Source organism: Pantoea sp. FN0307 (genome assembly GCF_050113815.1).
GTDB lineage: Bacteria > Pseudomonadota > Gammaproteobacteria > Enterobacterales > Enterobacteriaceae > Mixta > Mixta alhagi.
Window position 1 is genome coordinate 1 of the sequence record NZ_JBNJSO010000011.1, and the last position, 57,671, is coordinate 57,671.

Below are 57,671 nucleotides of genomic sequence, written 5' to 3' on the forward strand. Positions count from 1 at the left end.
CGCGTCCCTCCAGCTTCCAGAAAAGCAGCCCCTCCTGCGGGAGCCGTGCGGTGATACGTTCAGACATAGGTGAGTTCCGTGCTCAGCGGGCCCGCGGATGCGGGCGGTGATAATAAGGAAATGGGTTTGTTTCAGGAATGCGGCCTCAGAAAGAGGCCGCAAGAAATCAGTTTATTAACAGCTACGATGGCTATTTAATGCATGTACCAGCGCGTTAAAGGGCAAAATAATATTCTCTTGAATGACCTCTTCGCCATGCGCCTGTTGATTTATGGCGGCATGCAATACAGAAATATAATCGTTAGCCGTATCGATAATACTTTTACAGTCTTGCTCATCCCGCTGTTGAATTAATTTATTCCAGCCCGCGGAAAGTTGCTCTAACGTCTCAACTTCCTTGTTAAGGATTTTATCTTCAGCAGGCGTTCTGTCTTCTGTTAAATCACGCAGCGCCTGACGTGAAAGATAAACGATGCCGTTGCGATAATGCTCTACGCTATCTGCGGGTGAGTTCTCGTAGGCAATTTTTATCCGCTCGCTATTGGCAGCAGAAATGGCTTTTAAAAAAGCGTTCCGCTGCGTCAGCAGCGCGTTAAAGGCATCGACATATTCAGCATCACTGCGCCGTGCCAGCTCGCCATTATCCGTTAACCAGCCTTTATTTTTTTGATAATCGTACAGTTTTTCGCTGAGAGGAAGCAGCTTATTGATACTGGCCTGATAAGCCTGCGCCGCGCTGTCCAGCTGCGGTAGCGGGCCCGGCAGGCTTAAGCCCTTATCCAGCCACTCATTGATATTGTGAAATATTGATGGATTGATCACGGTATAAGCTGTCAGCGGCACATTGGCTGTCAGCTGTGGCTTACTCTCCTGTTGATAGTGATACAGAGCCTCAGGCAAAGAGTAAAAATTAACGCTGTTTTCACTGTTTGCCGCTTTAATAAACGCGGTGAACTTATCGTTAATTTGAGTTTGTGCAGCGGATGCAGCTGAGTTTTGAGGGTTATCAGAGGATTGATCACATGCACTAATAAAAAGCGCCAGCGTTATGGTGATTAACAGGCGCCATGGATTATTTGCCATTTCCTTTCCTGTAATTATTTTTCCGGGGAATAAGTGGCCATCTTAAAAAAGAGGACCACTCTTTATTACCTTAGCTTTGCGGATTAATCAACCAGACGCCTGCACGATCCACGGTAATTTTCTGTTCACGCGATGTACCCTGATTGGTCACGGTAAATGTATATTCCCCTGGCGGCAGCTGAAGCGAGGCAAAGCCGTTGGGTGACGGCACCAGCGCCTGCTGATTGCCATTTAACGCCACATCGTCGCCCAGCCGCAGTTTAATATAAACCTGAGCAATCGGCTCCGGCGCAGGCGGCGGCGTTGCCGGTTGCGCCGCAGGCTGCGGCGGCGTGTCTGCTGGCGCGCTGTTGGTCGCCGTTTGCACTGGCGTGCTGACAGCAGAAGCCGACTCCGCGCTGTGCGGCTGTGCCGTCGCGGTGGTCGGCGTATCATCGCCGCTACCGGCGATCATCGCGCCAACGGCAATGCCGACCAACACACCTGCCGCTGCCAGCCCTGGCCACATATAGCGTTTCAGCGGCGACGTAGCCACAGGCGCTGGCGCTTCCGGCTCTACCGGCACCAGCATAGTGCCTGGCCCTTCAAGATTAACATTCAGAATGTCGTTCAGATCGGAAACCGTCAGCTCCATTAGCGCGGCAAAAGCATCAATCGACTGCGGACGATCTTCCAGCTTCAGCGACAAGGCTTTATCAATCGCGTGCAGCAGCGGCAGTGAGAACCCGGCCGGGCGCTGTTCGGCCAGCGGCTGGTAGTTATCCTCAATACTGCGCACCACACTAACCGGCGGCGGCGCGCCGACAATCAGCGTATGCAGCACTGCACCCAGCGCATAGATATCGGTCCAGGGCCCCTGCTCGCTTTCATTATTGTCGCTGTACTGCTCAATCGGCGCAAAGCCGGGCCGCAGCATGGTTTCAGTCTCGTCAGAGAGATTGCCGATGGTCTGGCGTGCCGAACCAAAATCCAGCAGGACCGGCATCATATTTTCCTGGATCTGAATATTATCCAGTGAAATATCGCGATGCAGATAACCTTCCTGATGGATGGTGTTGATAGCGCCAAACAGCGGCGGCAGCAAGCGACGGATCCAGGTTTCATTCACCAGCTCAGGGCGTTGAGCGGCCAGGCGCGACAGCGTGGTGCCGCTGTAAAATACCGTTCCCATATAGGCAGTATCGTTTTGCACCCAGAAGCGCAAAACGTGCAGCAGGTTCGGATGGTTAAAACGCGCCAGCAGCCGTGCTTCCTGAATAAAGCTGTTCAGCCCGGCATGGAACGTTTTGCTAAAGCGTTCGCTGCGCAGCACCAGATTAAGGTCATCGCTGCGTACCGCCAGCGAGGAAGGCATAAACTCTTTAATCGCAATGGTGCGCTCAAGCTGATGATCCCAGGCACGATAAACAATGCCGAAACCGCCGCCGCCAATTACTTCCCTAATTTCAAACTCATTAAAACGGTACCCAATCGGCAATGCGTTTGGCACCGTCCGGTTGTTATCGTGTTCTGCCATGTTGGACAACTCTCTGATAGCTAAAGCTTACGCCTCGAACTGACACTGAAACTCACCCTGGTCAAAACTGACGCGCAGGTGACGGTAGCGCTGATCATGTGCGCTGGCCGTGAGCAGAATCTGGCTCATTTGCGGCAGCAGCGTATTGGTCAGGATGGCATCGACCATGCGTCCGCCCGATTCCACTTCGGTGCAACGCTGGACAATCTGGCTGATCACGCTCTCATCGATTTGCGAGATGATACCGTGATTTTCTTCAAGACGACGCTGGATGCGTTTTAGCTGCAGGCGAACAATCTCGGCCAGCATTGTATCGCTTAACGGATAGTAAGGCACAACCAGCAAACGACCAAGCAGAGCCGGTGGAAAGACGTCCAGCAGCGGGCCGCGCAGCGCGGTGGAGAGCGCTTCCGGCTCCGGCATCAACTCAGGATCGGCGCACATGGCGCTGATAAGCTGTGTGCCGACATTAGAGGTCAGAATAATAATGGTGTTGCGAAAATCGATATGACGCCCTTCGCCATCCTCCATCCAGCCCTTATCAAATACCTGGAAGAAGATCTCATGCACGTCCGGATGCGCTTTTTCAATTTCATCCAGCAGTACCACGCTGTAAGGGCGACGTCTCACCGCTTCCGTCAGCACGCCGCCTTCACCATAACCAACATAGCCCGGAGGCGCGCCTTTCAGGGTGGAGACGGTGTGCGCTTCCTGAAACTCGCTCATATTGATAGTGATAATGTTCTGCTCGCCGCCGTACAGGGATTCAGCCAGCGCCAGCGCCGTTTCGGTTTTGCCGACGCCGGAAGGGCCGCACAACATAAAGACGCCGACCGGTTTATTTGGATCGTCCAGTCGCGCGCGCGAGGTACGTACACGTTTAGCGATCAGCTCCAGGCCATGATGCTGGCCAATCACCCGCTCGCTGAGCGTATCGGCCAGGTTCAGCACCGCATCGATCTCATTTTTGACCATCCGTCCCAGCGGAATGCCGGTCCAGTCGGAAACCACCGCCGCCACCACGTTGGCATCAACCGCCGCGAACAGTAGAGGCGCTTCGCCCTGTAGCGTGCTGAGCGCCTGCTGTTTTTCCGCCAGCTGCTGCTGTAGCGCCGCCAGGTCATCAGCCTGTTCGCTATACAGCCGCGCGCGCAGAGCAATGATCGCCTCCACCAGCTCACGCTCCTGCTGCCAGCGTGACATCAGCGCATCGCGTTCCTGAGTCAGCGTCGCCAGCTGAGCATCTAACTGGACGATCCGCTCGCTAACCCCGGATGAAAGCCGGGCTTCGCGCTCAGCGATTTCACGTTCAATCTCCAGCGCGGCGATGCGATGCAGACAATCCTCAAGCTGCGGCGGCTGTGCGCCCTGGCTAACGGCAACGCGAGCGCAGGCGGTATCCAGCAGCGCCACCGCTTTATCCGGCAGCTGACGCGCAGGAATATAGCGATGAGAAAGCTTCACCGCCGCGCTGACCGCTTCATCCAGCAGCAGCACATGATGATGCTTTTCCAGCGTGCTCACCGTGCTGCGCAGCATGAGCAGCGCTTTTTCTTCGTCGGGTTCGTGAACCTGCACCGTCTGGAAACGCCGGGTCAGCGCCGGATCTTTCTCAATATATTTTTTGTATTCTGCCCAGGTGGTCGCGCCGATAGTGCGCAGTTGGCCGCGCGCCAGCGCCGGTTTTAACAGGTTGGCGGCATCGCCAGTGCCCTGCTGCCCACCAGCGCCCACCAGCGTATGAATTTCGTCAATAAACAACACAATCGGCGTTGGGCTGGACTGCACTTCATTAATCAGCGCCTGCAGACGCGCCTCAAATTCGCCCTTCATACCGGCACCCGCCTGCAGCATGCCCATATCCAGCAGCCACAGCTGCACATCACGCAGCGGCGGCGGCACGTCACCTGCGGCAATGCGCAACGCCAGCCCTTCTACCACCGCTGTTTTACCCACGCCTGCTTCGCCGGTCAGCAATGGATTGTTCTGCCGACGGCGCATCAGAATATCCACCATCTGCCGGATCTCTTCATCACGACCGGCAACCGGATCGATTTTGCCTTCACGCGCACGTGCTGTCAGGTCCTGCGCATACTGCGCCAGCGTTCCTTGCTGCTGCGGTGCTGCCAGTGGACTTTCCGGCTGCGCGGCCGCCTGCTGCGCCTCTTTACTGTTGGCAAAAATCGCCTCGAACTGCTCCATCAGCAGATCGGCGCTCAGGCGGCTGAACTGCGGCGAAATGCTTTTCAGCACGTTGGCGAGGTTAAAGGTTTTTAGCATGCCAATCAGCAGGTGGCCGCCACGGATCCGGGTCACGCCAAATTTCAGCGAGCCGTAAACCCAGGCGCGCTCAACGGCACTGTCGATATGCTCTGAGAGATCAGAAACCGCGCTGGCTCCGCGCGGCAGGCGATCCAGCGCCGCAACGATATCGCGCGTCAGCGCTTCTTCATCAAGAGAAAAATAGCGGATCAGCTGCTGCAGATCGCCATCCTGATGCTGCATCAGCTGATGCAGCCAGTGAACCAGTTCAACATACGGGTTGCCGCGCAGCTTACAAAAGGCCGTCGCGCTCTCCAGCGAAGTAAATAATAGCGTGTCCAGTTTGCCGAACAGTACGGCGCGGCTGATTTCTGACATGATGATCTCTGACGGATAAGTTAAGGGTCTAAAATGAGAGTAAAATCTAAGGGGCTTCCTTACCCCTCCGGGCTGAAGGTTAAATCGCCGCGCGGCTGGGGAATCGGCTGTTTACCGAGCCAGGCGCTGTAACCGAGACGTCCTTCGCTGCCGAGTACCATGCCTGGCACCTCATCGCTTGCCAGTAGCAGACGCACTTCCCAGACATACTCAATGCCCAGATACTGGCGTACCCAGTCGCGCAGCTCTTCCGCATGTCTCTCGCCGGGTAAAAACTGCTGATAACGCGCCAGCGACAATGGACCAATTTCGATGCGCAGCTTATGCTGCACGTCACGCACCGCCACGCCTAAAAAAGCGGATTCGCCAAGCCGTGACATCTGGCGCCCTGCACCCAGTCGGGCACGTTCGCGCTTATCCAGCGCCAGCCACTGCGGCAGATTTTGTTCGATGCGCACCGGCACGCCAAAGTAATGCCGCAAAATTTTTTCTAGCCCTTCCGCATCACGCGTGTGGCGGCTTAGGTGGCCCGCCAGCATTAGACGGGCATGCTCGCTTAAAGAGCCTTTCTTGCGCTGCGCGGGCTGACCCATGCCGATCAGGCTGGCAAGGTAACTGTCGAAACGCTGTCCATCCGCGCGATCGAGCGATACCGTGGGCTGCGCATCAGCCCATGCGCGATAAAACAGCAGCGTCAGGCGATGGTGAAACAGATCGGCAAAGGCGGTCAGGCTGGGATCCTGATGATGATAAAGACGCTCTCGCGCATGCTCCGTCATATGAATCGGCAAAGGCCCGTTAGGACCAAACAGGCCAAAACTCAGGATCGAAACCTCATGCAGCTCGCTATCTTTACGCGCGCTAACCGCTGCAAGCGTCGAAGGCGCAAAAGCCAGAGAAGGCGTCTGTCCGATACGCAGCGGCTCGTGACGCGGCAGCGGCGCGCGTCCCAGCGGATATTTCTCGCCGCCCTGCGCATCAATCCGTCGTAGCATCTGAAACAGATCGTAGCGCCACGGCGTCTGCATCAGCCCGTTCCAGAACCCTTCCGGCAGGCACTGTAAAATACGCACCGGCTTTGTCATATCAATGCCCTTTTGCCCATGCGCGGCGGCCAGTAACCCACCTCGCCGCGCTGCTGGCTGTTCAGACTCATCTCGGTAAAGCTGTTGCTGGCAACCAGACGCGAAAAAAGGCGCTCCAGTACGCTGCCGAACAGCCACGGGCTGCTGCCCGAGAATGCCTGTTCATCAACGGTTAATTCAATGCCGATGCCGCGTGCGAAAACAATCGGCCCCGGCTCCGGCACCCGACGATTAACCGGCCGTAGCTGACAATGGCGAATGCCTTCAATCTGACGCGCAACGGAGGCTTCCGCCAGGTTCGCATACAATGCCAGCATCTGGCGCAGCGCAGCAGCGCCTTCGCCGTCATCACTGTCCATCAGGCTGAGATAGTTCATCTGCAAATGGCTGATTAAGCGCCAGGCCGCCAGCCCTTCTGCCAGCGGTTCACGCGGCGGCGTCGGCCCTTTACGCATGGTTAATCCGGCGGCAGGCACCGAATCGGGCAGCTTAAAGCCCTGCTGATCCTGTTGCAGCAGCATCAGCGGCAAATCACGGCTGGTACAGAGCACCTCGGCGGTGACATAACGCAGTTCGTCACGCCAGGGCGTATGTTGCTCATCCACCAGCGACAGGAAAACTTCCGAACCCACATAGCCGGTACGCGCGCCGTAACGCTGCGCATGTTCCGACAGGGTGCGCTGTTCGCGCCGCAGAGAAAAATAGGCGCCGTAGTCGCCGCTGTCGTGGCTGTAGGTACTCCAGAAGGGCCGGAAAATTTGCTCTTCACGCTGGCCTTCCAGCGTGCCGTAGAGTTTCTGTACCGAGTAAACTTCATAATCCAGCGGGCGAATATTATCGACCACTAAATGGTATTCATGGCTGCTTTCGCTAAGTTTCTGCCGTTCGGCCACACGCGGAAAAAGATTGATAACCGGCGTGCAGTGCAGCGCCAGATGACTGCTGTCCACCACGCGCTCCAGCGCAGGCTCCGCTTTATCAAGCAGCAGCACAATATCAAACTCACGCTCGCCGTTAGCCTGCGCCAGCAGCGGGCGCAGCTGACTGATGCTGATAAACTGGAAGCGCGCCGGGAAGGCAAAATATTCCTGCAGCAGGCGATAGCCGTCAAAATTTCGCAGATCGTCCGGCAGCAGCGCCTGATCCGGCGCGAAGCCCTCCTGCGTTAAGGCATTGTTGTTTAATACATGGCGGCGTGGCGTGGCGCCTGCGGTCTGGCAGAAGATACCGACCGTATGCTGCATCAGCAGCTCCAGCAACTTTAACGCCTCGATATCGGGCCCGCTCAGGAAAAAGTCCAGCCGATCGAAATCCATATGATCGAGCGTGGTGGTGCTTTCACAGCTCAGGCGAATACGCAGCGCGCTGACCGCGCCGCGCTGGCTGAGGCCCATTTGACCCAGCGGAATATCCGCCGGGACGCCGCCCAGCTCTACCTGTTTGATGTTCAGCGGCAACAGCGTAACGTCATGTGCCGTGGTGTAGCTGCAGGTCACACCGTTTTTCTTCAGCAGCTGACTGTCCATCATGGTGCCGCGCGGCACCAGAAAACCGCGATTGATATCGCCCTTTTTACTGTCAGGATGCAGCTCGGCAATCGCCATTGAGGGCGTGGGCGCAAGATAGCCCGGGGCAATCATCTCCAGTAAACGCTGCGAAAAGCGCGGAAATTCCGCATCCATTTTTAGCTGGACGCGCGAGGTCAGAAAAGCGAAGCCTTCCATCATGCGCTCTACGTAAGGGTCGGCGACATCAATGCCGCGCATGCCCAGACGTCCGGCCACTTTCGGATAACGCTCCGCAAACTCCGCGCCCATTTCACGCAGGTACGCCAGCTCACGGTTGTAGTATTCGAGCAGTTTACTGTCCATGCTTAACCTACATCTTTTAACTCAAAATAGCCGTTTTCCAGATCCACGTCGGTGCGGAACAGAAATTCCAGCGGATAAGGCACGCACCACAGGCGCCCTTTGATTTCAATCGACAGCACGTTATGCAGATTGAGCGAGCGGGTATCGGAGATACAGCGCACCTGCAAACCCTGCGGCAAAATACGCGGTTCAAAGTTAATAATGGCTTCGGTCAGCTTGCGCTGAATATCATGCCATTCGATATCGGACATCCGCTGCCCGGCCAGCGGCGCAACGCCAAAATTCAGCACCGAGCGGCGAACCTGATTAAAGGGTGCCAGGTCATGCTGAGCTTCGTTATTAATGGTATTAAACAGCCACTGCAGATCGCGCAGCACGTGCCGTCGCAAGGTGCTGTGCGAGATCAGCCGCTGGTTAGCCGACTCCTGACTTTTACCCGGTTCATTATCCATCAGGCGATCCAGCAGCGAAGGCTGGAGTTTATCGCGCACGTTCAGGGTCGATTGATCCTTACGAAAGCGATAGCCGCTGTGCAGCAGCTCAGCGCCATCACCGGAACGTGAGTTACTCATCGGCCAGATCGCTGGCAACGAAGGTCAGCGTCTCCAGGCTCAGCAGGGAAAACTCAGCGCTGTCATTCAGCCAGACCTTCTGCCCCTGGCCGATATAGTGCTGCTGCGCCTCATCCAGCGGCAGCCATTCGGTTACGCGCGCCAGACGCAGATCGTCCTGCGCCTGGGAAGCAAAAGGATAACGCACCGGTACCTGGCAAACCTGCTCAGAGCCATCCACCAGCCGTACCAGCGTATGGCGCCAAACCAGATCCGTAACGCTGGCAGGTGCCTGAAAACGCATCTCGGCAATGGCGCTAAAGGGCACCCAGAAATAGCCACCGCTTACCAGCAGTTCACACACCGGGCCGAGTCGGCCATCGCCGTCGGTCAGCCAGGCGAAAGGCTCTGCCTGCTCACTGCCCTGCACCCGCGCGCTGCCTGGATTAAGCGCGGCGGCCTCAAGCGCACCGTTACGCAAATCATCCGCCTGCGCCCGCTCGCCCTGAATATCCGCCTGCAACGCGGCGAATAGCTGTTCAGCCCAGCGATAAGCTTCGCCTGGCAGACGCGGTTGAGCCTGCCCGGCAAACACCGCCGCACGCTGTTGCTCTCCCTTGATCGCCTGTTCCAGCAGCGTAACCGTCGGCTGCGCCTGCGGTTTCAGCGCCGCCCAGGATTTCAGTTGGGTTTGCGCCCGTGTCCAGTTACCTGCCAGGCACAGCAGCTGGACAAAAGCTGCACGCAGATCGGCGTTGGCCGGGGCCGCTTTAATTTGCGCTTCAACGCGCGCCAGCGCATCATCCAGCGAGCCGCCTGCCAGCAGTTGTTGTAAAGAGTGCATAGCGCTTCCTTTTTGCGAGTTATTTAATGGTGCGCCAGGCGCCTGCGGCTGGGTCTTTCAGCTGCGGATGCAGCTCTTGTACCAGCTGAATGGTTAAAGGCGCATCGCTGAGATAAGGCGCCCACACTTTACGTACTTCGTTCAGCCGCGCCTTTAACGCCCCTTCATCACTGGCTTCCGCCTGATTCATCTGTACCGCTACGGTGCCGGTAGCCTGCCAGCCGTTAAAATCATTTGACCACGGCAGAATCAGCCAGCTCTGAGGCGAGCGTTCGTCAGTCAGCACCATGCGCTCGTTATTGACGGTGGTCATTTGCAGGCCGCGCTTGTCGCTTTTTGCTGCCAGACCAATAACCGGAAAGCCCTGTAGGAAGGTGACGGTGATATTTTTCGCTGCGCCATGGCCCACGCGCGTCATCTGCGCCTGCCCGCTCAGCCAGCCATCATCGGCACACTTCACGCCCTCTTTTGTTGGCACAAACAGCGCGCTGGAGCGATCGCCGTCACTCCACCAGGTACGAAAATGACAGCCGTCAAGCAGGCTGAACTGCAGCCAGGGTGTGGTATCTGCCGGAGGAGAAAGATCTTCCGGGTTAATCACTGTCTCTGCTGGCGCGGCTGTTGGGGTTGCCGCAGCCGGTTCCGGCGGCGTGACGTTTACCTGCCAGTTGCTGGCCTTTGCTGCGCTGCCTTTTGCCAGCAGGGCTCCGCTGGCATCTTCCATCTGCCAGTTAAGCGTTGTCAGCTTGCTGCACTGTTTTGTTTGTATCAGCGCGCCGACCTGTGGCAGAAACTCCTCCAGCACCGCTGGCGATTTATCGCCTTTGGCAACGATACGTAGCGACAGCTGGCGCGCGCACCAGTCGGCGGGTTCCTGGCTTTTGACGTTATCGATCCATACGTCCAGTTTTTTAGAGGGTGAAGAGGCAAGATTGTAATTATCCGCCCAGGCGCTGGAGGCCATTAACAGCGTTAACGCGCCGGTTAACCAGTATTTCATAAGGGTCCCTTGAGAGTTATTTAATCGCGAAGCGGAATAAACTGCGCCGCTTCAGAGAGAGAATGCAGCAGCGTAGTATCCTGAGGCGAACCCACCCAGACCGCCATCGCGCTGTAGTTATCCTGCTCGCCGTCTGACTGCTCCTCGCTGTTTTTCAGCGCCTGATGCATTAGCGTCAACCACTCTTCCGGCGTATTAACCATATGCAATGCCTGCTGCATCTGCTGATGCGACACGCCGTGCCAGAAGCCATCGGTACACAACAGAAACGCATCGCCATCTTCAATCGGCACGACATCGCTGTAGCTGGCATCGCGCCCTTCGTCGCCCATTCCCAGTGCAAAATAGAGCAGGTTGCTGTTGATACCTTCCGTCTGATGTCCGGCATCCTTCATCTGCTGAATCAGGCTGTGGTCGGTGGTGACGTGATACAGGTAGCCGCGTCGGAACAGATAAAGGCGGCTGTCGCCCGCATGCGCCCAGTAAGCCAGCTGATAATCACGATCGATAAACAAACTGACCAGCGTGGTGCCCATGCGGCTGTAATCAGGCTCGCTTTTCTGCTGCTGACGGATCGCCCGGTTGGCATTATTGATGTATTGGCGAATTTGCTGCGCATCCAGATGCGCATCGCCATCGAACTGGTCGATAATGGTGTTGCGCGCCAGCCTGGCGGCCAGATCGCCGCCGGGAAAACCAGCGACGCCGTCACAGACCACGAAGCAGGCCGAACGCTCTCCTATCATGTCGCCCGTCTGATCCTGATTGCTCTCGCGGGCGCCCTGATTCGACATTGAGGCAATGGTGATATTCATTATTCGTCCGAGGCGGTCTGTGAATCTTTATACTGGTTAACTTCCATATCGTAAGCGTGCAGGAACGCTTCGCCGAACAGCGTATGGAAGTCGTCTTCAATTTCACCAGCCGTTTCGTTATAGCGACGGTTAAAGTGCTCCCACAGCGCCGCCTTACGGCTGCCGGGCAGCGAAAGGCGCGAAGTCACGCCTTCCTGACGCGCTTCCTCTTCCAGCTGCTGTGGATTAAAAGATTGCAGCATCGCGGCAATAATTGCGCGGATACCGGCAATCATCCCCAACTGATGCGCCTGCAGATCCACCAGCGCATCGCGTACCGCCTGTTTCGGCGGCATAAAGCCCGGCATACGGCTGCCGAACATCTGCATCAGCACGGTTTTGCCGGATGGCAGCAGCTTGAACGGGTTATTGGCATCATCCAGGATAACGGTCATATCCGCTTTTACACCGCGTTTCAGGATGGAGCGCGAGGACAACAGCGCGACCGTTCCCTGTGAGAACATACCCAGCATCTGCCCCAGCTGCTGCATATTTTCCCGATCGAAATGCGGCGTCGGCTGCATATCATTTAGCCCCATACCATCCAGCAGCGCCTGCAGCAGTTCACCCTGCAGCGCTTCTCCGCCGGAAGATGCGTTGTGCTGCTGACTGCTGCTGTTGCTGGCAACCGGATCGATACGCAAGCGCCCTTTCGGCGGTGGCGTAACGCTGCGCTGAACCGCCTGCGGCGTCGGCAGAGTGATACCGCCATAATCGGGGACGTCCGGCTGTGACGGAGCCTGATTAAACAGCGGTGAAGATTCAATGCTGTTTGGCTTATCCGCGGGCAAATCGGCAAACAGTGGCGAGGCGCTGAGCGCGTCATCATCGGTTTTTACCGCGTCGTTAAAGTCGGCATCCCGGGCGGCTGTTTGCTCATCGGCAAACAGAGAAGAAACGTTGGACGCGTTTTCCACAGGCGCTGCATCAGGGTTGGCCCCGGCGGCAGGCGGTTGGTCAGCAAACAGCGGCGAACGCGCCATATCATTGTCATCACCAAACAGATCCTGCTTGCCGCTCTCTGCTGAATGCGTTTCGGCCGTTGCAGTCTGCTGCGTACCGGATATTTCATCATCGGGATGCGCTAACGGCACTGCGCTACTCATCATCAGGCCCAGCGGATCGTCGCTGTTGATTTGCGCTGGCGTGGACTTACCGCCGCCAAACAGCGCCAGCGGATCAAGCTCATCCGGCTTCGCCTGCGGCTGCGCAGCTTTATCAGCGGCAGGCTGAACAAGCGTGGTCGGCGTACTGTCGTTGAAAATGCTGTCTGATTTAAACAGTTCATCCTGATTAAACAGCGCATCTGGCGTCTGGCTGCGACGATCAAGGCTCAGCGGCTCGCTGGTTTTAAACTGTGCCAGCGGATCTTCCGGGTTACGGTTTTCTGTTTGCACAGCCGTTAATGGATGTTCCGCGACCGCAGGCGCGGCGGGTTTTATCCGGCTGGTGGAGATACTGTCAGCAATAGAAAACTCTTTTGCCAGACTATCCCAGATTTCGCTGGGGATCGCCGCTGTGCCATCGGCGGCCTTTGCAGGCGGCGTTGGCTGAGCCTGCGGGGCGGGTGACTGTGGCGCAGGACGGGCAACCAACGGCGCAACATGCGCTTCAGGCTGAGCAGTGGCATTCAGATCGTTAACCAGCAGACGGTACTCATCAATGCCCAGGATATCGCCATCCTGTAACTCTACCTGACGGCCCCGCTCCAGCGGAATATCATTCAGTTCGACACGCGTCACGTTGCCACGATTGGTGATCCGGCATTCGCCGTCGGCGGTGATATGTACAATCGCCTGCAGGCGGGAGATGGTACGGTCATTATCGGGCAGCACCAGATTGTTATCGACGCCACGGCCGATGGTGCCGCCGGGCGGTAAAAAGTCACAGCTGCTCTGCGGCGGCTGATGTCCCGGTTTATTCGTTATAATCGTAAAGCGCATAACGGTTTCCTGCGTTTGAGATATTCGGCATACAAACCACGCAGGTCTCGGCGAAACCGGCGGGGTTTATACGAAGAAGTTAAATAAGCAATAATTCAATCGTTCAATGGCTGATAACGATTGGATATCTGGAATAAAGTTCATTGTAAATAAAGGAATCAGGCTCGTCTGTAAGGCAAATATAAACAGCGCTGACGAGCCGTTTTTCCTGACGGATACTTATTTAGCGCTTTCCACCAGATCAGTTACGCGCCTCACCATTTGTTGCTTAATACAATTTTGCTCGCCCTTACAGGCGTTTCTTTCAATAAGCCATCGCTGCTGCTCACTTTTTAGTGCTGCTAATTTAGCTGTAACATCCACACCGGTGTTCTTAATTTGATGTACTGCCATTTGCCAGGCATCATTAACGCTGTGATCCCAACTGGCTAAATCAAAAGATGCACAAATGGCCTTTTCAGTTGTGGTTACCGATTTTTGGCAATTAAAAGAAGGCGCTGCAGGCGCATCGGCTGGCAGTTTTTGTAAGGCAAGTAATGTATTATCGTCCCAATTAGTCAGGATCGTTTGTTTGTCCAGCTTTACCAACCAGTTATCAGTAGCTTCGCCTTTAGGCCCAAGCATGCCTTTCCCGCATTGAACAAAGACTGGAGTTACCTTATCAGTACCCTGCAATTTTAACGAATAATTATTTGATAGATCTTTACTGCTCTCTGCTCCGATTGTCGAGGCCAGAAGCTTATTTAATGTGATTTCAGGCTGTGCCTTTAATACAGGCTGCTCACAGCCATGATTAAGTAACGGTTCGCCAGTAATATAATTGGTGGTAAACATCAACGTACGGCCAACCAGCGTCGGGTCATTCATTATAATAGATGGCCGCATTGTTTGCTGCGTATTAACATAAACTCTTTTTATCTGCCATTTACCAGCCAATAGCTCAGCGTTGTTTTGCTCAGCATTTGCTGTGAAGCTAAAAAACAGAGCGCAAACTAACAGAGACTGCGTAAATAAACGCTTTAACTGGACAATCATAAAAATTATTTTCCTTTAAGGCGCTAAACGAAAGGCTGTATCTCCGTATGTGGCATACTTTTCAATAGAGTCATTAGTAATTTATATATTAACTCCCTGCTACCAATAAGCTGTATAGTTTCGAGCAGAGAGATCCTTAGTTAAAGTTTGATTCTCAATCGAACTATTTCTCCAAAAAAAGGTGCCCTTGTTCATTTTTCCCCAAAATAAAATGAGTGGAGTAACGTTTTTCCAGAGAGCTCTCCTTTTTAATCTTGACCGCCACATCATATTCGCCAGGCAACCATTTTATTTCATTCCAAAAAATACACTCTCCAGCTATTACTTTCTGTCCTTGAGTAGCTTCCTCGGATAGTATTACTGTTTCCCATGAATCACCGTTGTGCAATGAAATGTAGGGAGGATCAACTTTTAAAATAATGTTATGACTATTTTCTTCAGGGGCAGTGAAACATAATCTCCCTTGTTCAACCTTTACCGGCAAAGGGTGATAAAATGGCCGTTCCAAATGACACCCCGAAAGAAATATTGCGAGCCCCAGGTACAATACTTTGATATTCATATAAAAGACTTTTTATCGCCAGATTTCATTAACATTTATTTCAAGCATATTGTTATCTTTACTTTTACATTATCTGTGCGTAGTCAAAAACTCGAAATTAAACTTCACAAGCTTTTATTTATAGATGTAATAATAACCTCCGCCATCTTAGCCATCTTCTTTTCCTTTATATTGCTTAACGATATTTTCCAGTTCAGAACTATGATAAACATCGATACATTTAGCTAAGGTCATTGGCTCGCCGGACTGGCTGGAATATGTTTTTGCAAGAAACTCATCTACCAGCTTTCTTACTGCACTATGAGCAGCTAAAGAGTAATCGCCAAACTCCAGATAACCACGTGCCGCAGCAGAAGCGTCATCTTTAACTTCCTTACTATTATACCCTTTAGCAACACAGACGCTTAAAGCATAGTTTTTTATGTATTGTTCAGCACTGTATTCTGATTTTGCATTAGCTCGCATTGAAAAAAGCATAGTTGCAAGACAGATAAAGAAAATCGGAAATGACGTATTCACTCTATTCCTTTCAACAACGCTATCCATAAATATACCCGCCCGTAAACGGGCGGGTGAAAGCTATTACGCTTCTTTGTTTTCTTTGATGTTCCAGCCAGCGCTGCTTTCTGCGCCTTTACCGCCAGAAGAAGTCTGCTCCCAGTACTGCTGTTTAACTTTCGCAGCCTGGAATGCATAGGCAACGCCTACCAGATCGCCATTATCAGAACCGGTATACTGTACGGAGGTAACCAGCACATCTTCCAGCGTGATTTTGGTATATTCAACCTGCTGGCCGCCGGCTTTACATACAGACAGTTCAACTTTGGTCAGGTGCTTACCGCTGGCACAATGCTTCAGAATCGCAGTAGTAGACTTGTCGATCAGCGCGTTAACGTGCAGATCGTTAAAGTTCACTTTACCCGCGCCGCCGCCGCCGCCAACAGCCATGTTGCCCGGCTGGGATGCGCCCCAGGAGAAAGAAGTGATGTCGGTCCAGCCTTTGTGGTTGGAGTCCTGAGACTCACCGGTTACACCGTCAACCTTCAGGAACATATCAATAGCCATAATTATCTACTCTTTATTGGTTAAAGTTGCTTTCGATAAAGCAGTGATATGGCAAACAGGAAAGCATGGGGCTGAATAAAACAGTCCATATTTTACCTCTGCCTCGTTTCTGCCTGCTCTCAAAGAAAGCAGGCAAAATTTTAATTAGGGAAATATTAATTTCAGGCAATAAAGCCATTTTAAGAATACACTGCACACTAGGTTTATTAAGAAATGACGGTTCAATTAAATGATATATTTCTAGTAGTGATAAAATATGCTATGTAAGAACCCAAGAACAAGCGAAATAACAAAAAGGAATGCTTGTATAAAGTGAGCTCGTCGCCAACTCCACATCCATGCAGTTTTTTCTTTTGGAAGATTATGCATATACTCATAACATGCCTTATCAACAAGCTTTCCTTTTTCAACATACATCTTTTTATCTTGCAGCAGCCTAACAAAGAATGCTATTTTCAAATAATAAAGAACGAACCCAAAATCACTACTTAAATTGCTAATAGAATCAATATAAAGCCCATTCCGCCTGTATTGTTTAAAGAAATCCTCATAATTATTTAAATGCTTTTTATATAGATAGTATGTATAAATGGTAGCAATAAAAAAGAAGATTACGAAAACGACAACAATTAAGAATAAAAAATATTCCGCACTCATAGAATTAAACGCATAAATAATTTATTCCTACTACCCCTTGCTAATAAGCCCCATAAAAATCAAACAATCAACTTAATCTTCTCTGCTAAATAATATATAGCGATAGACACACAGCTTAACATCAATAATATAAATACATTTATTAGTGAGCAGATCAGGTTATCACCCCAGTCAAATATAAAAGTATAATAACCTATAACAGAAAAAAACAATGCAAATGAAAATAGCATTAAAGTATAAACAAAAAAATATTTAATAATTAAATTAAACATGTGTAATCCTAGCTAAAAATGTATCAAATATTTTTTTATCTATAGCACCATGACTTGCCTGGTAATTGATAGCCTCAACAAAAGGATTTAAATTTTCTTCGACTAAGAAATAGAGCAAATCTAAATGTCCGGCCCCACGCAATTGATTATGTATTCCTGGATTCAGATTACGAAGCTCATATGACGTATAAATTGACTTAGTAATTGAAGCACCAACACTTAACATACCAGTAATACCTGCCGAAGCAAGGAATCAGGGGATTATTTTAGAAAAAACAATGAGATTAGCTCATTAACAAATAACATTTTAAAAGCCATCCTAAAGCGTGACATCCCCTGCAGCATCGCTCCCGCGTGGGATTTCAAAAGTATCAAACCACTTTTTTTTAAAAAAATTTATCATCAGACGGCTGAAGATAACGAATGATAGAATCTTGCTGTCCGTATCCAAATATTAAAGTTAAAACTTGCAATCACAGCCCCATGCTTTTCAAAATAAAAGCAAGAAGCACGATAAACAGTAAACAAGCAATACAAAAAAACAAAATTAAAAAGTATTTTTTCATCCATAAAAAATCATCGGGACTGCTAATAAGACATTTCCTTGCTTCATAGTCAATCATGCGCCCATCTTTTATCTTAAACGTTTTTCCTTTAAGCATTATTTTTAATAGGGAAATTCTAAACCCTGCGCCCCAAATGCCCAATTGCTCGTAAAAACCATAGTCGCCCGGTTTTAAAACCCCCTTACTTTCAAGATATTTAAAGGCAGCATTTATTTTTGGGAGATTTCGTTTGATAAAAAAAAACAAATATACTAAGCCGCTAATAAATGCAATTGCAAATGACAACTGAAGGTAAATAAACACCTTAATTAAATTCAAAATAAATCATTCTCCATTAAAAATTAAATAGTTAATACCATTACCTACAGCGTCTCCGGCATACCCGCCTAATTCCCCACCAACATAGCTTCCTGCAGCAGTAACTACTATGCCACAAGCAATACCTCCCACGGCAGCTGTGGCAGCGCCTATTGCCACACAAGTAGCCCCCATAAATGTACTCGCTGTAGCTCCGCCAATTAACCCTCCCCCGGTGCTTAACGAGAAATTACTATATTCTTTTACAGCAGCTTTTTTACATTCATTCTCTCGTCCTATATGACAAGCTTCTAATATTTTATTATTGGTCCCTAAGAATGAAAACCCCAATGAAACCCAGCCACCAGCTTTCATAAATTTAGCGGCGCGCGCTGCATTATTTATATAGTCTGAATATCCTTTTATAGCGCCAACCCCAGCCTGACTCCATTCATAAACAATAGACCGACTAGATAAGCCTAAAGCATGTTTGATATTATCATAAGATTTATGCTTTATAGTTACACGTGTTATTTTATTTAATAATGGTTTTATTTCATTGAAAAGAGCTTGTCTTTTTATAAAAAACTGCTGACTTATAAGACTTCCTTGTGTCTGGTACTGATTCTGATACGTCAACTCGATTTCTTTTAAAAGATATTCTATTTTTTTAAAATATCTTTCACTGGCATCAGAAAGTATGCCTGTAGTCTTATCGCCAATGCTTGTCAAAGCAGCAATAGTATCATAATTACTGTGCAGGAAGTCAGCAACGCTATTTTTCTGAGGTAATAATGCGATATTGACTTTTTTCTTTGCTTTCTTTAGTTCATTTAACTCACAAGTTTGGTTAGCATTCCTGGGATCTGCAACAATAAGAATCTGTCCGGGCCTTAAACATGGAGTATCGCTATTAATTTTTAAAAAAAAGTCAATGGCATCTTTATTTGCACTATTAAAAAGCTTATGCGCTTGATGTATTAGTGTACCTTGCTCCTGAACAACACAAAAGCCTGGCTGCATCTGAGAATTTTTAAAATTGCTCATATTACCCCTCTTCGAAATATTTATAGTTCCCAATTATGACCACATAGCCATTTACTATTGTTTTAGCACTTAAAAAACCCATTTAATATAAATTACAAATTAGATAATTAACCTTCGCAATTCATAATACACGCCTCGGTTTAAATTAAGGTTTCTCAGAAGTGCCTGTAAAGGCACTTACAACAGCAAAAACGAAAACTAATTAACCGCAAAGCAAGGTAATAACCTGCAAGCGCTAACAAACTTACTAATGTGTCGGCTCCGTAGAGCCGACTAATTTATTTACGCATCATTGGTTTTCAGTGACGGCAGTTTGGAAACCAGGCGCAGCGATACGGTCAGACCTTCCAGCTGATAATGCGGACGCAGGAAGAACTTGGCGGCGTAGTAACCTGGGTTATCTTCAATCTCTTCCACCAGCACTTCGGCTGAAGCCAGCGGCTTGCGGGATTTGGTTTCCTGCGAGGAGTTGGCCGGGTCGCCATCCACATAGTTCATCACCCAGTCGTTTAGCCAGCGCTCCATCTCTTCACGCTCGCGGAAAGAACCAATCTTGTCGCGCACGATGCACTTCAGATAATGCGCGAAGCGGCAGCAGGCGAACAGATAAGGCAGGCGGGCAGCGAGACGGGCGTTTGCCGTGGCGTCCGCATCATGATACTCCGTCGGCTTCTGCAATGACTGTGCACCAATAAAGGCGGCGAAGTCAGAGTTCTTGCGGTGCACCAGCGGCATAAAGCCGTTTTTCGCCAGCTCGGCTTCACGACGATCGCTGATGGCGATTTCGGTCGGACATTTCATATCCACGCCGCCGTCGTCGCTGGGGAAGGTGTGGCACGGTAAGTTTTCTACCGCGCCGCCCGACTCTACGCCGCGAATAGACGTACACCAGCCAAACTCTTTAAACGAGCGGTTAATGTTGGCAGCCATGGCATAAGCGGCGTTGGTCCAGGTGTAGTTGCCGTGGCTGGCACCGTCGGTCTCTTCTTCAAAATCGAAGCTGTCTACCGGGTTGGTGCGAATGCCATACGGCAGGCGCGCCAGGAAGCGCGGCATCACCAGGCCCAGATAACGCGCATCTTCTGATTCACGCAGACTGCGCCAGGCAGCATATTCGCTGTTCTGGAAGATTTTGGTGAGATCGCGCGGGTTGGCCAGCTCCTGCCAGGATTCCATCTGCATCACGCTCGGCGCGGTGCCCGCGATAAACGGACAGTGCGCCGCCGCACCAATGCGCGCCATTTCGCTCAGCAGCTCTACATCCTGCGGGCTGTGATCGAAATAGTAATCGCCTACCAGGCAGCCAAACGGCTCACCGCCGAACTGACCATACTCTTCTTCATAGATTTTCTTGAAGATAGGGCTTTGATCCCAGCCCACGCCTTTATAGCGCTTCAGCGTGCGGCCCAGTTCCTGTTTAGAGATGCTCATAAAGCGAATTTTCAGCATCTCATCGGTTTCAGTATTATTGACCAGATAGCTCAGACCGCGCCATGCGCCTTCCAGCTTCTGAAAATCTTCATGGTGAATAATCTGGTTAACCTGACGCGACAGCTTTTCATCAATTTCCGCAATCAGCGCCTGAATAGTACGGTAAGCATCGTCAGACACGGTCACGCTGTTTTCCAGCGCCTGCTGCGCCAGGGTTTTTACCGCGCTTTCCACTGCGGCACGCGCCTGATCGCTTTTCGGACGAAACTCTTTGTTCAGCAGCGCGCTAAATTCATCCTGATCCCAGGTTTGCTGCGCCTGCTGTAGCTGTTGTTGTGATGGATTGCTCATCGTTATTCCTCATCACCTTTAACGGTTTCTTCAGATTTTGGCAGATGGCCCAGCGATTTCAGCAGCGTAGGATCCTGCAAAATTTTGGCAATCAGCTCTTCCGCACCGTTTTTGCCATCCATATAGGTCAGCAGGTTAGAGAGCTGAGTGCGCGCTTCAAGCAGCTTGTTCAGCGGCTCAACCTTACGCGCCACCGCATCCGGCGAGAAATCTTCCATGCTTTCAAAAGTCAGTTCGACATTCAGCCGTCCTTCATCGGTCAGCGTATTATCCACCTGGAACGCCACGCGCGGCTTTAGCGCCTTCATACGTTCGTCGAAGTTATCGATATCGATTTCCAGAAACTTACGCTCATCAACGCCCGGCTGCGGCTCTGCTGGTTTACCAACCAGGTCAGCCATTACGCCCATGATAAACGGCAACTGAATTTTGCGCTCGGCGCCATAGATCTCTACGTCGTATTCAATTTGCACGCGCGGCGCGCGGTTACGGGCGATAAATTTCTGCCCACTGGATTTAGATGCCATGAGGTTCTCCATCGGATATGCGCGGTAAAGTCAGCAGCGGGCACGCTGCCATATAAGGGGTTTGCTGCTTAATCGCGGCGACCAAAAATGTTTTCAAGTTGATGCACGCCATCGGGTGCCAGGTCGCGAATGATCTCCATAAAATCGAGTTCAATGACGCGCTGAACGCGATCGATCATTAGCGGAGCGGGATGGCTGGGTTCGTAACGAGAGAAGTATTGCTTCACCTTTTCCAGCATTAACTGCGCTTCAGCACGTGACGTGATTTCGCTGCTGCGCCAGTCGGTTTGCGAAGAACGCGCCGGTGCGGCAGGCGCGGTGTGATCAGCGGCAGGCTGCGCGGAAGGGTCTGCATTACCCGGCATCAGCGTGCTTAAATCCGTGGCCTGGCAGGATTGCGCCACCAGATTCACCATTTTTTGCAGCTGTTCCATCTCTGGCACACCGCTTTCACCCAGGTGTTCCGCCAGCGTTTCCCGAATAGTTTGCAGGCGCTCACTTATCTGTTGAATCGCTTCAATGCCGGGCTGATCGCCCCTGGCCAGTTCATCATTTAAGCGCGCACGTCCGCCGGGATAATCGGCCACGTCCGTTTTGCTGCCATCCAGTAAAGAGCAGGCGTCGCGTAAAGAGATTTGATCGGCGGCAGTACGCAGAAGCGGAGCCTGGCGCAGTGCGGCAGTCAGCTCAGATTTATCACCCAGCGCCGCCAGCGCGTTAATGCGATAGAAGGGATCGCGTTCGCCATACTCTTCCAGCAGCGGATAGAGCGGCTCCCAATAAAGCAGCAGCGCCTGCTGAATCAGCTTCAGCCCGCTGGCGTAGCCCGGAAGCCCTTTCATATGCGTCCATGCGTGAGTAAGTGCTAACATCACGCGCAGATCTTTCGTCCGTGCCAACAGTCCGGTCGCCAGCCGTTCCACTTTGTTCCAGTCGGCAGGCTCGGCAGGAATAATGGTGTCGCCAAATTGCTGCTCCGCCTTCCCTTCGCTGGCCTGGTTCATCGCCATATAGTCAGCGTCATATTCCAGATTTTCGCCGCACGGTTTTTCACTGCTAACCGGAGCAAGTAACGCATCGATATTCATCGTTATTCTCAAGTCGGAAGATTATTCAAACATGGGCGGATAGAGCCCATGTCGGCCAGGTCTGGCTCCGCCTGCCGGGTCGAACAGCAGCGAAAAGAGCTGACCGGTAAAATTGCCGCTGTGCAGGTGGGTATAAAGCGGATAGTTGTCGGCCTGATTGGTCCACCAAAAGCTGGTATAACGCTGTGGATCAAAACAGTCGGCCACCTGCTTCCAGCTCAGGTTGGTGGCGATATCGCCATAGCCAATGACATCTAAAATATCCGAGTGCGCGGTCTGACCGGCAGGGTCCTGCGGCGTAGGGATGGCCAGCAGCGCCCGATCGAGCTGTTCAGCAGAGTAGACGTTATGCACCGCATGCATCAGAGTGCGTCCCAACTGCTGATACCATTCGCCCGCCATTGCCAGCCGCCCCGCTGACCATTCGGCTGGCGTAAAGCTGAACAGAGCACAAACAGGATACTGACGGCCTACGCTATCGCGCGCGGGCAACAGACATCCCATCTGCACCAGCTGGCTGCCCAGCATGGGCGGTACCACAAAATTCCATACCGGCGCTTTCGCGAATCGGTGCGGCTCACCGGGACGCTGCGCTTCATTTTTTTGCCAGTTCAGCAGCCCTATCTGAAACCAGTGGGTCCACTGACGGGCTAACGCATCAGGAAAACGGCGCTGCAAAAAGTCACCGGCGCTGGGCAATTTCCCGTACCAACCGATCGCAGGAGAGTGGCTCATTATCATTTCCTTGCGGTTATGGGCATGCGAAACCAGGAAGCTGGAACGGGTTCCGAATACTGTTCGGGGTAAATTCCAGGGTTATGCGGTGTCCATCGATATTGAAGGTTGCCTGACGGCTAAGGCTGTTGCTGCCCGAGGTCAGCTGCGCACGATCGAAAAAGCGGTTCAGCGCCCAGGCGCCGTTGGTAACCAGCGTAGAGGTAGTGCCATCCACCAGCCCCAGTTGCATACGCACCTGACGCGTGCCGCCGTTACCGGGCCAGCTCATCAACTGCACCGCCTGCGGGCCGTGGCTGTAACGCAACAGCTGTCCGTCAACATCCAGCGTCAGGTTGAGAATGTTGTTATCCATACGCACCGTGCGGATGGTGACGCGGAACGAAGGCGAAGTGGCGCCGTTGGCAAAGAAGGCGTCACGAATGCTCTGCGCCTGCTGGAAAGGACGCAGTAACCCTTCGCCACCCGGCAGGCTTTTACCATCAATGCCCGGCATAAAACGCCAGCTTGCATGCGTGGTATCCACTTTCGTCGCCAGATTATCGCGGAAGAAGCTATCCATAAGCCCGGTGCCTGGAGCAAACATGCGTGCCAAATCGTCCGGTGTGACTTCACTTCGGGCCGAACGCACCAAAGGGTAACGACCGGCTATCGCCTGGCGGCAGAAGCTGCCGACCTCAACGTTAATGCGCTTGCGTACGTTTTCCATATCACGCCGCTGCGCATCACTGCTGGCACCCACGGCCATGTTGGTAAACATATTTTGCAGCGATCCCGGTAATCTGCCGGCGCTCGCCTGCAAACGGCTGATCGCGTCACCCGGCGGTGGCGGCATTCCGCTATTGGCCGCATCCTGTACCGCCGTTAAATAGCGATAAAGCTCGTCGATCTGTTTGAGGAAATCATCAAAGACGATGGTTTTTCCGCCCTGCTCCAGCGGCTGAGCCAGTTCGATAATCGGCGCGTAATGTTCAGTCACGCGCTGTTCTGGCGTCTGCTGCTGGGTCGCGGCTCCCTGAGCGGGCTGGCGAGAGCGGAACAGCGCCTCCAGCGTGCGGGTCGCGCTATTGCCTTTTTCGTCCGCCTGCTGCGGATCTTTTTCCGCTGGCAGACGCTCCAGCATCAGCATGTGGCTGAGGTTAATAACCAGCTTACGTAACGGCGAACTGTTGCTGGAAAGCAGGCGCGCACTGTTAATGCGCTGCGACAGATCGGCACTATTGTTCAACTGAATATCGGTTAGCAGATTATCCCAGTGACGGATAAAATCGCTCATATAGAGCTGACGCACGGCGTTATCGGTTTGTGCTTTGTCCTCATCCGCCACCGCACCGCCTAATACCCACGCATCATCCTGATGCAATGCCGCTGTTACCGCCGCAATATTTTTATCGAAGTTGTTCCAGTAACCTTGCGGCGTATAAAGGCCGGGAATGCCTTCGCTAATCGCTTTGCCGCTTTTGCGAGTAAACACTAACTCACTTTGCGGCCCGCCCAGGTCGGCAAGTGAAACCGACGACAGATTTTCATCCTGTTCCAGCAGACGTCTGAGGCGGCCATAAACCCGGCCAGACAAGGGCATCTGATTAATCAGCGCCTGCTCGCGCTTTACCAGCGCCTCATCCCGGGCATAAGGCGAGGCCTGAATCTGCGTTTCCAGCAGCTGCGCCAGATGTCGATCCAGCTGAGCGATCTGCGTCTGAGTAATGTTTTGTGGCAGGTTGCGCCGCACGTTCAGCATGACCCAGGCATGCAAAAATTTACCATCGTAGTGCTGCGGCTGATAAAGCATCTGATACGCTTTTAACGCTTCATAGCTGTAGTCCGCATCGCTGCCATTATCGTTGCGTAACCAGCTGGTAATCAGTTGGGCGACCTGTGGCAACAGCAGCTGCTTTAACGATTTTTGATAAAGCGTCTGGCTGGCATCACTGACCTCGACGCCGCGATAAAGCCCCATGCGACGCGTTATCGGTGGATCGTTAAGATCAAACGCCTGGCTTTCCGGCAGCGCCAGCACGCTGTCCAGAAACGGCAACAGAGCAAACAGATCGCTTTCGCCACTGGCCTGCAGATTTTTGCTCTGCGCTTCGACGGTTGGCACTTTCGCCTGCACTTCCTGCAGATAGCTTTTATTGTTGCCGTAGCTGGTGAACCATAGCAGCGAAACCACAATCAACAGCGCCAGCAGAGCAGCGTAGCCTGACCACAGCACGGCGCGGTTGCGCAACTCCCACCAGCGGTTGCTGCCGGCCAGCCCCGCCTCCTGAAAGATTACGTTGGTCAGCAAATCCTTCAGGAAGAAGCTCTGTCCTTTGGCTGCCGGAATCGGCGCCTCTTTCTGTACGCTATTCCAGGCCCCGCTGTTACCGCCCTGCTCATCCACCTGCGGCAGATGCAGCGCGCGGCTCAGCTCGCCCATCACGCGATCGAAAGGCAAGCCTTCCTGCGTGCCGCTGGCAAAATAGATGCCGCGTGGCGAAAACTGGGTTTCAAAATTGGATCGGGCGAACACTGTGTTGAGATAGTCAGCCAACAGCGGACGCAGTGCAGCAAACTCCTGCGGGAAAAGATAACTTTCTGCGCGCGCCTGAGCGTCGCTTTCCATAATCAGCGTATCCGCCAGACCTGCGTCAAGGCGCTGTTGCAGCAGCGCATACTCCTGCGTAAAAGCGCTGGCTAAATCAAAGTCGGCCTGCTTTGCGCGCTCCCAGGGAAAGGTAAAGCCCCAGATTTGCTCGCGCTGCGCTTTGTCCAGCTTAGAAAACCAGGCACGGAATCCTTTTAACAGATCCGCTTTGGTCACCAGCACGTAGACCGGAAAGCGAATGCCCAGTTGTTCATGTAGCTCCATCAGGCGCTGGCGCAAATTGATCGCCTGCTGCTGTGAAGCCTCTGCCGACTGAGTTAACAGATCGGAAACGCTAATGGTGACAATCACGCCGTTAATCGGCTGACGACCACGATACTTGCGCAGCAGATCGACAAATTTTTGCCATTCGCTGGCATCCTGCGCCTGCTGGCTCTCCTGCATGGTGTAACGACCAGCGGTATCCAGCAGCACCGCCTCATTAGTAAACCACCAGTCGCAGTTGCGGGTGCCGCCAATGCCGCGCAGCGCCGTTTTGCCGAAGCGATCCGCCAGCGGAAACTGCAGCCCGGAATTCACCAGCGCGGTGGTTTTACCGGCGCCGGGCGCACCGATAATCACATACCAGGGAAGCTGATAAAGATACTGGCGGCTAAAGCGCTGCGCCCAGAACGGATTGCCACGGCCTGCGCGATTGAAGTGCGCTTTTTTTAATAGCTGAGAAGCCTCATCAAAGCGCTCGGCCAGTACCTGCTCTTCATTGGTCAGCCGTTTGCGATCGCTGCCGTCAGGCTGCTCGCTGCTGCTCAGGCTGCCCATCAGCTTGCGGTTGATCCAGGCGTTATACAGGCGTGGCGCCAGGTTGCTGATACCCCACACTACATAGAGCAGGCCAATACTGATAAGACGATTCTGCTCTGACTCCAGCGGGCGTGAATCCACAATGGAAAAAACCGGCCCGATCACCCAGATAATAAAAGAGAGCGCGGTAATGCCGACAAAGCCCCACATCAACCGGCTGGTTATAATGGAAAACAAAATATTCAGCATCTGTTAGTTCCCTTGCTGCAGTCCATTCAGCTCCGCCCGCGTGTTGTCTGGCGAAACTAACAGGATGATCTCCACCCGGCGATTTCGGGCGCGGTTCTCAGCCGTGGTATTTGGCACCAGCGGATTGGTTTCGCCCCGCCCTTCTGCCCTGGCGCGCGCCGGTTGCGACAGATGCTTTTGCAGCATCTCCTGCACCGACTGCGCACGCGCCAGTGACAGCTCATAGTTAGAGGCAAAACGTGCGCTGCGAATCGGTACGTTGTCGCTGTAGCCAATGACCAGAATTTTCCCGCTGACGTTATCCATCGCCTGCGCCACACGGTCGATCACCGCTTCATAACGATCACGCACCGCAGTAGATCCAGAAGCGAACAGGCCATCGCCTTTCAGCGTGACGACGCTTTGATCCGCCTCGTCACGTACAGCTACCAGACCCTGTTCGATTTCAGGACGCAGGAAGGCGCGCAGATTAAGCACCGCAGGCGCGCGCGGCGCAGGATTATGAATCGTGACTTCCGGCAGCGGCGTTTGATACACCGAGGCCAGCACCGGGCTGGTGTAATCGCCCAGCCGCCAGTTGAGAATGATATAGAGCAAACAGGCGATAAAACCGGCAAGCGCCGCGCAGGCCCAAAGCGGCACCACCGGACGCCACATTTTGCGCATCACCGGGCGATCTTCCGGATGCGGCGACAGGGGCGCCGGGTAGCCGCCGCGCACGCCACGAATCATCTGCAGCAGACGCTGTTTGATGGTCTCGAGCTGTGAACGGCCATTATCCAGCACGCGGTAACGCCCTTCAAAACCCAGCAACAAGCAGTAGTTAATCAGCTCCAGCAGGTAGATATGCTCACGCGGGTTTTGCGACAGCTTCGCCAGTAGCTGAAAAAATTTCTCGCCGCCCCAGGTTTCGTTATGAAAGGTGACCAGCAAACCGTTGCCGGGCCAGACGCCACGACTTCCCCACGGCGTAAGCGCCGCCGCCTCGTCCAGCGCAGTACACAGGCAATAGCGCGCACCCACGATAACCTCATAGGGCAGCCCGGCGCGCTGGCTGTTTTTTTCAAAATGCCTGACCTGATCGATCAGTCGTTGACGCAGTGCGGCCGGATCGTCATGAGATACGGAATGGCGAATCTGGGGAATTGCATTAAGCAAAGGGTTCGCGGCGGCGACCAGCGGGTTATTGCTGTTCGCCCCGGAAAAAGCGGCATCGCTGCCGGTGAAATGTCGTTCCTGCATGGTGAGCGCTCATTATTCGTTTCAGACGGACTGGCTGCGAATAGCCCAGAACTCCATATCCAGGCCGGGAAACTCACCGGCCAGATGAAGCGCAAACGCGCCCGATCTTTCCATCTCTTTCCATAGTTCGCCGCCTTTCTCCAGCTCGAAGTAGCTGTAGCCGGCATGCCAGGGGATTTGCGGCGGCGCGGTCGGCATGGCGCGCAGCATCATACCCGGCAGCTGAAGCTGCACCAGATCGCGAATTTTCGTTACCGGCGCCACTTTCATTTGCGCCGGGAAGTGGGTTTGCAGCGCCTCGGCAGGCACATTGGCGCGTACCGCCAGTACAAAGCCGAATTCGCGCACCATAGAGGATTCCGGCACCGTTGCCACATTCAGGCCGTGAGAGCGCTCGGTCAGCGGTAGCTGAATCGCGCTCTCTTCCATTACCAGCGACAGCCCCTGACGCAGCATCAGCATCAGTTTGCTAAAGCTGCGGGCAATATCGTCGTGATCGTAGACAGGCAGAGAAACATCCGGCGCTCGCTGTGGCGTCCAGCTTGCCAGCTCGCAGGCAAATGCCAGCCAGTGGCCGAACAGCTGTTCCGGATGCAGCAACGGTAAATTTTTCAGATGGGAGACCAAACCAAGATGATGATTCACTAACGCCAGCAGCATGAAATCGACCATTTCTGCGGTATTAAACCGCCCCGTCTGCTGCAAACGCTGGCCGATTTGCTGGCTGCGCTGCGCCAGCAGTCCATGCATATCATTCAAATAATCAAACAGCTGGGGATGGTTAATCGCATTAAGCATCGGAGGGATAAAGCCGGTGTCGAGCCGTAGCTGACGGTCGCTGCGCTTTTCAATCACGCGCGCCACGCCAATCGCCGTCCATTCCGCCGTCAGCTCGCTTTCCAGCATCAGTTTCAGGCGTAGCTTGCCGAACTGCACCGCCGCCGGGCCAACGGAAATAGCGTTAAAGTCATCGACTTCTCGTTCGAAGCTGAGATAGCGCGCCAGCGAATCCGCCGCCTCGCTAAAGATGACGTCTTCACGTCCACCGCGCCGCGCCGGTAAGGCCAGCACAACTTTGACATTGGTTTGGTTATCCGCAATCTCCAGCGGCGCGGGAGCCTGGCGCGGATCCAGAAAGGAAAAATGCGTACCGTCCGGCAGTAGGCCGCTGGCAGCACTCAAGGCAATTTTTCCCTGACGTAGCATCGCCTCGTCAAACTCCAGATCGGTAAAGCCCCACAGATAAGGTCGCTGTGTGGCTCCCCAGTCGCGCAGGGTGCTTTGCAGGTAGCTTTCCGACTGCTGAAAGTGATGCGGGCGCAGGAACATGCCTTCGCTCCAGACCACCTTTTCTGCTTTGTTCATAATGGCTTTCCGTTATTCAGGCGTTGACTCTGCTTTGCTCGCAAGATGTACGCCGCTATCGTCAGCAACGATCCTGGCCTGCAACGCATCCGCTTCCCTGTACCAGCCGTTGGTTGGCTCGCTCTCGTCCGCATTGGGCAGCGGCAGAGAAAGACGCCATTTTTTACCATTAAGCGACTGATACTCGGCCATAACGCCGATATAGCGGGCATCCGCTGTACGTTGACCGCTAAGGGTTTTATTAAGTTGACCTGGCAACAGGAAAAACTGCTCGCTAGTGAGCAGATTGCTACCCAGCACGGTTTGCGCGCTATTTTGCAGCGAATAAAAATCCGCAGACATAAAGTCGGCATCCGATTTCAATAACAGCACTCTGAACTTCAGCGGTGCCGAGTTATTGACGGGTGGGTGCGCCTGAAATAACAGACTGTAACGGGAGGGATCGTTGTGTGTAGATGACATACAGCCTGTCAGCAAGGTAAGCGCCGCCAGGAAAAGCGCCTGAATACTCAGGCGCAAAAAAGAACGTGGTTTCATAATGGGTTACCCATTAGAAATGATTAATCGATAATCCAGGTACCGCTGTTGCTGTTCTGGCAGGCTTTACTGTCGCCATCAACTGCAACGCAGGTTTTCTTCTTGCTGGCAGAGGTAGCGCGCACGCGCTTACGGCGCTGGTCAGCCTTGATGGTGTCATTGTACAGCTCGCTTTTCACCACGGCGCGCAGCGGCACATAGCCGATCAGCTGCTCCTGATCTTTTTCTGCAATCGCGTACCAGTTGTTTTCCACGCTGCCCAGCACGGTATAAGGCTGCGCATTTTCCAGCTGACGCACCAGCTTGCCGCCGAAGTCGGGACGGCTCATCACTGAAGCGTCATACAACGCGCGATACTCTTCATTAATCGGCGTAAAAGTTTTTGGCGGGGTGATCGCATGGCGATAGGTCAACGTAACGCCATCAACGGTGCTGGACACAATTGTGTCGTCCGTGACAGGCGGTGGCGACTTACAACCCGCAACGCTTAATACAAAAAGCAGACCTAATGCGATTCGAATTTTCACCATGATCCTCATGAAGTTATCTCAAGTAATTAACAAAACGGGAATAAGCCGCCAACTATAAACAGCGTTGCCCATCCGGAAGCAGAAAAAAAGCATAGCTATGGCTGGCCGTGCCAGATAAAAGCACAGCAAATAAGATTATCAGCTCCGACAGAGCCAGAAGAAGAATTTATACGTTAATAGGACGATACATGCCTGTTACATCGCAACAAATCTCAGATTTGAGCCATGCACAAAGAAGATTGGTTACCGGAAACACGTTTTACGCTCCCTGTCGGTGAGGGTTTGATGAATATCCCTCAACCATTATGGCTGCTCCCTACTTGCATTCCTGGTATTCTCTGGTGAAAAGTTCTGACTGACCGTGCTAAAAGCGCGTGGTCATGCATGCATGTCTTCATGCTGCTGAAAATCTGCGGCCGATGTCAGATAAGAAGAAAAGTGTTTGAAATTCAGCCTTAAGCTGATACTGGATTCAGCCATTGCTACCGCACGAGGTTGCAAAGCAAACCCCGGGTCTGGTGTTTTTTTATGTTCAGGCTGTCCTGTTTCGCGCAAGTTTACATAGTCTTTGCGATAATTCAACGAGCGCGTAGCAAAGGGTTTTATATTAGTAAAGTTTAACCAACAAGATTAAGGTAAATTCTGATTATTCTTAGCACTTTCCATAGGAATATTCCTACAAAATATCAGAAAATTTGTACTCGCATCGCAAAAAAGGTCAAGAATGGCTAAAAAATGGTCATTTCTGTACAATTATTTTTTTCACCTCTGGACCTGATTTCTTCTATTTTGTTTCTAACAAACCGGTTTAAAATGCGATAATCAGTTATTAATATTGAGTTAACTCAAATCAGCAATAAAAAAAGCGACCCACAGGTCGCCTTAGTAGAATTTCAAACTAAAAAACGCTGGCATCAAAACTTAAGCAAATAAAATGGATTGCAGCTCCTGGAGCGAACTGACCTGCCAGTCAGGCGTAATCGCTGCGGGCTTTTCTCTGCCGTCCGCATTCAACCAGCAGGTCTTCAGGCCTGCATTAATGCCGCCTAAAATATCCGAATCAGGATTATCCCCGACCATCAGCACACGTTCAGGCGCGGGCCGCCCCATTTTTTCCAGCGCATAATCAAAAATCGCCGGATGCGGTTTGGCATGCCCTACCTGCTCGGAAATAACCAGCAGATCAAAGTAATCACGAAAACCAGTACGCTGGAGACGTACCTGCTGCAATGCGGTAAAGCCGTTGGTGATAATGCCCATCTTCACCTTGCCCTTTAGCGCATTGATTAGGTTTACCGCCCCTTCCAGCGGTACGCATACTTCCGCCATGGCGCTAAGAAAACCGCTGTTTAACGCGTCCGGCGTGACGTTCAGCTTTTCCGCCCAGCCGTTAAAGCGCTGATGCTGCAGTTGCAATGCGGTGATAGCGCCGTTTTGATACTCTACCCACAAGGGTTTATTCACCGACTGATATTCATGGTAATCATCGGTAGTAAAATCAACGTTGTAATCTTTAAACAGCCGTTGCAGGCCGGTAAAAGCGTCAAAGTGAAACAATGTGTCGTCAGCGTCAAAAAGGATCCAGTCCCAGTTTTGTAGCATAGCTTTCTCCTGTTACGGCACGTCAGGAACGCTGCGGCGACCGCCCTTTACAGGCTGAGCGCCATAATCAGAGCATCTTCCCGCCCGTGCGTTGCCGGATAATAGTTTCGGCGCACCGAAACTTCATTAAAGCCGGTCTGTTCATAAAGCGCGATAGCCGCATGGTTGGAAGCGCGAACCTCCAGCCACAGCGTGAAAATATCGCGCTGCTGCAGCTGTTCAATCAGATGATGCAGCAACGCTTTACCCAGCCCCTGACGTTGATAAGCGGGATCTACAGCGATATTAAATAATGTCGCTTCATCCAGTACCCATTGAGTAATGGCGAAAGCAGCCATCTGGCTCTCAACGTCAAGCCGGTAGTTCAGATAACGTTCGCCCTGATTGCTGGCAAAGGTCGCTTCCGTCCAGGGAAAAGCGTGGCTGCGCCGCTCAATAGCGAGCGCCTGCGGAAGGTCATGCGGAGTGAGTAAAGAAATCGACGTCATATTCACAAATCTGTCGCCAGAGGGCACGCTTCGCCTCGGCATCAAAATAGAGCGCCTCAAGCGGCGGCGTGGAAAGTTGTGGACCCTGCTGCGTAACCAGCGCTTCGGTTCCCAGCCGCCAGCTGGCGCAGGAGCGATCCTCAGGCAGCATAGCAAGCTGATCCGGCGTCACGCTGACAACCTGCTGTGGCGTAATCGCCAGCGCGCGCAGCACATCGCCCACCAAAGGATCCCCGGTTGTGGGAGGAATATCCGCCACGATCAGCAGGCGCGTCTCCGCCGGCAGCGTTATCGCAATCTCACCCTGTAACGCGCGCGGACGCCGCAGCTTATACTGCGTAATGCCCATTTGCTGTAGTAGCCAGTCACGTCTGGATGACATAGAAATTCCCGTTACGCCCTTATAATGCGCAGCTATGCTAGCAAACCCATCGAACATGCGCCAACAAACCACTATACTCTGCGCTCTGATTTATGAGGAGCTATCTGATGTCTGCTTTTACCCCGGCGAGTGAAGTGATCCTGCGCCACAGTGATGAATGGCAAGACCGCCGCGTGCTGTTTGCCGGCGATTTGCAGGATGACCTGCCTGCGCAGCTGGAAACCCAGCTGAGCCGCGTTCATACGCAATACTATCATCACTGGCAATCATTAAGCCGCAGCATGGGCGATCGTGCGCAGTTCGGCCTGGTAGCCACGGCGGAAGCGATAGCAGAGTGCGATACCCTGATCTATTACTGGCCGAAAAACAAGCCGGAAGCGCAGTTTCAGCTGCAAAACCTGCTATCGCTGCTGCCGCTGGAGAGCGATATTTTTGTTATCGGCGAAAACCGCAGCGGCGTTCGCAGCGCCGAGACTATGCTGGCCTCGTGGGCGGCGCTGAACAAAATCGACAGCGCGCGCCGTTGTGGTCTGTACCACGGTCGCCTGTCGCAACAGCCCACGTTTGATGCAGACAGTTTCTGGGATGAATATACGCTGGATGACTGCACCATTAAAACGTTGCCGGGCGTGTTCAGCCGTGACGGACTGGATGGCGGCAGCGCACTGCTGCTCTCTACCTTTACGCCGCATACCAAAGGAAAAGTGCTGGATATCGGCTGCGGTGCGGGCGTTCTGGCGACCTTGCTGGCGCGTCATTCTCCTAAGGTGCGCCTGTGGCTGACCGATGTGGATGCCGCCGCGCTGGCCGCCAGTAAAGCAACGCTGGCCGCCAACCAGATCGAAGGTGAGGTGTTTGCCAGCAACGTCTATTCTGATGTCACCGGCCGCTATGACATGATCATTTCCAACCCGCCGTTCCATGAGGGGATGCAAACCAGCCTTGACGCAGCGCGCACGCTGATTCGCGGTGCGGCTCAGCATCTTAACAGCGGCGGTGAGCTGCGTCTGGTGGCGAACGCCTTCCTGCCCTATCCACAGGTGCTGGACGAAACCTTTGGTCATCATGAAGTGCTGGCGCAAACGGGCCGATTCAAGGTCTATCGCGCCGTCTGGGGACGCGATGCCCGCGCGATTAAGGCAGCTAACCGCGACAAATAAGTGCTTATTTCCCGGGGCGCTGCTGTTTTTTACAGCGATCGCAACGCCGCTAATAAATATCTGTTGACGTCCCCGGGAAAAATCTCCAGAATTCGCCTCCGTGGTTGCAGTGCTGCAAAGCATTGCCGGAATGCGAAGGTGGCGGAATTGGTAGACGCGCTAGCTTCAGGTGTTAGTGTCCTAACGGACGTGAGGGTTCAAGTCCCTCTCTTCGCACCAAAAACCACGAAAATTCATATCGCACAGCATCTGCGCGAAGGTGGCGGAATTGGTAGACGCGCTAGCTTCAGGTGTTAGTGTCTTAACGGACGTGAGGGTTCAAGTCCCTCTCTTCGCACCAAATGCGGTGATATGAAGACAATGTTATGCGAAGGTGGCGGAATTGGTAGACGCGCTAGCTTCAGGTGTTAGTGTCTTAACGGACGTGAGGGTTCAAGTCCCTCTCTTCGCACCAATATTGTCACTCTCTGGTTATCACCTCTGTTGCCTTCCCCAGGCCTTACGCCTTCGCTATCAGCGCAACTTATCTTCCCTGTTTTTACTCCCTGAAAGATTGCCTTTCGTTTTCGCATAAATTTCTTATAAAAAGCTATACCACCGCGATGTTAAGCGTTGCCGGGCAGCCCTCCTTAACCACCTCTGTGCATTAACTATAGCCCACCTGCATTAACCGATACCGCAGCCAGCGCGCCGGCCAGAGCGATACAGGAAGGCAGCAGGATATAGCGGCGTAGCCGATGATGAAACAGCATGCCTGCCGTAATCAGCAGCGCCGCCAGCAGCAACCAGCGCCACTGACCAAATGAAAGATTCATCGATGCCACCAGCGGCATCAGCGCCCCGGGCAGAAGAACACTCCATGCGCTTCGCAACCGTTCCCCCATTACCCAGCTTACGCCCCACAATCCACAGGCTGCCATAATCGCCATCAGCATATCCGCCACCACCAAATGATAATGATTACCAGTATCATATGATAGCTTTTATCATTTTGCACTCTTCCTTTGTAGAATCTTTATACACGAAGATGACAGACCAGTTAGAAAGTGATAGATTGCCAGGATTGATCTGATTCCAGACACCAATAATAACTACTCAATACCCTTTCCAGAGTAAATTCATTTACTGTGGTAATGGCGCTTTGATATTTCAGGGCTGTCACGAGTGTATAAAAATGAAATTACAAACGTATGAAGAATTGCTGCACAGCAAATACCGCCTGTCGTTAATGCTTTATCTTTTTTTAAACATGGCAACATCACTTTTTTTTATGTTACCGATAAATAAAGGAGAAAATCTTTCATTCTCTTTGCCGGCAATGCTGATAGTTGTGCTGAGTTTATTGCAATTAGCCTTCTGGATCCTGAAACCTGAAAAAAAATGGCCGCTGTTATCTTTTACCGCTTTAATTATGGGCGGGCTCTGGTCATGGCTGATTGCGCATAAAAGCGAGCTGGTTTTTTATTTTGACGGTAGTTTTTTGCTGATTAGCCTGATGGCGGTTTTTTTTATCGGTACTATCTCCCTGAATGAACACCTGCTGGCGTTTTGCCTGCATATCGCGCCGCCTTCCCTCACCGTCATGCTGCTCGATCGCGGCCAGCATCCGCTGACGCTGCTGTTTACCATCACGCTACCGCTGCTCGGCTTTACGCTTCAGAGTTTGATGCAGCGTCGCAGCGACCATTTCACGCGACGCTTGCTGTTTCAACTGTATGAGGAGAAACAGACCTGGAGCGACCTGAGTATGCTTGATCCGCTTACCGGCCTTTATAACCGTCGCGGCCTGAAGAACCGACTGGAGAACCTTTTAGAGAACCAGACCGGCAGCCACTTCGTTATGCTGCTTGATATCGATAATTTTAAGTCCTACAACGATAACTATGGTCATGCAATGGGCGACCAGGCGCTGACGCGCGTTTCGGCAGCAATTCGTGATGCGGTACGCTCGCGGGATATCGTGACCCGTTATGGCGGTGAAGAGTTTCTGGTTCTGATGACCAATGTTAATGCTTCTATTGCTATGAAGCTGGCAGAGCGTATTCGCCAGTACGTGCTGGATCTGGAAATTCCCCATCGGTTTAACCATCGTGTATCCACACATGTCACCATTAGCGCCGGTATTGCCCCGATAATCGAAGAAGATTTTGAACAAGCAATGGCAAATGCCGATCGGGCTTTATATGTGGCAAAGAATCGCGGCAGAAATACTATTCTTTCCTGGGAAGAGCTTTGCGAAAAAAAGCTGATAACCGCCCGATAGTTCTAATTTAATGGTAAATTCATCATTTATTTGAGGGATTATTTAGCCATGATAAATAATCTCCCTTAATACAAATTAAAAATTAAAAAGCACTTATCCACTCAACCGCGCTAAATAAAAAATCAGTCAGCAACCAACAGAATGCAGGCACTTATTTTTACATTGGCATTTTTACATGCCGGTTGCGCATAGCGCAGAATGATTTTCTGCTTTTGCTAAAAACCTGACTTTTTATCTGGTTATATACGCCAGATCGCTGGAGACATCCTGTCGACAATACAGCGAAACCCCTACTTGCCACCTTATTCCTTCCTGGATACAATCAAGAACGATTATCATTTGTTTTCTTATCCCCATTTCGGTAGTGGATTACACAGGAAGCCCTATGGCCATCGTTACGCGTCAGGCTTATGAGTACGGTTCGTCTCCAGTGATCTTTATGCAGAGCGACAGTTCGCTGAGCGCTGCGCTGCATAGCCTGTTCAGCGAACACCGTTCCTGGTTCCTTGAGTTTATCACCCTGAATGACACCGCTCCTGGCGATACCCTTATCCAGCCGGAATGGTCACAAAGCGCCCACTTTAATCAGTTGCTGGCGCGCTATGGCGATGAGATCTATCGTGAGCATGCAGATATGCCGCGCGAGGCCAAGCCGCTGCAATCTCTCTGGGCGCAGTGGTATTTTGGCCTTATCGTGCCGCCGCTGATGCTGGCGCTGGTAATGGAAAAACGCGCGCTCGACTGCTCGCTGGAACATTTTCATCTGCAGTTCCATGAAAGCGGCCGTCCGGCAAAGTTCTGGATCGATGTGCATGAAGATGAAGATGCACGCTACCTGAACGCCCATCAACGTATCGATCGACTTATCCAGAAGCATTTGATCCCTGCGGTCCAGGGCATCGAACAGCATGGCGAAATCAACGCCAAACTTATCTGGAATAATACCGGTTATCTGATGCACTGGTTTTTAGGCGAGATGAAAAGCTGGGTAGATGACGCCACGCTGCTTACCCTGGAGCATGCGCTGTTTTTCTCACGCCATTTGCTGGACGGCAGCGATAATCCGCTTTACCGCACCGTCATTCCGCGTGACGGCGCAATGCAGCGTCGCAGCTGCTGTCAACGCTATCGCCTGCCCGCCGTAGAGCGCTGCGGCGATTGCACCCTGAAATCCGTTTGATTTTTCCCGCAGAGCAGGCGCGCTCTTTTCTGGTGCGGCGGCGCTTTACCGCCGCCTGACGTTTACAGATCCTCCCGGTTATGGCAGCTTTATCACCCCCGTTTTTATTGTGAAGAGCAACACAACATGAGCCTGGAGTCTGTACGGCACTACTTTGCCGAGCGAGCCCCTGAAATCGCCATCATTGAATTAAACCAGAGCACGGCAACCGTGGCTCTTGCTGCTAAAGCGCATGGCGTTGTGCCAGGACAGATTGCCAAGACCCTGTCGTTAAAAGTGAAGAATCAGGTCATCCTGATCGTGACCGGCGGCGACCTTCGTCTGGATAACCGCAAACTAAAAGAAACCCTGGGCACGAAAGCGCGCATGTTAACCACCGATGAGGTGCTGAACTGGACGGGGCATCCGCCCGGCGGCGTCTGCCCTTTTGGCCTTGAGCACCCTCTGCCGGTTTACTGCGATATTTCCCTGCGACGCTTTGCCGAAGTGCTGCCAGCGGCAGGATCGATTCATAGCGCAGTGCGGATTTCGCCAGAAAGAATGGCGGAGCTTACCGATGCCGTATGGGTGGATGTTTGCCAAAATGATCCGACTTCAGCTTAATTCGTTATTGCTGGGCGGATAATTCGCATACAATTACGCGGTTATTTTTTTCAGGATTTTTTGTGTCGCTGATCTCTTTCGCCATCGCCCGCAGCCGTTTCCCGGCATGGCTGGCGCTGCTGGCTATGCTGCTGCTGTTTGTCGCCCCGGTGATTTCAAAATCGCTGATGGCTCAACACGGCTATATTTCGCTGATGATGGCGCATATGTCAGCAATGGCGATGAGTGAGCCCACAGAGGCAGAAGACGCGAGCCATGACCAGGGCTGCGCGGCAGACAGTGCCAGGCAACAAAGCCCGCCAGTAGCGGAACATGTTCACCATCATGCGGCTACAGAGATCGCCGCGCTCCCCTCCTTCGCCGATGTTTCCCATCACCGGCATTATCATATGTCGATGATGGACGACAGCGCCTGTGGTTACTGCGTACTGTTAATCCATCTGCCGCTGGACTCCGTTCGCCTGCCGCAGCTCTGGACGCTACTGCAAGAGGCCATTCCAGCCGCTCCTCTCCAGCTACAACCTTTTGTTGCCAGCTGGATCCCGATCTGGTTCCGACCGCGCGGGCCGCCGGTTAGCGGGTATTCACTCGTTTAACCCAACGCCTTCTCTACAGCCCGCAATCGGGCAAAGGAACCATTATGTCGGAAAAAATCGTGCCGACGGCCTCGGCACAGATTGAAAAAACGCAGAATGCACAGGCATTCCTGCAGCTTATGCGTCGGTTACATTTCACCATCGGCCTGTTTATCGGACCCTTTATTTTTGTCGCTGCGCTCACCGGCACGCTCTATGTGTTGACGCCGCAGCTTGAAAATTATCTTTATGCGCAACAGCTAACGACCAATGCGCCAGGCCCTGCCCAGCCGCTGTCAAAACAGATCGATGCGGCGCTGCGTTATACCGGCAGCCAGGCGAAAATTGCCGCCGTGCGTCCGGCATCAAGCGATACGGAAACCACGCGCGTGATGTTCCGCTTCGCGGAGAGCGCGCCGTCAGAAACGCGGGCGATATTTATCGATCCCAAAACGCTGGCGGTACGTGGCGATCTCACCGTCTACGGCACCAGCGGGATTTTGCCGCTGCGTACTACCCTGGATTATCTTCACCGCAGCATGCTGCTGGGCGATCTGGGGCGTAACTATAGCGAATTAGCCGCCAGTTGGATGTGGGTGGCCGCGCTGGGCGGCACGCTGCTCTGGGCAGTACAGCGCACGCCGCGTCGCGTCAGAAAAGAAAGCGCCTCACGTACGCAGCGCCTGCTGCGGCTACGGAGCTGGCATAGCTTACTGGGCGTTGCACTGCTGATCGGGATGCTGTTTCTCTCTGCCACCGGCCTCACCTGGTCACGCTGGGCCGGTGATAATATCAATGTGCTGCGCGCGCATTATGGCTGGCTGACCCCGGCGGTAAATACGCAGCTTGATAGCAGCATGCCGCCGATGATGATGGATGAACATGCTGAGCATCATGGGCATATGATGCATCACACGCCGGATATGCCGTTAAGCGCCGCCCAGTTTGATGGCGTGCTGGCCGCCGCGCGCACCAGCGGTATTGATGCGGCGAAGCTGGAAATCCGTCCCTCTTATCAGGCCAACAAAGCATGGATTGTGGGTGAAATCGATCGTCGCTGGCCAACGCAGGTGGATGCCGTGGCAGTGGATCCCCATACCTGGCGCGTTACCGATAAAATTGAATTCGCGAATTTTGGCCTGCTGGCAAAGCTGACGCGCTGGGGCGTTGATGCGCATATGGGCATTTTGTTCGGCGTTGCGAATCAGCTGGTGCTGGCGCTGTTTGGTCTGGCGCTGTGCGTGCTGATTGTGCTCGGCTATCGTCTGTGGTGGCAGCGCCGTCCCGCGCAGCCGCAACAGCATCCGGCGGATACGCTGATTCAGGCCTGGCAGCGCATGAGCCTTAGCCTGCGCTTGTTGCTGGCGGTGGTGGTAACAGCGCTGGCCTTTAGCCTGCCGGTCATGGGCATCAGTCTGCTGCTGTTTCTATTGCTGGATGCCTGGCGCTGGTATCGCGCGCAGCGGGCGTAACGCGGTGGCAGGCTGGCGTGCGACCAGCCTGCTTTGCATGCTGCAACTCATCACGCCTAAGCTGAGGCTGCGATCCCTGAATGGCCTGGCGCAATGACAGTTTGATGACAGGAAAATTTTTGTAGAAATTATTAACGCAGCCTGGCGAATCACGTGTATTTCAGAGGCTTACAGGAATTAAACATCCAGAGAAACTATGCCGATTATTTTAATGCGTCACGGTAAACCGGGCGGCCTTTCACCTCAGCATCTTTCTGCTAAAGCGATGGCGCAATGGATCGCCAGTTATGACAGTGCGCTCATCAGCGATATGCCACCGCAGCGCTGTATCGACCTCGCCGCACAGGCAGAGATCATCGTTGCCAGTCCGCTGCCGCGTGCGTTGGGCTCGCTGGAGAAACTGGGCCTGCGCGCCACATACACTGACGCCATATTTCGGGAAGTTGCGCTGCCTGTGCTACCGCTGGCGACGCCCGCGCTTCCACCCACGCTGTGGCTCTCTCTGCTACGTCTGCTGTGGCTGTGCGGCTATTCCGGCTCGGTAGAATCCTTTCGCCATGCGCGTCAACGCGCGAGGCTGGCCGCCAGCCAGCTGATTAGCCTGAGCGAACAGGGTACTGTGCTGCTGGTGGGTCATGGAATTATGAATAAGCTGATTGCGCGCGAATTACGTCGGCAGGGCTGGCTGGCAGAAAAACATGCCAGCAGCCGCTACTGGAGCAGCGCGGTTTATCACCGCGGCTTTTTGTAAAGCCAGGACAAAGACATTCTGCCCTCTTCCCCCGGCAGGAAGTTTTAGCAGAACAGCGGCTTAACGAAATACATCGACCGCTTCCACCAGCCGATGCGCCTGATTTTTCATCCGCGCCGAGGCCTGCGCGCCCTCTTCTACCAGCGAAGCGTTGTGATGGGTAATGCGATCCAGCTCTTCTACCGCCTTGCCCACCTCGCTCAGGCCAGTGCCCTGCTCACGCGTGGCGGTGCTGATCTGTTGCAGCAGCTCCGTCACGTTCTGCACTTTTTCCACGATATCGGCAATGGTTTCACCGGCCTGATGCACCTGACCGGTGCCAGACGTGACTTTCAACGCGCTGGCAGCGATTAAATCACGAATTTCACTGGCGGCGCTGGCGCTACGTTTTGCCAGATTCCGGACTTCACCAGCCACTACCGCAAAGCCTTTGCCCTGCTCGCCGGCACGCGCTGCCTCAACCGCCGCGTTCAGTGCCAGAATATTGGTCTGGAAAGCGATGCTGTCAATCAGGCCGGTAATAGAAGCGATCTGCTGTGAACTTTGCGCGATTTCATCCATTGTGCCAACCACCTGCTTCATCACTTCGCCGCCCTGCACCGCCGCTTTGCTGGCGGTCATCGAATAATTATTCGCCTGCCCGGTACTTTCCGCATTGCTGTTAACCGTGGTGGTCATCTGATTCATGGTCGCAGCGGTCTGCTGCACGCTGGCTGCCGTCTGTTCGGTATGGCTGGCGATTTTTTCATTGCCCTGCGCCAGCTCATCGCTGGCCTGATGCACGCTCATGACCTGATCGCGCACATCTTTAACCAGCCAGCGAAACATCAGGCCCAGCTGCCCTACTGCCCGCAGCGTCATGCCCACTTCATCGACCCGGTCAAGATGATCAACCTGATGAGACGCGCCGGTCGCCACATCCAGCGCCTGCCTGCATACCCTTTCCAGCGGCCGGGAAATTTGCCATTCCAGCCAGCCGCAGGTGATAAAAGCCATCAGCAGCGCCAGACCGCTAAAGGCGGCAAGCGCGCCGCCCTGCAATCCGACGGTTATCGCGCTAAGCGTCATGCTCAGCCAGCAAAAGGCAACGCCGCTGCGAATACGCCAGCGCAGCGGCATCGTTTTCAGCCATGAAAGCGGACTCAATGCACCGCTACGCAGCAGCAGCCCGTGATGCAGCCGCCAGCCGCGCAGTTTACCGTGGCGCATCTGCTGATAAAGCGCCTCCGCCGCGGCCACTTCCTGCTCGTCTGGCTTGATACGCACTGACATATGGCCGGTAATTTTACCGTTACGGATCACCGGCACCACATTCGCCCGTACCCAGTAGTGGTCACCATTTTTACGACGGTTTTTCACCAGTCCGGTCCAGGGCAGCCCCTGCTTCAGCGTTGCCCACATATCGGCAAAAGCCGCTTTCGGCATATCGGGATGGCGCACAATATTATGCGGTTGCCCATGAATTTCATCGCGTTCATAACCGCTGACGTCAACAAAGTCCTGATTAGCATAGGTAATATAACTTTGCGCATCGGTGGTGGTCATGAGCGTGATGTCATCGTCAAGCTGCCATGCCTGTTGCGTAACGTGAGATTGGGTAGTCATAAGACAAGCCTTGTCCTGAATGTTGGAGGTCTAATTGTTTTTCGCAGGGAATTCATCGCACTCATCGGCAACCCCCTGTAAAACTTTAGAAAAGATGCACATTCAGTGTGGGCAACTGTGAAGCTTATCCCACCGTGCCCGTTTGAAAACGCTGCCGTAGCCACTGGCTCAGTTCGGTCACCGCGCGTGGCACCCGCGCCGCCCACGGACGTACGATCCAGACGTGGCGGGCAAACGCACCCTGGATATGCCACTGCGGCAATATCTGACGCAAACGGCCTTCCCCCAGCGCCTGACGTGCGCTGAAATCGGGCAGCATGGCGATTCCCAGACCATCCAGCGCCGCATCACGGATCGATTCGCTGTTATTGGTGGCAAACGGGCCGCTGACATTTACCACCATTTCCTGCTGTGGCTGTGCCGGATCGCTAAAGCGCCAGCGCGGCAGTTCAGTGCCGCGCGGGTAATAAAGGCAGTCATGCTGGCTCAGTTCCTGTGGATGCTGCGGCTCGCCGTGCGCCGCCAGCCAGGCGGGAGAGGCCACCAGCAAGGTCTGCGTTTCGCATAAAAGCTGGGCGACATGGGTTTCCGGCAGCGCATTGCTGTGGCGGATCGCCAGATCGAACCCTTCGCTGGCAAGCGATACCAGTCGATCGGTTACCTCAAGCTGAATGCGCAGCTGCGGATGCAGGCGCAAAAAGTCCCGAATATGCGGCTGAAGCTGCTGACGGGCGAAGGCTACCGGCGCGGTTATTCGTACCAGCCCGCGTAATGGGCCGCTGCTGTCGCGCACGGCGTAAAAACTCTGTTCAATTTCCGCAAAGGGGGCGCGTAGTTCCTGCACCAGTTTCTCACCCGCCTCGGTCAGTCGCACGCTGCGCGTGGTGCGCTGTACCAGCGGGACGCCCGCCAGCATCTCCAGCTGTTTAATTTTCTGGCTCATTGCCGCTTTGCTGACTTCAAGCCGCTCCGCCGCCCGGGTAAAGCTTCCCTGCTCTGCCAGCACCGTAAGCCAGTGCAAATGTAGCCAGAGTGCATCAGTTTTCGTATTCATCAGATTGTTCAAAATAGTAAACAATGCGTTCAACTATAGCGCTTTTTCTCCTTTAAAAGCGCGTGCAGGATAGGGATCCAACCACGCGATAACGGAGAAAAGCATGCCATTACTGCAATTTGATCTGATTGAAGGACGCTCTGAAGCTGAACTGAAAACCTTGCTGGATGCAGCGCATCGGGCAGTGCTGACCGCGTTTGGCGTACCGCCGCGCGATCGTTATCAGATTGTTCATGAAAACAAAAGATTTCAAATGGTCTTTGAAGATACCGGGCTTGGCCTGACGCGCAGCGACAACCTGGTGATGGTACGGGTCTATACCAGCCCGCGCAGCAGTGAACAAAAGCAGCATTTTATGGCCGAGCTGGCCCGCGAACTGGAAAGCAGCTGCGGCGTGCGCGGCAGCGATCTGATGATCAGCTTTATCACCAATGAAAAAGGCGACTGGAGCTTTGCCAACGGTGTCGCGCAATACCTGACCGGTGAGCTGTAACGATCAGGCAGGTTTACAGCATATTATCGATCCGGCTCACAGTTACGTATTTTAAGCCGCTGTTTTTTTGCCCTCTTCTCTCCCGGCGAAAATAATTGCAGAAGCAAGCCGTTAACGCTGAGCCTGCACAAATCGTGGCGGGCAGAGGAGAGAAGAATGCGGAAACAGGAAGTGGTGGTGAAGCGCAGCCGACAGGAAAAACTTGCTGCGCTGCGCCAGCATAATCGCGTGCCGGTGCTGGTTGTCGGTGGCGGCATTAACGGTATCAGCACCTTTCGTGAGCTGGCGCTGCAGGGCATCCCGGTGGTGCTGATCGAAAAGGATGACTGGTGTCAGGCCGCCAGCGGCGCGCTGTCGCGCATGATCCATGGCGGTCTGCGCTATCTGGAAACCGGCGAATTTGATCTGGTAAAAGAGTCGGTACAGGAGCGCGATCGTCTGCTGAAAAATGCCCCTCACTATGTTTCTCCGCTGCGTACCACGGTGCCGATCGATAGCTGGGGCGGCGGGCTGATTAACGCCAGCAAACGCTTTCTGCGCCTCGGCGAAAAGCCGACCCGTCGTGGCGCGCTGCTGATAAAAACCGGCCTCGCGCTGTACGATCTCTACACGCGGCAACAGGGCAGCATGCCGCGCCATCGCCTGAACAATACCGCCGAAACCCGCGCCCGCTGGCCCGGCTTTGCCGTCTGGGTGAAATACAGCGCCACCTATTATGATGCGTGGATCAAAGCGCCGGAGCGGCTTGGCGTCGAGCTGGTGCTGGATACGGAACAGAGTAACGCCGGGGCGCTGGCGCTGAATTATGTCAGTCTGGTGTCAAGCGACGGCGAGCGGGTAACGCTGCGTGATAACCTGACCAACACGCTTTTTACCCTTGAACCGCATGTGTTGGTCAACGCTACCGGCGCCTGGATCGATCACCTCAACCAGCAACTGGCCCCGGCCGATCCGCGCCGCCTGATTGGCGGCACCAAAGGATCGCACCTGATCATCGACAGTCCGGCGCTGCTGGCAGAGCTGCGCGATGAAATGGTCTATTACGAAAATCAGGATGGGCGCGTCTGCATTATGTTTCCGTGGTACGGCAAAGTGCTGGTAGGATCCACCGATATTCGCGTCGACGATCCGGAAAATATCGCCTGCACGCCGGAAGAGCAGCGCTATATCCTGGAGTCGCTGCACTTTATTTTTCCACATATCAACGTGAGCGCTGAAGATGTGGTGTACACCTTCTCCGGCGTGCGTCCGCTGCCTGCCAGCGATACGGAAATCAGCGGTCGCATAAGCCGTAACCACTCGCTGGTTTATTTCCCGCCGGATGCCAGCCACGATTTTTCCATCCTGAATCTGGTCGGCGGCAAATGGACCACCTTCCGGCGCTTCGGCGAACAGGCGGCAGATCGGGTATTAAAGCTGCTGGGTGAAAAGCGCCGACGCAGCACCGTCGATATGGCGATTGGCGGCGGTCGTAATTTCCCCTGCCATGAACGTCTGCCGATTTGGATCCGCGAGCTTAGCGATAAATATCAGCTGGCGGAACCGCGTGTGGCTCAGCTGGTGGATCGCTACGGCACCCGTGCCGAACTGCTGCTGCGCCTGATTGCCGCAGAGGACGAGCAGCCGTTGCAGCATCATGCCGACTACAGCGATACCGAGCTGCGCTGGCTGATCCATGAAGAACAGGTGGTCATGCTGGAAGATTTACTGCTGCGCCGAACCGCGCTGGGGATCTCTGGTCAGTTGACGCCGCCGCTAATGGCGGAGATCGCCCATCTGATGGCGCAGGAAATGGCGTGGAGCGACGCCTGTCGCCAGCAACAGCTGGAGATGACGCTCTCCCGTCTGGCGCGCCTGCATGGCGTCTCCGGTCTACGTTTAGCTTGCCAATCCCAACCCGCAGGAGTGTTGCATGTCGGTTAGCGCTAAAGTGCGGCTGAATCGCCTGTTTAAGCAGGGAAAATGCCTGGATGTGGCGATCGACCACGGCATCGCCAATGAACCCGATTTCCTTGTGGGGCTGGAGGATATATCCAGCGTGATGCGTAGCCTTATCGCCGCACAGCCGGACGCCATTCAGGTTAACTACGGTCAGGCCGATCTGCTCCAGCAGGCTGCTACGCCGAAACCGGCGCTGGTGCTGCGTACCGATGTCGGCAACGCCTATAACGCCGCGCGCCATCGGGAAATGTGGGCGGTGTTGCACAATCCGGAAGAGCCGATTCTGGCGGCGCTGCAGTTGGATGCGGCGGCGGTAGTGGTGAATCTCTACCAAATCCCCGATGAACCCGGCATCTTTCGACAGTGCGTGGAAAATATTGGTCGCCTGCGTCACGCCTGCGATAAATATGCCATGCCGCTGATGATTGAGCCGCTGGTGATGGCGGCGCAGGGCCAGGGGCCAGCCTACGGCTCGCTGGGCGACGCAGCGCAGATAGTGCCGCTGGTGCGGCTGGCGCGTGAGCTGGGGGCCGATATCATCAAAGCCGATCCCACAGAAAACGTGGAGGATTTCCACCGTGTGGTGGAGGCTGCGCGCTGCCCAACGCTGGTACGCGGCGGCGGCAAAGGCGAGCTGGGCGCGGTGCTGGAAAAAAGCGCGGCGCTGATGGCCCAGGGCGCAGCGGGTATGGTTTATGGCCGCAACGTTTATCAGCACGATAACCCAACGCGTGTGGTTAAAGCGCTGATGGCGATTATCCATCAGGGCGTCAGCGGCGCGGAAGCACTGGAGATCTACCGCCAGGCCTGACGCCGCTCCGGCGCTTAAGCAGTGCGCCATCGCATCGCCAGAAGGAAAGCGAAACAGTTCGCTTGCCGCCTGTAAACGCGAGGTATTCAGATGAGCCATTGCTTACTCGGCATTGATGCCGGCAATACCATGATCAAAGCCGTGCTGTTTGACACCAGCGGTCAGGTACTGTCGGTGGCGGGCTGCGCCGGAGAAACCCACCAGCCGCAGCCCGGCTACGCCGAACGGCCAGTAACCGATGTCTGGCACGGCGTGCAGCGGGCGGTACGCGACTGTCTGGCGCAGGCGGGCGATGCAGCCCGACGGGTGATCGCCGTCGGCGCGGCCGGACACGGCAACGGCCTTTACGCGCTGGATAAACAGCAGCAGCCGCTGCTGGGCATCCAGTCGATCGATATGCGCGCCGCAGGCCTGGTTAGCGAGCTGGAGCAGCAGGGGAATGCGGCGCTTATCTGGCAACGCGCCCTGCAAAAGCCCTGGCCTGCCGCCACGCCGGTACTGCTGCGCTGGTTGAAGCAATACGATCCGGCGTGTTATGCCCGCATCGGCCACGTTCTGTGCGCCAAAGATGTTATTAATCATTTTCTCTGCGGTGCTGTCAGCGCCGACTATTCGGACGCTGCCGGTGCCGGTCTGATCGACTATGCGCAACGCGGCTATAGCGCATCGTTGATGGCGCTGTATGGCGTGGAGGAGGCGCTGGCGCTGTTGCCGCCGCTGAACGAATCCTGTGCGGTAACAGGCCGGGTGACGCCACAGGCAGCCCGTTTAACCGGGTTGCCGGTTGGCATTCCGGTGGTAGCGGGCATTTTCGATGTGGTGGCGAGCGCGGTGGGTTCAGGCGTAGTGAGCTGTGGCGAAGCCTCGATTGTCGCCGGAACCTGGAGCATCAATCAGGTGGTGGTCGAAAAGCCGGAATATCGGCGTCCGGTGTTTATGAATTCCATTATTGAACGCGATCGCTATATGGCGATCGAAGCCAGCGCCACCTCCGCCGCCAACCTTGACTGGTTTGTACGTGAGTTTGATGATGGTCGGGGCGGCCAGGGCGCGGTACGCAGCAGCGATCTGGTGGCGCAGGTCAGGCCTGATATGCAGCTGCCGCTTTATCATCCTTACCTCTATTCCGGCCGTAAAGCAGGCCCGGCCAGAGCAGGTTTTTACGGGCTTGGCGGCTGGCATACCCGTGCCGATATGCTGTTTGCACTATTTGAAGGCGTAACCTTCGCCCATCGCGCGCACATTGATCGCCTGCATGCCGCTGGAATAGCGTTCAGCCAGGCTACCCTTTCCGGCGGCGCAGCGCGCAGCGCGGTCTGGCCCCAGATGTTTGCTGACGTGCTGGGCATTCCCATTCGCGTCGCGACCTGTATGGAGACCGGCGCGCTGGGTGCGGCCATTTGCGCTGGGGTCGGCGTCGGCTTATGGCCGAACCTGACCGCTGGCGTAACCCAGGCAGTTCAGCTTAATCCCGGTGTGCTGCTGCCGGATGAGGCGCGCCATACTTTTCACTCAAAGCGCTATCAGATGTTTAAAAAACTGGAGTTAGCCATGGACGATCTCTGGCATGAGGTCACGTCCGATGTCTGAATTTGCGCGCTCCGCCCGACAGTTGTGACTTCTCGTATTGCAGGGATATGACAGTCAGGATAGATTGAAAAAATTCTGTGATATCCCTGATAAAAAAAGCGAGCCTGGCGCCACTCATGTCGCCCGTTTCCGCATGAGGAAATCCCGTTGTCTGAACTCTTTTCAGTCATTTTATTTGTGGCATCCATTGCCATTTATGCTTACAAAGCCGGACGAAACACTTTTTGGTACCTTTCCCTGCTGCTGGTGCTGGGATTGTTTATCATTCTCAACGCCACGCTCTACGCCAGCAACTATTTTACCGGCGAAGGGATTAACGATGCGGTGCTCTATACCTTAACCAACAGCCTGACCGGCGCGGGGGTCAGTAAATATGTGCTGCCCGGCATCGGGCTGATACTGGCACTGTTTCTGGTGTTCTGTCTGCTCTCCTGGCTACTGCGGCGGCGCGGCGATCGCCCGCACCATTTCGGCTACAGCCTGCTGGCGTTGCTGCTGGCGCTTGCCTCGATTAAAACCACGCCCGCTTTTCAGCAGGTCGCCGACCTGTTCGTCTCACAGACACCTGGCGGCGAATCTGACTTTGCGCAGTGGTATCACGAACCGCAGAAGCAGATCGCTAACCCCAAATTCAACCTGGTTTATATCTATGGTGAAAGCCTGGAGCGCACTTATTTTAACGAGCAGGCATTTCCTCAGCTGGCGCCGGAGCTAAGCCGCCTCAGAAAGCAGCAGGCGCTGGATTTCGCGCAAACCGAGCAGCTGCCGGGCACCGAATATACCATTGCCGGTATGGTGGCTTCGCAGTGCGGCATTCCGCTGTTCGCGCCCTTTGAAGGCAACGCCTCCGCCTCGCTTTCCAGCTTTTTCCCACAGAATACTTGCCTTGGCGATATTTTAAAAAATTCCGGCTATCAAACCTGGTTTATCCAGGGCGCGGATCTGCGCTTTGCCGGAAAAGATACTTTCCTGAAATCGCACGGCATCGATCATCTCTATGGCTTACAGGAGCTAAAAGATCGGGTTGCGGACCCCGCCTATCGCAACAACTGGGGCTTTTATGACGATACGGTGATGGATGAGGTATGGCAAAAGTTCGAACAGCTGTCGCAGCAGAAACAGCGGTTTGCACTCTTTACCCTGACGGTAGATACCCATCATCCTGACGGCTTTATTTCCCGTAGCTGCCAGCATAAAAGCTACAGCTATGAAGGTAAGCCCAACCAGTCTTTCAGCGCCGTGGCCTGTAGTCAGGAGCATGTTGCCCGGCTAATTGAGCGCATTCTGGCATCGCCGTGGGCCAAAAATACCCTGATTGTGGTCTCCTCCGATCACTTGGCGATGAACAACACCGCGTGGAAATACCTTAACGCCCATCAGCGCGATAATCTGTTTATGGTTATTCGCGGCGATCGCGCACAGCCGCAGCTGTTGAGCATGAAACGCAGTTCGCTGGATAACGGCGCAACGGTGCTGGATCTGCTGGGCGGCGATAAGGCCATCGCCCTGGGACGCAGTTCGCTGTCGGATCGCTCGCTGTCGGAGCAGTTTGAGATGAAGAAAAAAGTGCTGGAATGGAAGCCGGATGTGATCCAGCTGTGGGGCTTTCCAAAACGTATCGAGCGCTTTCGCGTGGACCAGCAGAAAAACAGCATCAGCTTCTCCGGCGCGCACTTTAGCCTGCCGCTGCTGCTGAAAATCGGTAAAGACAAAGTTGAGCCGCTGCCGGAAGGCGAATATGCCGCGCCGCTGCGCTACCAGCTGGCTGACTTCGCCGCCGAAGATAAATTTGTCTGGGTGGATCGCTGCTTTAAGATGGCACGCCTGTGGCAGCCTGCGCTGGCCATATCCACCGACCTTTGCGTGGCGCAGGGGCAACTGGGTGCGCAGCCGCAGGTTCAGCATATTGATAAGGCGAACTATGAAAGCACGGTCAATATCCCTCAACGGCCGCTGGATAAGCAGCGCTGGCAGCAGAACGTTGCCGCGCTAAAAGTCGCCGACAACGATATTCGCTATCAGGCCGACAGCTTTAAATTCGACGTGCCGGGCGCGCCGCTGGCGGTGAAAGCGTTTAGCGGCCTCTCCCGTTCTGAAAGCTGGGGGCGCTGGTCCAACGCCAACCTCGCGCCGGAGGTGACAATTGAGTACGCCCGGCCGCTGCCGCCAAGTTTTGATCTGGTGATCCGGGCAAAAGCGTTTGGACCTAATGCCCGACATCCGATCCCGGTTCGTGTAGGCGATCAGCAGCAGATGCTAACGCTGGGCCATGAAGTCAGCACGGTAACGCTGCGCTTCAATAATCCTGCAGGCAGCCGCCAGCTGGTGATCGCCCCGCCGGAGCCGGAGCTTTCTAATGAAGGCAACATTATCGGGCAGGACCCACGCAAACTGGGGATCGGTTTGGTCAACATCAAAGTGGTGCCGGTCCGGTCGAACCCCGACGCAGATAGCGCGTCTCAAACTGCGGCATCGGACCAGGCTCTTCGCCACGGATCTGCGCAATAATCCGTCGTGCCGCCTCGCAGCCCATCTCATAGACGGGCTGCGCGATCACCGACAGCGGCGGCGAAACGATCTCCGTCCAGGGGAAATTATCGTACATTACAAACGACAGATCCTGTGGAATGCGCAGGCCGCGCAGATGGAACTCACGTAGCAGCGCCTGAGCAATCAGGCTGTCGGAAGCGATCACCGCCGTGGGTGGCGCGGCATCATCAAACAGCTCGCTGACGATACGCGCAACAGCCGCATCATCCAGCGCATTGGGTTTGATCAGCGCCGGAATAAAAGGCACCGCCGCCACGCTGAAGGCGCGCTCCATCCCGGCGATACGCTGGGCAACCGGCGTCAGCCCCATATCTTCCGGTCGGCGATAAGGTTCGCTGGAATTCATACTGGTGACGTAGGCGATGCGTCGATGCCCGGCCTCCAGCAGCTCCTGCGTTGCCTGCTGCGCTGAGCGGGTAAAATCGACGCCGATCACTTCAACATCCAGATCGTAAACCGCCCGATCAAACAGCGTGAGCGCCCGCCCTTCCGTCAGCACCTGAGTTAAATGCGCATTATCGCTGGCGGCTGAGCTGCTGGGGGCGACGATAATCCCATCCACCCGCTTTTCCAGCATAACGCGGACCGCCTCCTGCTCAATGCTCACCTGCTCATCGCTGTTGCTGAGGATAACGTGGTAGCCCGCCTGGCGCGCTACGTCCGAGATGCCGCGTAGCGCCAGGCCGAAATGCGGGTTTTCAATATCGCCCACTATCACGCCCAGCGTATTAGAGCGCCCGGTATTCATGCTGCGCGCCAGCTCATTGGGGCGATACCCCAGCCGCTCAGCCGCTGCCAGCACCCGCGTCATTACCTCGTCGCTGACCGCGCCGTAACCGCCCAGCGCCCTTGCCGCCTGCGCTTTTGATACCCTTGCCTCACGCGCTACATCGGCAGCGGTAGGCGCTTTCATTCGCATCATTTTACTTGTCATAATTAATTCGAATCACAGGTTGAAGGATCGATCGTTGACGGCTCTGAAAGGCTGTGCTTAATATCACTGTACCTGATTTGAGACCGGTCTCACAAGCGGACTTCTCACTAATCAGCACCTGCATTGAGACCGGACTCATACTAATTAAACGTCCCCGGTTTCAATAGTCGTTGATGTTTAGACAACAAAAACGGACTACTTATGAAATCGCACAACATCCTGTTCAGAATGGCCGTTGCGCTCATCGCCTCGGCTTCAATCGTCACTCTCTCCATCCCGGCCAGCGCGGCGGATAATAACCCTTATGGCCTGATTGAACCGGGTCATATGCGCGTTGCCAGCCTGGGCGATGCGAAACCCTACACCTTTACCGACGCCGCAGGCAATTTTACCGGCTTTGATATTGAGTTTTTTACCAACGTCGCTCACAGGCTGGGCATAAAACAGGTCGATTTTATCGGTCAGGATTTCTCCGGCATTCTGCCTGCGGTGGCGAACGGTCAGTATGATGCGGGCGTGGCGGCGATTGGCATTACGCCGGAACGCGCCAAAACCGTGGACTTCACGACCGGCTATCTTGCCGGCTATCTGTCGGTGCTGACGCGCAGCGACACCGGTATAAAGAGTGTCGATGCGCTGGTCAAACGGCGGCTGGGCGTGGTGCAGGGTACGCTGCAGGAGAGCTATGCGGTGAAGCATTTCCCGCAAACCGACCTGGTGCGTTTTCCCGATAACAATGCCGCCATCTCCTCGCTTAATAACGGCACGCTGGATGCGGTTTTCCTTGATTACGAGGCAGCCAAAAGCTACGCCGACCGCTTCAAACTGGTTCATGCGGCAGATATTCCCTCTTTTGATGCGCCTGCCGGCATCGCGATTGCTAAACAGAAACCGCAGCTAAAAGCCGCGCTGGATAACGCGATCAAAGAGGCGATGCAGGACGGCACCTGGAAACGTCTCTATGAGAAGTGGTTCCCGGGCTCACCGATGCCGAAACAGTACCTGCCCGACGCACAATAATACCGCCTGTTTAGCGAATAGCCCGATCCACCGGGCAGGGATATTTACATCCCGGCCCCTAAAAAAAGCGAGTGCTTACTATGGACCTGTTCGAGATTCTGTCGCGTACCTTCTTCGATTTCCCCTCGATGCTGGCTGTTTTCCCCCAGCTGCTGGGAACGGGGTTAATCAATACCTTGATCATCTCTCTTGCCGCCACGGTGCTGGGCACCACTTTTGGCCTGATTCTGGCGTTAATGGCGATTTCCCCCTCGCGCTGGCTGCGTTTGCCGTCGCGCATCTATACCGATCTGTTTCGCGGCCTGCCGTCGATTTTAACCATCCTGCTGATTGGTCAAGGGCTGGCGCGCTTTAGCTATCAGCTGTTTGGCCCTACGCCCTATCCGCTCGGTATTTTCGCCCTTAGTCTGATCGCCAGCGCCTATATGGGCGAGATTTTCCGCTCTGGTATTCAGAGCGTGGAAAAAGGTCAGCTGGAAGCGTGCCGTGCGCTGGGCATGAGCTATGCGCGAGCGATGGCGCTGATCATTATTCCACAGGGCATTCGCCGCGTGCTGCCTGCGGTGGTAAACCAGTTTATCTCCATCATCAAAGATTCTTCGCTGGTCTATCTGCTTGGGCTGATGGTGGGTCAGCGCGAACTGTTTCGCGTGGGGCAGGATGCCGCCGTGCTCACCGGCAACCTGTCGCCGCTGATGCTGGCGGGCCTGTTCTATCTGGCGATCACCGTGCCGATGACGCATCTGGTCAATGTGATCGATGAGCGCTATCGCAACGGCCGCCGCCGCGCCAGCACCCCGCAAAGCGGGCTGAAAGAAGTTGATGAAGTGCAACAGCACAGCGGAAAAGCGCTGGAGACTGGACGACCCGCCCCTCTCACCCGCCATCGGGAGCAACAGTATGCTGAATAATGCCTTAGCCGCAGATCCCCAGCAGGAAGCGGCATTTCACGGCGCCAGTCTTGAACTGCGCAACCTGACGCTGGCCTATGGTGATATCGAGGTGCTGCGCAACGTCTCGCTACAGATCCCGGCGGGCACCACCACCTGCATTATCGGTCCCTCCGGCTCAGGTAAATCCACGCTGCTGCGCGGTATCAACCGGCTGCACGAGCCGAAAGCGGGCGATGTGCTGCTTGCTGGCCGCTCGGTGCTGAAAGATAAACCGGACGCGCTGCGCCTGCGCATCGGCATGGTGTTCCAGCACTTCAACCTGTTTCCCGATCATACCGCGCTGCAAAACGTGGCGCTGGCACCCTGGAAGATCAAAAAGCTACCGAAACAGCAGGCGATGGCGATTGCTCGTTTGCGGCTGGATGAAGTGGGGTTAACGCAGCGCGCCGATCATCGACCGCGCGATCTTTCCGGTGGCCAGCAGCAGCGTGTCGCCATTGCCCGCGCCCTGGCGATGGACCCGGAGGTAATGCTGTTCGACGAGGCGACGTCGGCGCTCGATCCTGAACTGGTGAAAGGCGTCCTTAACCTGATGGCGGACCTTTGCCAGCGCGGCATGACCATGGTGGTGGTTACCCATGAAATGGGCTTTGCCCGCAAAGTTGCCGATCAGGTGGTGTTTATGGATGAAGGCGAAATCGTGGAAACCGGCACGCCGGAAGCGATCTTTGAACATCCGCAGTCGGCGCGCCTGCGCCGCTTTTTATCAGAGGTACTGTAATGGCGTTAATACAGGGAGAAATTCGTACTGCGGTGGTGGGATTCGGCATTTCCGGTCAGGTGTTTCACGCGCCGTTGCTCGCTGCCGATGCGCATTTTGCGCTGGACGTTATCGTTACCGGCGATGCTGAACGCCGGGCGCAGGCCCGACAACGCTATCCGCAGGCGCGGCTGGTAGCAAGCTGGGACGCGTTGTTACAGCTGATTGATGCGGGTGACGTTGAACTGGATCTGCTGGTGCTGGGCACGCCGCCGCAGGGTCATCGCACACAGGCGGAAGCTGCCATTGCACGCGGATTGCATCTGGTGATTGATAAACCTTTTGTTCCGCACAGTCGTGACGGTGAGGCGCTGCTCGCCGCCGCCCGGGCTGCCGGGACACTGCTGACGGTGTTTCAAAACCGCCGCTGGGACGGTGATTTCCTGACGGTGAAAAAGCTGCTGAGTCAGGATGCGCTGGGCGAAATCCGCACTTTTGAATCACGCTTTGAATGGTGGCGACCGCAGGGATTTGGCAACTGGCGCGACCACGCAACCATTGCAGAAGGCGGCGGCCTGCTGCTGGATCTTGGCAGCCATCTGATCGATCAGGCGTTACAGCTCTTTGGCCCGGTGGCCGACAGCTACGCCGAGCTGGCGCGCCATACGCAGCCCGCGCTTTCCGATGCCGACGAAGACAGCTTTGTGTCGCTGCTGCACGTTAACGGCGTGCGTACCCGGCTGTGGATGAACGGGCTCGCCGCGCGCCAGGGACCGCGTTTTCATCTGCTGGGCAGCCAGGCAGGCTTTAGCAAATGGGGACTGGATAATCAGGAGCCTGCGCTGGCGACCGGCATGACGCCGCTGGATGCCGCCTGGGGCCTGGAAGAGTCCAGCCGCTGGGGCACGCTGACCCGCAATAACCAGGATCGCATTATCGAGACCGAGCGCGGCGACTATCCCGCTTTCTATCGCCAGCTGGCGAATGCGTTACTGGAAGGTGCTCCGCTGCCGGTAGATGCCGCAGAGTCGCTGGCGGCGCTGCGTCTGATTGAAGATTTACATACCCGTTACGCCGTCCGCACTGCCTGAAACGGACAGCCTGTTTTCTTATCTGAACAAGGAAAATCGTGATGTCACTGAAAAATAATCAGAAACCTGTGGTGGTGATTGGCGGCGGCGCTATCGGCGTCTCCAGCGCGGTACATCTGCTGCGTCAGGGTGTGCAGGTAACGCTGGTTACCGAAGCGGCGCTGGGATCCGGCGCATCGGGACGCTCCCTTTCCTGGCTCAATTCCGCTGGAGAACGTGCGCGTGAATATCATGCGCTGCGTATGGCGGGCATCGATCGCTATCGCACGCTGTTTGCCCACCATCCCGATCTCCCCTGGCTGCGTTTTGACGGCGGCCTTTACTGGGCTGCGGATGACGATCGCGGTACCCAGGCGCGCCACGCATATGAAAAAGCGCATGGCTACGACTCTGCGCTGGTCAGCCCGGAAAATATCGATGCTTTTACGCAGAATATTGCGCCGCAGGCAATGGCTAACAGCGCCATTTATAACGCCGGTGAGGGCTGGGTGAGCCTGCCGCATCTGATTGGGTGGCTGATGGAAGAATTTCATCAGCGGGGCGGTCAACTGATTGAGCATGGCGGGAAGGCCACGGTGAAAACCGATGCCAGCGGACGCGTCTGCGGCATCAGCACCACGCGTGCCGGTGAGCTGTCGGCAGATAAAGTGCTGGTGGCCTGCGGGCCGCAAACGCCGGAGGTGGTTGCACCGCTTGGCGTCACTATTCCTGACGGCTCACCGGTCTCAATGCTGGTCACCACCGAGCCCGTTGATAAGCCGATTGAAGTGGTGATGAATACGCCACGCGCCGCTGTACGGCCCAACCCAGGCAACACGCTGGCAGTGGATCATGACTGGTATGAAGAGCATATTTCTGCTGTTGGCGATGGCGAATACCGTATCCCGAAGCCGGTGGTGCAGGAGCTGCTGGATGAAGCCAGCAAACTGATCGCTGGCAAGCCTGCACTGCGCGCCAGCGGCTGGAAGATAGGCCTGAAGCCGATTCCTGGTGATGGCAATCCGGTTTTTGGCGAGCTGCAAAAGGTGCCGGGCTGCTTTGTCGCCTTTACTCACTCCGGTGCCACGCTGGCGCTGATTGCCGGTGAGTTGCTGGCGGAAGAAATGATCAGCGGCGAGCCGCATCCCATGTTTGCGACCTTCCGTGCCGAGCGTTTTGCGCAGGCTTAAAAGCGACATCAGGCCGCACCGGTAACATATTCGGCCATTTAGGCGACTAAGCCCAAAGATACGCCCTAAGGCATCCTATTGATAAAGGTTGTTTTAGGGCTGTAAGTTTTTCGGTTAAAGCAAGAATCCCGCCGGGCTGCGGTCTGTTAACGTACGGATAACTCGCGCTCCAGCAGATCAACAATGAACTGATTTCCTGGTATTCCCGAGTTGAAATTTCCGGCGTGAGCCGCTGCTTTTCTTAACGACACCGCCTACTGCTTCTATAAGCGATATAATGTCGTCCCATTTGACGCCCGCTTTTGGCGGCTCCGTCATTATGTCATTAAATAAAGGCTTAAGGTTACGGGAACAAAAAACGGCCAGCATCGCTGCTGGCCGGTAATTGATTAATGGAAGAAAATATCGCCCGATCTGGCTTTAATAATTTTGCCGTCCGCTTTGGAAATCAGCACATAGTTACCGCCCATATAGGTCCAGTGGCTGTCAGCATCCGGCGCAGGCAGGTGGCGCTTTTGCCATTCGGTAATCTCGTAGGTCTTTGTCCGATACTTTTCCGGCACCACCGAACCAATAGTGTAGCGCTGCGCATCGCTAAAGAATTCGGTTACCTCGTAAGGCTCTTTCGGCTGCTGCTGAGCCGTATCCGGCGTTGCGGCATCAGGCGTTGCCGGCTCAACCTGTGGTTGAGTCTGGGCAGGCTCCTGCGGCACGGTGGATGCTGGCGCATCCTGAGTTTGTCCCTGAGTCGGATCCTGTTGAGCTGGCGTTTGCGGCACGCCCTGATTCGGATCCTGCTGGGCTGGCGTTTGCGGCACGCCCTGATTCGGATCCTGCTGGGCTGGCGTTTGCGGCACGGTTTCCGCCGGAGCGGTCTGCGGCTCTCCTTCCGCATGGGTAACAGAAGTAAATGCCAGCGCGCCGATCAATGCGCCCGAAAATAAAATCTT

At 54.3% G+C, this 57,671-nt stretch carries 51 protein-coding genes, 3 tRNA genes and 1 pseudogene (1 of these 55 running past the window's edge); 20 read left to right on the forward strand and 35 right to left on the reverse strand.

The window, feature by feature from the left end:
- Positions 1-174: 174 nt before the first annotated feature.
- From ACQE3Z_RS19980 to ACQE3Z_RS20120, 29 genes are all read right to left on the reverse strand, one after another.
- Entirely contained in the window at positions 175-1,083 is a 909-nt protein-coding gene (locus ACQE3Z_RS19980; protein WP_426975126.1) for a DUF3829 domain-containing protein, read from the reverse strand.
- 70 nt (positions 1,084-1,153) lie between these two features.
- Positions 1,154-2,599: a serine/threonine protein kinase gene (locus ACQE3Z_RS19985; protein ID WP_426975127.1), complete on the reverse strand. Its 1,446-nt coding sequence runs from the start codon at positions 2,597-2,599 to the stop codon at positions 1,154-1,156.
- 27 nt (positions 2,600-2,626) lie between these two features.
- Entirely contained in the window at positions 2,627-5,239 is a 2,613-nt protein-coding gene (gene tssH, locus ACQE3Z_RS19990) for a type VI secretion system ATPase TssH (RefSeq protein ID WP_426975128.1), read from the reverse strand.
- A 59-nt stretch (positions 5,240-5,298) separates the two neighbouring features.
- Positions 5,299-6,324 carry a type VI secretion system baseplate subunit TssG gene (gene tssG, locus ACQE3Z_RS19995; RefSeq protein ID WP_426975130.1) on the reverse strand — a complete coding sequence of 342 codons (1,026 nt, stop codon included), beginning with the start codon at positions 6,322-6,324 and terminating at the stop codon, positions 5,299-5,301.
- A complete protein-coding gene (gene tssF, locus ACQE3Z_RS20000; protein ID WP_426975131.1) occupies positions 6,321-8,195 on the reverse strand; it encodes a type VI secretion system baseplate subunit TssF in 1,875 nt (624 codons plus the stop codon). The genes tssG and tssF overlap by 4 nt, the downstream gene beginning before the upstream one ends.
- A 2-nt stretch (positions 8,196-8,197) precedes the next feature.
- Positions 8,198-8,767 (reverse strand): type VI secretion system baseplate subunit TssE, encoded by a 570-nt coding sequence (gene tssE, locus ACQE3Z_RS20005; protein WP_250651743.1) that lies wholly within the window; start codon positions 8,765-8,767, stop codon positions 8,198-8,200.
- Complete coding sequence (locus ACQE3Z_RS20010) at positions 8,760-9,590, reverse strand: type VI secretion system accessory protein TagJ (protein WP_426975132.1); 831 nt, start codon at positions 9,588-9,590, stop codon at positions 8,760-8,762. The genes tssE and ACQE3Z_RS20010 overlap by 8 nt, the downstream gene beginning before the upstream one ends.
- A gap of 19 nt (positions 9,591-9,609) precedes the next feature.
- A complete protein-coding gene (locus ACQE3Z_RS20015; RefSeq protein ID WP_426975133.1) occupies positions 9,610-10,590 on the reverse strand; it encodes a hypothetical protein in 981 nt (326 codons plus the stop codon).
- A 20-nt stretch (positions 10,591-10,610) separates the two neighbouring features.
- The gene (locus ACQE3Z_RS20020; RefSeq protein WP_426975134.1) at positions 10,611-11,405 is read right to left on the reverse strand and encodes a PP2C family protein-serine/threonine phosphatase; all 795 of its coding nucleotides are present in this window, start codon (positions 11,403-11,405) and stop codon (positions 10,611-10,613) included.
- Positions 11,405-13,387 carry a type VI secretion system-associated FHA domain protein TagH gene (gene tagH, locus ACQE3Z_RS20025; protein ID WP_426975135.1) on the reverse strand — a complete coding sequence of 661 codons (1,983 nt, stop codon included), beginning with the start codon at positions 13,385-13,387 and terminating at the stop codon, positions 11,405-11,407. Before tagH ends, ACQE3Z_RS20020 begins: the two co-directional genes overlap by 1 nt.
- Positions 13,388-13,606: 219 nt before the next feature.
- Entirely contained in the window at positions 13,607-14,422 is an 816-nt protein-coding gene (locus ACQE3Z_RS20030; RefSeq protein ID WP_426975136.1) for a lysozyme inhibitor LprI family protein, read from the reverse strand.
- A 163-nt stretch (positions 14,423-14,585) separates the two neighbouring features.
- Positions 14,586-14,984 carry a putative T6SS immunity periplasmic lipoprotein gene (locus ACQE3Z_RS20035; RefSeq protein ID WP_426975137.1) on the reverse strand — a complete coding sequence of 133 codons (399 nt, stop codon included), beginning with the start codon at positions 14,982-14,984 and terminating at the stop codon, positions 14,586-14,588.
- A gap of 147 nt (positions 14,985-15,131) precedes the next feature.
- Positions 15,132-15,461, reverse strand: a complete 330-nt coding sequence (locus tag ACQE3Z_RS20040) for a T6SS amidase immunity protein Tai4 family protein (RefSeq protein WP_426975195.1) — start codon at positions 15,459-15,461, stop codon at positions 15,132-15,134.
- A gap of 105 nt (positions 15,462-15,566) precedes the next feature.
- Positions 15,567-16,049 (reverse strand): Hcp family type VI secretion system effector, encoded by a 483-nt coding sequence (locus tag ACQE3Z_RS20045; RefSeq protein WP_250651736.1) that lies wholly within the window; start codon positions 16,047-16,049, stop codon positions 15,567-15,569.
- 921 nt (positions 16,050-16,970) lie between these two features.
- On the reverse strand, positions 16,971-17,204 hold the full coding sequence (locus ACQE3Z_RS20050) for a hypothetical protein (protein WP_426975138.1): 234 nt from the start codon (positions 17,202-17,204) through the stop codon (positions 16,971-16,973).
- Between the two features lie 247 nt (positions 17,205-17,451).
- Positions 17,452-17,862, reverse strand: a complete 411-nt coding sequence (locus tag ACQE3Z_RS20055; protein ID WP_426975139.1) for a hypothetical protein — start codon at positions 17,860-17,862, stop codon at positions 17,452-17,454.
- Positions 17,863-17,868: 6 nt separating this feature from the next.
- Positions 17,869-18,888 carry a hypothetical protein gene (locus ACQE3Z_RS20060; RefSeq protein ID WP_426975140.1) on the reverse strand — a complete coding sequence of 340 codons (1,020 nt, stop codon included), beginning with the start codon at positions 18,886-18,888 and terminating at the stop codon, positions 17,869-17,871.
- Between the two features lie 282 nt (positions 18,889-19,170).
- A complete protein-coding gene (tssC, locus tag ACQE3Z_RS20065; protein ID WP_250651731.1) occupies positions 19,171-20,670 on the reverse strand; it encodes a type VI secretion system contractile sheath large subunit in 1,500 nt (499 codons plus the stop codon).
- Between the two features lie 2 nt (positions 20,671-20,672).
- Entirely contained in the window at positions 20,673-21,197 is a 525-nt protein-coding gene (gene tssB / locus ACQE3Z_RS20070) for a type VI secretion system contractile sheath small subunit (protein WP_085068116.1), read from the reverse strand.
- Between the two features lie 68 nt (positions 21,198-21,265).
- Positions 21,266-22,285, reverse strand: coding sequence for a type VI secretion system protein TssA (gene tssA / locus ACQE3Z_RS20075; protein WP_426975141.1), 1,020 nt, complete (start codon positions 22,283-22,285; stop codon positions 21,266-21,268).
- 21 nt (positions 22,286-22,306) lie between these two features.
- Complete coding sequence (gene tagF / locus ACQE3Z_RS20080; RefSeq protein ID WP_426975142.1) at positions 22,307-23,020, reverse strand: type VI secretion system-associated protein TagF; 714 nt, start codon at positions 23,018-23,020, stop codon at positions 22,307-22,309.
- Positions 23,021-23,036: 16 nt separating this feature from the next.
- Positions 23,037-26,660 carry a type VI secretion system membrane subunit TssM gene (gene tssM / locus ACQE3Z_RS20085; RefSeq protein ID WP_426975143.1) on the reverse strand — a complete coding sequence of 1,208 codons (3,624 nt, stop codon included), beginning with the start codon at positions 26,658-26,660 and terminating at the stop codon, positions 23,037-23,039.
- Positions 26,661-26,663: 3 nt separating this feature from the next.
- On the reverse strand, positions 26,664-27,902 hold the full coding sequence (locus ACQE3Z_RS20090) for a DotU family type VI secretion system protein (protein ID WP_426975144.1): 1,239 nt from the start codon (positions 27,900-27,902) through the stop codon (positions 26,664-26,666).
- 21 nt (positions 27,903-27,923) lie between these two features.
- On the reverse strand, positions 27,924-29,267 hold the full coding sequence (tssK, locus tag ACQE3Z_RS20095) for a type VI secretion system baseplate subunit TssK (protein ID WP_426975145.1): 1,344 nt from the start codon (positions 29,265-29,267) through the stop codon (positions 27,924-27,926).
- 12 nt (positions 29,268-29,279) lie between these two features.
- Entirely contained in the window at positions 29,280-29,804 is a 525-nt protein-coding gene (gene tssJ / locus ACQE3Z_RS20100) for a type VI secretion system lipoprotein TssJ (protein WP_426975146.1), read from the reverse strand.
- A 23-nt stretch (positions 29,805-29,827) separates the two neighbouring features.
- Positions 29,828-30,334 (reverse strand): SH3 domain-containing protein, encoded by a 507-nt coding sequence (locus tag ACQE3Z_RS20105; protein ID WP_426975147.1) that lies wholly within the window; start codon positions 30,332-30,334, stop codon positions 29,828-29,830.
- Between the two features lie 921 nt (positions 30,335-31,255).
- A complete protein-coding gene (gene yjjG / locus ACQE3Z_RS20110; protein WP_426975148.1) occupies positions 31,256-31,936 on the reverse strand; it encodes a pyrimidine 5'-nucleotidase in 681 nt (226 codons plus the stop codon).
- A gap of 47 nt (positions 31,937-31,983) precedes the next feature.
- Positions 31,984-32,424 (reverse strand): ribosomal protein S18-alanine N-acetyltransferase, encoded by a 441-nt coding sequence (gene rimI, locus ACQE3Z_RS20115; protein WP_426975149.1) that lies wholly within the window; start codon positions 32,422-32,424, stop codon positions 31,984-31,986.
- A complete protein-coding gene (locus tag ACQE3Z_RS20120) occupies positions 32,393-32,806 on the reverse strand; it encodes a DNA polymerase III subunit psi (RefSeq protein WP_426975150.1) in 414 nt (137 codons plus the stop codon). The genes rimI and ACQE3Z_RS20120 overlap by 32 nt, the downstream gene beginning before the upstream one ends.
- A gap of 107 nt (positions 32,807-32,913) precedes the next feature.
- On the opposite strand from ACQE3Z_RS20120, the gene rsmC reads away from it, so the two are divergent.
- The 4 genes from rsmC to ACQE3Z_RS20140 all read left to right on the forward strand — a co-directional run bounded on the left by rsmC (position 32,914) and on the right by ACQE3Z_RS20140 (position 34,420).
- Positions 32,914-33,966 carry a 16S rRNA (guanine(1207)-N(2))-methyltransferase RsmC gene (gene rsmC, locus ACQE3Z_RS20125; RefSeq protein ID WP_426975151.1) on the forward strand — a complete coding sequence of 351 codons (1,053 nt, stop codon included), beginning with the start codon at positions 32,914-32,916 and terminating at the stop codon, positions 33,964-33,966.
- A 132-nt stretch (positions 33,967-34,098) separates the two neighbouring features.
- A tRNA-Leu gene (locus ACQE3Z_RS20130) sits at positions 34,099-34,185 on the forward strand.
- Positions 34,186-34,219: 34 nt separating this feature from the next.
- A tRNA-Leu gene (locus tag ACQE3Z_RS20135) sits at positions 34,220-34,306 on the forward strand.
- Positions 34,307-34,333: 27 nt separating this feature from the next.
- Positions 34,334-34,420: transfer RNA gene (locus ACQE3Z_RS20140), tRNA-Leu, on the forward strand.
- Between the two features lie 196 nt (positions 34,421-34,616).
- Here the strand turns inward: ACQE3Z_RS20140 and ACQE3Z_RS20145 are convergent.
- Positions 34,617-34,901 carry a DUF1435 domain-containing protein gene (locus ACQE3Z_RS20145; RefSeq protein ID WP_426975152.1) on the reverse strand — a complete coding sequence of 95 codons (285 nt, stop codon included), beginning with the start codon at positions 34,899-34,901 and terminating at the stop codon, positions 34,617-34,619.
- A 239-nt stretch (positions 34,902-35,140) separates the two neighbouring features.
- Between ACQE3Z_RS20145 and ACQE3Z_RS20150 the strand changes: the two genes are divergently transcribed.
- The 6 genes from ACQE3Z_RS20150 to ACQE3Z_RS20175 all read left to right on the forward strand — a co-directional run bounded on the left by ACQE3Z_RS20150 (position 35,141) and on the right by ACQE3Z_RS20175 (position 40,810).
- The gene (locus ACQE3Z_RS20150) at positions 35,141-36,229 is read left to right on the forward strand and encodes a diguanylate cyclase domain-containing protein (protein WP_426975154.1); all 1,089 of its coding nucleotides are present in this window, start codon (positions 35,141-35,143) and stop codon (positions 36,227-36,229) included.
- Between the two features lie 385 nt (positions 36,230-36,614).
- Positions 36,615-37,409 (forward strand): siderophore-iron reductase FhuF, encoded by a 795-nt coding sequence (fhuF, locus tag ACQE3Z_RS20155; RefSeq protein WP_426975155.1) that lies wholly within the window; start codon positions 36,615-36,617, stop codon positions 37,407-37,409.
- Between the two features lie 126 nt (positions 37,410-37,535).
- Entirely contained in the window at positions 37,536-38,012 is a 477-nt protein-coding gene (locus ACQE3Z_RS20160) for a YbaK/EbsC family protein (protein ID WP_426975156.1), read from the forward strand.
- A 62-nt stretch (positions 38,013-38,074) separates the two neighbouring features.
- The gene (locus ACQE3Z_RS20165; RefSeq protein WP_426975157.1) at positions 38,075-38,608 is read left to right on the forward strand and encodes a DUF2946 family protein; all 534 of its coding nucleotides are present in this window, start codon (positions 38,075-38,077) and stop codon (positions 38,606-38,608) included.
- Between the two features lie 44 nt (positions 38,609-38,652).
- Positions 38,653-40,059: a PepSY-associated TM helix domain-containing protein gene (locus ACQE3Z_RS20170; protein ID WP_426975158.1), complete on the forward strand. Its 1,407-nt coding sequence runs from the start codon at positions 38,653-38,655 to the stop codon at positions 40,057-40,059.
- 196 nt (positions 40,060-40,255) lie between these two features.
- Positions 40,256-40,810, forward strand: coding sequence for a histidine phosphatase family protein (locus ACQE3Z_RS20175; protein ID WP_426975159.1), 555 nt, complete (start codon positions 40,256-40,258; stop codon positions 40,808-40,810).
- 60 nt (positions 40,811-40,870) lie between these two features.
- On the opposite strand, the gene ACQE3Z_RS20180 is transcribed toward ACQE3Z_RS20175, so the two are convergent.
- Both ACQE3Z_RS20180 and ACQE3Z_RS20185 read right to left on the reverse strand, forming a co-directional pair.
- A complete protein-coding gene (locus ACQE3Z_RS20180) occupies positions 40,871-42,415 on the reverse strand; it encodes a methyl-accepting chemotaxis protein (protein WP_426975160.1) in 1,545 nt (514 codons plus the stop codon).
- A 124-nt stretch (positions 42,416-42,539) separates the two neighbouring features.
- Positions 42,540-43,472: a LysR family transcriptional regulator gene (locus ACQE3Z_RS20185; RefSeq protein WP_250652663.1), complete on the reverse strand. Its 933-nt coding sequence runs from the start codon at positions 43,470-43,472 to the stop codon at positions 42,540-42,542.
- A gap of 100 nt (positions 43,473-43,572) precedes the next feature.
- Between ACQE3Z_RS20185 and ACQE3Z_RS20190 the strand changes: the two genes are divergently transcribed.
- The 5 genes and pseudogenes from ACQE3Z_RS20190 to opgB form a co-directional block, all read left to right on the forward strand.
- Complete coding sequence (locus ACQE3Z_RS20190) at positions 43,573-43,962, forward strand: tautomerase family protein (RefSeq protein WP_426975161.1); 390 nt, start codon at positions 43,573-43,575, stop codon at positions 43,960-43,962.
- A 156-nt stretch (positions 43,963-44,118) separates the two neighbouring features.
- Positions 44,119-45,885: an FAD-dependent oxidoreductase gene (locus ACQE3Z_RS20195; RefSeq protein ID WP_426975162.1), complete on the forward strand. Its 1,767-nt coding sequence runs from the start codon at positions 44,119-44,121 to the stop codon at positions 45,883-45,885.
- The gene (locus tag ACQE3Z_RS20200; protein WP_426975163.1) at positions 45,875-46,714 is read left to right on the forward strand and encodes a class I fructose-bisphosphate aldolase; all 840 of its coding nucleotides are present in this window, start codon (positions 45,875-45,877) and stop codon (positions 46,712-46,714) included. The genes ACQE3Z_RS20195 and ACQE3Z_RS20200 overlap by 11 nt, the downstream gene beginning before the upstream one ends.
- A gap of 90 nt (positions 46,715-46,804) precedes the next feature.
- The gene (locus tag ACQE3Z_RS20205; RefSeq protein WP_426975164.1) at positions 46,805-48,304 is read left to right on the forward strand and encodes an FGGY-family carbohydrate kinase; all 1,500 of its coding nucleotides are present in this window, start codon (positions 46,805-46,807) and stop codon (positions 48,302-48,304) included.
- 147 nt (positions 48,305-48,451) lie between these two features.
- Positions 48,452-50,731 (forward strand): annotated as a pseudogene (gene opgB, locus ACQE3Z_RS20210) (phosphatidylglycerol--membrane-oligosaccharide glycerophosphotransferase); the annotation flags it as partial.
- Here the strand turns inward: opgB and ACQE3Z_RS20215 are convergent.
- A complete protein-coding gene (locus ACQE3Z_RS20215) occupies positions 50,718-51,788 on the reverse strand; it encodes a LacI family DNA-binding transcriptional regulator (RefSeq protein ID WP_426975165.1) in 1,071 nt (356 codons plus the stop codon). The pseudogene opgB and the gene ACQE3Z_RS20215 sit on opposite strands and share 14 nt — an antisense overlap.
- A 201-nt stretch (positions 51,789-51,989) precedes the next feature.
- Here ACQE3Z_RS20215 and ACQE3Z_RS20220 point away from each other — a divergent pair, with 201 nt between their 5' ends.
- From ACQE3Z_RS20220 to ACQE3Z_RS20240, 5 genes are all read left to right on the forward strand, one after another.
- A complete protein-coding gene (locus tag ACQE3Z_RS20220) occupies positions 51,990-52,808 on the forward strand; it encodes an ABC transporter substrate-binding protein (RefSeq protein WP_426975166.1) in 819 nt (272 codons plus the stop codon).
- A gap of 80 nt (positions 52,809-52,888) precedes the next feature.
- A complete protein-coding gene (locus ACQE3Z_RS20225; protein ID WP_426975167.1) occupies positions 52,889-53,719 on the forward strand; it encodes an amino acid ABC transporter permease in 831 nt (276 codons plus the stop codon).
- Entirely contained in the window at positions 53,709-54,482 is a 774-nt protein-coding gene (locus ACQE3Z_RS20230) for an amino acid ABC transporter ATP-binding protein (RefSeq protein ID WP_250651712.1), read from the forward strand. The genes ACQE3Z_RS20225 and ACQE3Z_RS20230 overlap by 11 nt, the downstream gene beginning before the upstream one ends.
- The gene (locus ACQE3Z_RS20235; RefSeq protein WP_426975168.1) at positions 54,482-55,552 is read left to right on the forward strand and encodes a Gfo/Idh/MocA family protein; all 1,071 of its coding nucleotides are present in this window, start codon (positions 54,482-54,484) and stop codon (positions 55,550-55,552) included. Before ACQE3Z_RS20230 ends, ACQE3Z_RS20235 begins: the two co-directional genes overlap by 1 nt.
- A 41-nt stretch (positions 55,553-55,593) precedes the next feature.
- Positions 55,594-56,721 (forward strand): NAD(P)/FAD-dependent oxidoreductase, encoded by a 1,128-nt coding sequence (locus tag ACQE3Z_RS20240; RefSeq protein ID WP_426975169.1) that lies wholly within the window; start codon positions 55,594-55,596, stop codon positions 56,719-56,721.
- Between the two features lie 177 nt (positions 56,722-56,898).
- Here the strand turns inward: ACQE3Z_RS20240 and ACQE3Z_RS20245 are convergent, their stop codons facing one another.
- The gene (locus tag ACQE3Z_RS20245) at positions 56,899-57,090 is read right to left on the reverse strand and encodes a type II toxin-antitoxin system HicA family toxin (RefSeq protein WP_426975170.1); all 192 of its coding nucleotides are present in this window, start codon (positions 57,088-57,090) and stop codon (positions 56,899-56,901) included.
- Between the two features lie 20 nt (positions 57,091-57,110).
- A protein-coding gene (locus ACQE3Z_RS20250; RefSeq protein ID WP_426975171.1) for an RcnB family protein crosses the window boundary here: on the reverse strand, positions 57,111-57,671 show its 3' portion. The gene runs 15 nt beyond the window's last position; only the last 561 of its 576 coding nucleotides appear in the window; its start codon lies beyond the right edge, outside the window — the gene reads right to left on this strand; it ends in the stop codon at positions 57,111-57,113.

Coding starts and splice junctions, on each gene's coding strand:
- ACQE3Z_RS19980 (WP_426975126.1), bottom strand. CDS start 1,083: ATGGCAAATAATCCATGGCGCCTGTTAATCACCATAACGCTGGCGCTT.
- ACQE3Z_RS19985 (WP_426975127.1), bottom strand. CDS start 2,599: ATGGCAGAACACGATAACAACCGGACGGTGCCAAACGCATTGCCGATT.
- tssH (WP_426975128.1), bottom strand. CDS start 5,239: ATGTCAGAAATCAGCCGCGCCGTACTGTTCGGCAAACTGGACACGCTA.
- tssG (WP_426975130.1), bottom strand. CDS start 6,324: ATGACAAAGCCGGTGCGTATTTTACAGTGCCTGCCGGAAGGGTTCTGG.
- tssF (WP_426975131.1), bottom strand. CDS start 8,195: ATGGACAGTAAACTGCTCGAATACTACAACCGTGAGCTGGCGTACCTG.
- tssE (WP_250651743.1), bottom strand. CDS start 8,767: ATGAGTAACTCACGTTCCGGTGATGGCGCTGAGCTGCTGCACAGCGGC.
- ACQE3Z_RS20010 (WP_426975132.1), bottom strand. CDS start 9,590: ATGCACTCTTTACAACAACTGCTGGCAGGCGGCTCGCTGGATGATGCG.
- ACQE3Z_RS20015 (WP_426975133.1), bottom strand. CDS start 10,590: ATGAAATACTGGTTAACCGGCGCGTTAACGCTGTTAATGGCCTCCAGC.
- ACQE3Z_RS20020 (WP_426975134.1), bottom strand. CDS start 11,405: ATGAATATCACCATTGCCTCAATGTCGAATCAGGGCGCCCGCGAGAGC.
- tagH (WP_426975135.1), bottom strand. CDS start 13,387: ATGCGCTTTACGATTATAACGAATAAACCGGGACATCAGCCGCCGCAG.
- ACQE3Z_RS20030 (WP_426975136.1), bottom strand. CDS start 14,422: ATGATTGTCCAGTTAAAGCGTTTATTTACGCAGTCTCTGTTAGTTTGC.
- ACQE3Z_RS20035 (WP_426975137.1), bottom strand. CDS start 14,984: ATGAATATCAAAGTATTGTACCTGGGGCTCGCAATATTTCTTTCGGGG.
- ACQE3Z_RS20040 (WP_426975195.1), bottom strand. CDS start 15,461: ATGCTTTTTTCAATGCGAGCTAATGCAAAATCAGAATACAGTGCTGAA.
- ACQE3Z_RS20045 (WP_250651736.1), bottom strand. CDS start 16,049: ATGGCTATTGATATGTTCCTGAAGGTTGACGGTGTAACCGGTGAGTCT.
- ACQE3Z_RS20050 (WP_426975138.1), bottom strand. CDS start 17,204: ATGTTAAGTGTTGGTGCTTCAATTACTAAGTCAATTTATACGTCATAT.
- ACQE3Z_RS20060 (WP_426975140.1), bottom strand. CDS start 18,888: ATGAGCAATTTTAAAAATTCTCAGATGCAGCCAGGCTTTTGTGTTGTT.
- tssC (WP_250651731.1), bottom strand. CDS start 20,670: ATGAGCAATCCATCACAACAACAGCTACAGCAGGCGCAGCAAACCTGG.
- tssB (WP_085068116.1), bottom strand. CDS start 21,197: ATGGCATCTAAATCCAGTGGGCAGAAATTTATCGCCCGTAACCGCGCG.
- tssA (WP_426975141.1), bottom strand. CDS start 22,285: ATGAATATCGATGCGTTACTTGCTCCGGTTAGCAGTGAAAAACCGTGC.
- tagF (WP_426975142.1), bottom strand. CDS start 23,020: ATGAGCCACTCTCCTGCGATCGGTTGGTACGGGAAATTGCCCAGCGCC.
- tssM (WP_426975143.1), bottom strand. CDS start 26,660: ATGCTGAATATTTTGTTTTCCATTATAACCAGCCGGTTGATGTGGGGC.
- ACQE3Z_RS20090 (WP_426975144.1), bottom strand. CDS start 27,902: ATGCAGGAACGACATTTCACCGGCAGCGATGCCGCTTTTTCCGGGGCG.
- tssK (WP_426975145.1), bottom strand. CDS start 29,267: ATGAACAAAGCAGAAAAGGTGGTCTGGAGCGAAGGCATGTTCCTGCGC.
- tssJ (WP_426975146.1), bottom strand. CDS start 29,804: ATGAAACCACGTTCTTTTTTGCGCCTGAGTATTCAGGCGCTTTTCCTG.
- ACQE3Z_RS20105 (WP_426975147.1), bottom strand. CDS start 30,334: ATGGTGAAAATTCGAATCGCATTAGGTCTGCTTTTTGTATTAAGCGTT.
- yjjG (WP_426975148.1), bottom strand. CDS start 31,936: ATGCTACAAAACTGGGACTGGATCCTTTTTGACGCTGACGACACATTG.
- rimI (WP_426975149.1), bottom strand. CDS start 32,424: ATGACGTCGATTTCTTTACTCACTCCGCATGACCTTCCGCAGGCGCTC.
- ACQE3Z_RS20120 (WP_426975150.1), bottom strand. CDS start 32,806: ATGTCATCCAGACGTGACTGGCTACTACAGCAAATGGGCATTACGCAG.
- rsmC (WP_426975151.1), top strand. CDS start 32,914: ATGTCTGCTTTTACCCCGGCGAGTGAAGTGATCCTGCGCCACAGTGAT.
- ACQE3Z_RS20145 (WP_426975152.1), bottom strand. CDS start 34,901: ATGCTGATGGCGATTATGGCAGCCTGTGGATTGTGGGGCGTAAGCTGG.
- ACQE3Z_RS20150 (WP_426975154.1), top strand. CDS start 35,141: ATGAAATTACAAACGTATGAAGAATTGCTGCACAGCAAATACCGCCTG.
- fhuF (WP_426975155.1), top strand. CDS start 36,615: ATGGCCATCGTTACGCGTCAGGCTTATGAGTACGGTTCGTCTCCAGTG.
- ACQE3Z_RS20160 (WP_426975156.1), top strand. CDS start 37,536: ATGAGCCTGGAGTCTGTACGGCACTACTTTGCCGAGCGAGCCCCTGAA.
- ACQE3Z_RS20170 (WP_426975158.1), top strand. CDS start 38,653: ATGTCGGAAAAAATCGTGCCGACGGCCTCGGCACAGATTGAAAAAACG.
- ACQE3Z_RS20175 (WP_426975159.1), top strand. CDS start 40,256: ATGCCGATTATTTTAATGCGTCACGGTAAACCGGGCGGCCTTTCACCT.
- ACQE3Z_RS20180 (WP_426975160.1), bottom strand. CDS start 42,415: ATGACTACCCAATCTCACGTTACGCAACAGGCATGGCAGCTTGACGAT.
- ACQE3Z_RS20190 (WP_426975161.1), top strand. CDS start 43,573: ATGCCATTACTGCAATTTGATCTGATTGAAGGACGCTCTGAAGCTGAA.
- ACQE3Z_RS20195 (WP_426975162.1), top strand. CDS start 44,119: ATGCGGAAACAGGAAGTGGTGGTGAAGCGCAGCCGACAGGAAAAACTT.
- ACQE3Z_RS20200 (WP_426975163.1), top strand. CDS start 45,875: ATGTCGGTTAGCGCTAAAGTGCGGCTGAATCGCCTGTTTAAGCAGGGA.
- ACQE3Z_RS20205 (WP_426975164.1), top strand. CDS start 46,805: ATGAGCCATTGCTTACTCGGCATTGATGCCGGCAATACCATGATCAAA.
- ACQE3Z_RS20215 (WP_426975165.1), bottom strand. CDS start 51,788: ATGACAAGTAAAATGATGCGAATGAAAGCGCCTACCGCTGCCGATGTA.
- ACQE3Z_RS20220 (WP_426975166.1), top strand. CDS start 51,990: ATGAAATCGCACAACATCCTGTTCAGAATGGCCGTTGCGCTCATCGCC.
- ACQE3Z_RS20225 (WP_426975167.1), top strand. CDS start 52,889: ATGGACCTGTTCGAGATTCTGTCGCGTACCTTCTTCGATTTCCCCTCG.
- ACQE3Z_RS20230 (WP_250651712.1), top strand. CDS start 53,709: ATGCTGAATAATGCCTTAGCCGCAGATCCCCAGCAGGAAGCGGCATTT.
- ACQE3Z_RS20235 (WP_426975168.1), top strand. CDS start 54,482: ATGGCGTTAATACAGGGAGAAATTCGTACTGCGGTGGTGGGATTCGGC.
- ACQE3Z_RS20240 (WP_426975169.1), top strand. CDS start 55,594: ATGTCACTGAAAAATAATCAGAAACCTGTGGTGGTGATTGGCGGCGGC.
- ACQE3Z_RS20245 (WP_426975170.1), bottom strand. CDS start 57,090: ATGCTGGCCGTTTTTTGTTCCCGTAACCTTAAGCCTTTATTTAATGAC.